This is a genomic window from Paenibacillus sp. PastM-3 (assembly GCF_029893965.1).
Lineage (GTDB): Bacteria > Bacillota > Bacilli > Paenibacillales > Paenibacillaceae > Paenibacillus_AQ.
Genome location: NZ_JARXXP010000003.1, coordinates 115,343 through 172,000 on the forward strand (window position 1 = coordinate 115,343; position 56,658 = coordinate 172,000).

The window sequence follows — 56,658 nt, forward strand, 5'->3', positions numbered from 1 at the left end:
CCGGCCGGGCAGGATATGAACGAGTACCGTCAGCAAAAAGTGAAAGAGGCGGAAAGTTTTGCTGGTATGCTGGGCGGTGAGGCTGTTGTATTTGATTATTGTGACGGAGAGCTGCCTGACCATCAGCAGATTCGTATGGAAGTCTGCGATGTAATCCGGCGCGTGAAGCCCGACATTATCATAACCCATTGGAAAAACAGCATGCACAAGGATCATGCACTGACCCATCATATCGTGGGCGATGCAAGGTTCTTTGCAAGCCTGTCCTCCTTTGAGCGTGAGCTTCCCGCCCACTTTGCAGCCAAGCTGTACTATTCGGAAAACTGGGAAGATGCCGTGGACTTTGTCCCATATGTATATGTGGATTTTGATCAGGCGGCCTATGATTTATGGATTGAGGCTCTAAGCCGGCATTGGTTTGTGACGAACAGCAAATCTTTTAAATATATGGATTACTATAAAGCATTGGCGGTTGTCCGGGGCTGTGAAGCAAGAAAAACGTATGCCGAAGCCTTCATGGTGCCTGCTGAGACGATGAAGATCAGACAGCCGGGTCTTGCGTAGCATGGTGTTAAACGGGATCGACTCTATTGCAAAGTATCTTCATCTGTTTGAAGGCAAGCGTGTGGGGTTAATTACGGCGCCGACAGGGCTCACCAAAGACTTTAGATCAACCATTACGATATTGCATGAACATTGTAATCTTACTGCAATGTTCTCGCCCGAACACGGTGTCCGCGGAGATTTGGACGCAGGAGCATTAGTAGAGACGTATACGGACCCTTATACCAACGTTCCGGTCTACAGCCTGTACCGGAAAGATTCCAAACGTTTAACAAAGGAAATGCTGGATAAAGTAGATATCCTTGTGTATGATATCCAGGATATTGGTGTGCGGTATTATACCTTCATATATACGATGCTGTATGCCCTTGAGGATTGTGCTCAGGCCGGCGTGGAGTTTGTTGTACTTGATCGTGTAAATCCGCTGAACGGAGTAAATGTGGAAGGGAATATATTAAAGCCTGAATTCAGATCGTTTGTCGGGAATTATGAGCTGGCTGTCCGGTATGGCCTGACAGCAGGTGAAGTAGCCGTGATGGCAAATGATCAAATGAACTGGAAGACGTCCCTTCATATCGTGCGTCTGGAGGGCTGGGAACGGAGTATGTCCTTCCCGGATACCGCTCTGACCTGGATTCATCCTTCACTTGGAATCCCCCGGTATGAAACAGCTTTGTTATATACAGGCACATGTTTATTTGAAGGCACTAACTGCTCCGAAGGACGGGGTACAACGTTCCCCTTTGAAATGATCGGGGCCCCCTTCATTCAGGCACAGCAGCTGGCAGAGGAGATGAACGCCAGACGAATTCCAGGGGTTTACTTCCGTCCTGTTCATTTCAAGCCAACGTCATCCAAGCATTCAGGGGAGCTATGCGGCGGAGTACAAATATATATTACAGATCCTCAAGTGATGAAGCCGTTAGAAGTTGGCGTAACCTTATTATTTACGATAAGAGATTTGTATGAGCAATTCGCATTTCTGCCCCCTGTGAAGGAGGGCTCACGCCCGTTTATTGATTTGCTGGGCGGAAACAGCATCTATCGTACGGAAGAGATTCAGGCAAAGCAGCTGCTGGAACAGTTTGAAGAGGAAAGCAGGCAATTTGCAGTTATGAAACAGCAGTATCATTTATATCACTAGCGGATGGTGAGCAATGGATGAAAACGATAGAACAAATGAGCTTACGCGAAAAAATCGGGCAAATGTTCGTAACAGGCTTCCCGTCAACGGAGATATCCCCCGAACTGAAGGAAGTCATTGAGCAGTATAAAGTCGGCAATATTATTTTATTCTCACATAATATCAGTAATAAATATCAATTAGGCGGGCTTGTAACAGAGCTGCAGCAATGGTTCACCGCACATACAGGCATCCCGGGCTTTATTACGATTGACCAGGAGGGCGGCCGGGTTACCCGAATGCCCAAGGACGCGACGAATGTAGCGGGAGCCATGGCGATTGCCTCTTCAGGACGCCCTGAAAATGCTTATGCAGCAGGCAGAATAACCGCCAGGGAATTAAAAGCATTAGGTATTAATTTCAATCTTGCGCCTGTGATGGACGTGACCAATAATGCTTTGAATCCGGTGATCAATGTTCGCTCTTACGGGGATTCTGCTGAGACAGTAGCGCAGTACGGGATTCAAATGATGAAGGGCTTGCTCGATGGAGGTGTAATGTCCTCGCTGAAGCATTTTCCGGGTCATGGAGATACCAATGTCGATTCGCATATTGGCTTGCCTGTAATTAATAAAACGGTTGAGGAATTAGAGCAGCTTGAACTGCTGCCGTTTATGGCCGCAATCGGGCAGGGTGCCCAGGCCATCATGAGCGCACATATTTTATTCCCGCAAATCGAAAAGTCCGGTGTGCCGGGAACGATGTCTTATACGATTATTACAGAGCTGCTCAAAGAGAAATTGGGATTTAACGGACTGATTGTATCCGATTGTCTGGAAATGGATGCGATTAAACGTTATTACGGGACGGCAAAAGGTGCATTGGAAGCCATTAAAGCAGGTATTGATCTGGTGTTCATCAGTCACACGCCTGCAGCGGTTAAAGAAGCGGTTCATTTAATAGAAGAGGCTGTGGGGGCCGGTGATTTGGGTGAAGCGGTTATTGATGCGGCTGTGGCCAAAATTTTAGCCTATAAAGCCCGGTATGCGGTTATTGAGGAGCCTGATTACGGAGTGGTTGGCTGCGGGGTTCACCGCCGGGCGAATGAGCTGATGCGTACGGAAACCATTTGCCGTATTAAAGGTGAAATTGAGCCTGTTCAAGCAGGTAATAAGCAGGTATTATTTATGGGCTCCCATTCCTACCGGACCGATCTTGCCTCCAGCAGCGTGAATCAAGAGCTTAGTTTTCCCCAGTATATGGGGGAGTATTTTGATGCAGCGTATGAGATGATCAGCATTGATCCGAGCGAGGAGCAAATGAACGCTGTGCTGCAAAAGGCTGAAGGCTACAAGCATGTTATAATCGGGCTGTTCAATGCGCGTGAAAATACAGGTCAGCTGGCGCTTGTACAGAAGCTTTTGGCAGCAGACTGTAAAGTAACGGCGATTACATTAGGCCGGCCTTATGATTTGTCATTAATCGAAGGTGAGTTCTGCGGCATTGCGGCATTTGAATATACCCCGGAGGCATTCAAAGCCCTTATTCCCATCCTGAATGGTGAGGTAACACCGGCTGCCAGCATTACGATTCAGCTTTAGGGGGACATAAGTATGGCGTTTATTGTTGGAATTGACGGGGGCGGCACCAAGACAGCCGTTACTGTTGCACATGGCGATACTGAAGAGATTTTACTAACCTTTACTGTAGGGCCTATTAATTATAACGGCGGTGACGCCGAGGCTATTGCAGCCTCTTTTGAGGAGATTTTTAATCGGACGAAGCTCTGCTGCACCCATTTAGAGGAAGTTATTCATGTATGTATAGGAGCGGCAGGAGTAAGCAATCCGGTAGTAGCCCGTTTTTTGGAGAAGCAGGTGAGAGATAATGGTTACATAGGGCCTTTAACGATTACCGGTGATCAGGAAACAGCGTTATATGGAGCGCAAAATGCGATGCGAGGCATTATTCTCATTGCCGGTACAGGTTCCATTTGCTTCGGGGTTAATGAAAAGGGAGAGCAGCATCGCACAGGAGGCTTTGGTCATCTGATTGATGATGAGGGAAGCGGCTATTGCATCGGGCGCGATCTCTTGTCCATACTGGTTCAGGCAGAGGACGGAAGAATGGCGGATACGATCATTCCAGCGCTGGTATACGAGCGGCTTGGACTTGGCACTGTACAAGAAGTTATTGGTTTTGTCTATCACAAAAACACAACGAAAAAAGATATTGCACAGCTCGCCCCGATTATGACGGCAGCATGCGAGCTGGGGGATGCAGAGGCGCTAAAACTTGCGGAGCAATGTGCAGCTAGTCTATTAGAGCTTGTGGTTCCTGTTATTGAAAGGCTGAAATTATATGAAAGCCCGATTGCAATTGCCGGAAGCGTGCTGCAAAAATCCCGTTTTGTAAAAGAAGCATTAGAGCGGAAGCTTGCCCAAAGCTACCCGCAGACAAAGCTAATCTTGCCTATTAAGAATGCAGCCTATGGTGCTGTTTTGCTTGGAAGATCAAAAATGATTAACGATTAATTGCTGGTATGAAGCAAAAGAAGGGTGTGTCATAAGTCCGGCAATTTTGGACTTGCGGCACACCCCCTTTTTATGCCCTTAAGCAACACCGGTTGAAAATGAAACGGTTTAAAACTTGTCAGTCAAATAAAACACGGCTTGCTGTTTCGGGAACAGGGCTTGCAAAATATCGGCATGTTCAGCAGCTTCTTCAACTGTGCCTTCCGCAGGGTAGCCGAATATCATATAAGTGATCAGATTACGTTCATCCACTTCTATCGAAACATAGGAACCGGCAGGAATATCCTCGGAAACGGAAAGCCGCTTATGACGGTAATCAAGGCAGATCCGCTCCTCTCCGCATTGAAGCGCTATGAACAGCTCTTCATCTGCCATCAAGTCATTACCGTTAAGACGATACTCTAATTCAGGCTGAAGCTTGCGGAACGTAGAATACAGGTTGATCATTTTCCACATCGCAATATGGATTGGAACGGGCTCTGCCTGATGCTGCTGATAATAGGAATATAGCTTATGATCCTCCGGCAGCATCGCTAAGATTTGCTTGGCCTTCGGGCGGAGCCGGCAACATTCATGAAACAAGTATTCTACCCCGTCCGCCGCTTCATCCAAATAGATGAATTCGTTGATAAATACCTGTTCGGTGTCCTTTTTTTCAATAATGCCGTAGGCTACAATTTTATTATTTTGCTGAAGCAGCAGACAGTCAGCCTTTTTCCATTCCGGCCAGTGTATCAGATCCTTCCAGTAGTTTTCATTACGTACTACCGTATAGGTGCGGCTTAGATTAAATTGATCATAGATTGAGCGGATATCATCAAGATAACGGGGCTCAAAAGGAATAATGTCGTAACCGTCCGGCTGCTCACAACCCGGCTGCTTCTCAACAGCGTAAGCAGTCTCGGGAACAAGTCTCCAGCCGGCCTTCTCATAAAATGCGTGCTTACTGGCCAAAAGTAAACTTATATCATAACCGGCTTCTCTCATATAGTCCGTTTGTGCAGCAAGAATTTTGTGAGTAAGTCCCATGCCGCGGTAATTCGGATCTGCAGCGACGCTGCCCATTGCACCCGTCTGCAAGACCGCTTGGCCGACTCTGACAGAGAGCGGAAAGATTTGAACATTGGCAGTAATCTTGCCGTCGACTGTCGTAAACCATGTAGTATCCGGATCATATGTGCTGTCTAGATCTAATCTTTCCTGAAAATAAGCCCGGCCTACGGAAAAACATTCATCCAAAATATCGTAAATCTTCTCAAGCTGATCTCTGGTGGGACGGTTCGTTACGATGATCTTTCTGTCTGAAGCTGTCGTCATCTTTCATTTCCTCCTGCGTCGCCGTGTTAGGACGAATTTAATTAGACTGACGGGTGCGTAGTGTTGAAATTTATTATCACAATATGATCTTAATAGTGAAAATATTTTTCGTCAACAGACCTCTCTTTGCAGAGTGGTGGACAGAAAAGGCTTGCCGGAATGGACCCTGGCGGCCGAATGCCCGATTCCGGGGTGGGGGGGACAAATCGTCACTTACTCCCGTCGCCGCAAAGCTGTCGCGGCAAAGCCCCCGGTCTCTCTAAGCTTCCGTATCCTTACGCCACTCCCTTGGCGTCATTCCCGTCAACTTGCTGAAGATTTTACTGAAGTAGCGCCCGTCCTGATAGCCGACCATCTCGGCGACGGAGGAGATTTTATGCTGTCCGCCGGCGAGCAGCAGCTTGGCGTTATCGATGCGGACCCGCTCCAGATATTCCGAGATGTTCTCGTTAAACACCTGCTTGAAGCGGCGGGAAACATATTCGCGGCTTAGAAAAAACTCGCCTGCTATTTCCTGCAGTGTGAGGTTATCCATGTAATGAAGGTCGATATACCGCTTAATTTCATAAATGGCGTTGTTCTCCTGCAGCCGGGATTCCTTCAGGATGTCCGCGATGTCCGCGAAGGCTTCCGTCCATTCCCTCCGCCATTCTTCAAGAGATAACCGACCATTCTCATCCAGCGGAAAAAGCCCGGGAGATGAAGAAGGGACAGGCTCGCCGGCAGCCGGCGCTTTGCCCTGAAGCAGCCGGGTTCTCAGCAGCCCGTATTCGTACCGCCAGTATTTCAGGTCCTCCCAGGTGACGGCAGGCAGCCGTCCGACTGCCTGAATCCAGTTGGACACCGCACGCCCGATTTGGGAGGCCTCCCCCCGGTGGACCGCCGTCGTGATCTGGCTGGCGTAATCGGCCAGCACGGTTCTCGGGGCAGGCGGCGCGGAGGAGGGCTCGCCGAAATGATAAATCAACGGCGAATCGTCCAGGAACGAGATGCCACGGGCGGTTTGGAGCGTCTGCTGGAAGCCGGTGTGAACGCCCTGCGGAAAGGACACCCTGCTACTGCAGGCGAAGCGGAAACGCGCCCCAAGCACTTTGAACAGGAAGTCATTCATGGCTTTCAGCTTCGCGTCCGTCTGCCCGAGCTCCCCGGTCAGCAGCAGGACAAGCCCGTAATTGGGATCCGTATGTTTAAAGGCATAGCCGCTGCGGGCCGAGCCGATCACCTCGTTGCAAATATTGCCCATCAGAAAATGCAGCAGGTCGGGATTGCGCCCGAATTTGCCCAGCACGGAGCGCGGAAGCGGATCAGTCAGCAGCATGACAATCCGACATTCCGCCGCCGCGGACCATCCGAACGCAGCGCTCAGCTCGTCCGCGGCTCCCGGATTGGAGCCGGGCCGGGAGACTAGGGCTGAGAGCGTTTTATCCCAGTACATGGGCAACGTTTTGTTGATCTCCACATCCTTTTGAATGTTGAGGCTGCGCGCTTCCTCGTCCTTGCGCCAGGCCGCTGCAGCATGGCCAAGCGCTTCGAGCAGCTCGCTGCGGCTGATCGGCTTCAGCAGGTAGTCCATCCCCCCGTGCTTGATTGTGTTGCGGATATAAGCGTAGTCGTCATAGCCGCTAATCACGATCCGTTTGGAGGATGGGGCCTTGTCCTCGATCCACTGGAGCAGCGCCATACCGTCCACATTGGGCATTTTCATATCGGTAAAGATGATTTCCGGCCGCTCGCGCTCGATCAGCGCCATGGCCGATTCCCCGTCGCAAGCCTCCAAAACGTCCGTAATGTTATACTTCTCCCAGTCCACAAGAAGCCGGATTGAATCTCTTACGTCGGCTTCATCATCCACGATCAGCACTTTCATGGTGAACCGCTCCTTCCGTCAGGGGGATGCCGAGGTGCACGGAGAAGCCGCGAGGCTTCGCATGCCCGATCGTTACAGCTGCTTTATCGTTATAGAACAGGCGCAGCCGGGAGATGACATTGATCAATCCGATGCTGCCGCCTTCCGTGCCGCCCGGATTTCCGCGGGTGATCCGCAGCTGCAGCTCCTGCAGGCGCTCCGGGGTGATGCCTGGGCCATTGTCGGTGACCGTGATGCCGAGCATCCCGCCGCCATCCGCCACCGAAATGGAGATTACAGCCTGCTCCGCCGATTCAAAGCCGTGCTTGAAGCAGTTCTCGACAATCGGCTGGAGAATCATTTTGGGAACGGAGGTGCTCAAATCGGGGTCACCGACGATTTCAATGCTGTAACGGAGCCTGTCCTTGAACCGCTGCTGCTGCAGTTCCAGGTAAGCCTGCACATGGGCGATCTCCTTGGAGAGCGGAACTACCGGCTCATCCGTGTTCATGTTGTAGCGCATCATGAGGCCCAGGGAAGAGGTGAGCTCATAGATCCGGGGTACCTTGTGATGCAGGGCGACGGAGCCGATGGACTGCAGCGTATTAAAAATAAAATGCGGATTAATTTGCGCCTGAAGCGCTTTTAGCTGATTATCCTTGTTGGCCAGCTCCAGTCTCAGCTCCCGCATAATCAGATTATCGATCGTATCGACCATGTTCTTGATCGCGCTCCCCAGCACGCCGACTTCGTCGCTGCGTTCCAGGCTGTCGAACTGGAGCTTTCCGAGCTTGATTTTGCGGATCGATTCGGTCAGCCGCTTGATCGGGGCCGTTACCATTACCGAGACGATCAGCGCAGCGGCAATCGCAATGAACAGAAACGTCAGCAGCACGAGCATATTGATGCGCAGTACGCTCGAAGCGTTACTGTACAGGTAGCTGTCGGGAATCTGCTTGGCGACAATCCAGATGCGGCCGATCAGCTCGAATTTCTCGAACACGACGATGCCGTTAAAGCCGTCGTCCCCGCTCCAGTCGAAATAGCCGGCGCCGGCGAAGCTGTAACGGGCGTGCCGCAGCCAGGCGTAATCGGGTTTGGTGCCGATCTCTTCTTCTCTGGAAGTGTAGATGGCGGTTCCGGTGTCGTCCAGCAGATAAATATTCTCCTCACCCTTGTCGTAGAGCATGTTCATGATGCTGCTGAATCCGTCCAGCTTGAAGTCGACCGACAGTACGCCGATCCGCTCCTTGAGCGGGGCCCGGTATACCGGGCGGTGAATCGTAAAGACAGTGTTGGAGGGACTGAACGGGAATTCCTCCATACCGTAGTTGTGGGAGGGGTGAGGCGGTTCCAGAAAGGGATCATTTTTGTCGAGAGGCTGTACGAAATGTCCCGTTAATCCCTCGCCTCCAGGCCCCCGCTTGAGATACCCGTCGATAAGCAGCCACGATTGGTCCGCCAGATCGGAATAAAGGTAAACCTGCTGTATGTCCTTCGCGGATTGCTCAATGGCATGCAGCCCGGAATAAATGTTGTTCTCGATCATAAAATCGCTCCGGCCCTGAACCAAAATGTTATACAGGCTGTTCGTCATCCGAATGTTGTTATACGCATGAAGGGAGATGTTGTTCATCCCGTTCAGCTGTCCTATCAGACTGGTAGCTCCCTGGCGGATTGTATTGGAATTTTCGCGGATAGCGTCTTCCTTTAAAGAGTGTTTGGTATAAAAATAGGAAATCAGGATCGAGGCCGCGATCGGCAGGAGAATGGCGGCCATCAGAAAGACGCTCAGCTTGTAGCGGATGCTGCTCCGAAAGCTCCGGTATCTCATGATCGGTCCCCTCCGTTCTTCGAATTGGTTAACAGTCTAGCACCGCTTCCGAGGCGGGGTCAATAGGCTTCCTGACCGAAGGGTAAAAAAGAAAGGGAGGTCACAATCTTACACATTTTTGGTCAACTCCGGCTGTATTCGCCCTCCCGGTGCGCTTAGTATACTGAGTTCGTAAAGCGCTTACACGCAAACACAAAGGGAGGTTATGGTATGAAAAAATGGTCGTCCTTCTTTATGGCAGGCTCGTTATCGCTGGCGGTGCTGGCCGCAGGGTGCTCGGGCGGCGGCACCAACGCCGGGAGCGCCGCGAATCCTACTGACACAGCGGGGTCCGGCGGCAAGGATGAGATTACGCTATATACCATTCAGTCCACGAACCCCAATTTCCAGGCCTGGCTGGACGAAGCTCAGGAGAAAAGTGGGGTCAAAATCAACTGGGTCGCGGCGCCGACCGATTCGGACACCCGCCAGCAGAAAGTTTCTACGATCCTTTCTTCCGGCGACAGCTCCGTGGACATTCTGGAGGTCAACGATGAAATGGCCACTTCCTTCAAGAACGCCGGCTGGCTGGAGCCGCTGCAGGACACGGTGCTGACCGGGGATATTATGGAGCAGCTGCCGCAAGGCTATATGAAGGATATGCTCACCTCCGCCAAAGGCGATCTGCTCGGCGTGCCAAGCTATACGGGCTATCTCGCACTGTGGGTCGACCAGAAGAAGCTGGATGCGGCCGGAATGACCTCGATTGAGAACAAAGAGGATTTTATGAATTTCCTGAAGGCTACGACCAAGGACGGGCAGTACGGCTACGGCGGCTCCTGGGAAAAGACATACGTCTTCAATGAAATTGCAACCTTCGTCAATCTGTTCGGAGGCGATTACTACGACTGGACCAACGAGAACAGCCGCGAGGCGGTCAAGTTTATGTACGACATGGCCAATACGTGGAAGGTAACGCCGGTCGATCAGATTGCGGATAAATACGAGCAGATGAACCAGAAATTTATCGACGGCAAATACGCCTCGGTATTCATGTGGGGAACGGGAACGGACTATAAGCAGGCGAACCGCTACGGTCCGGACCAGATCCATATGGTCAATATGCCGGAATTCGCGAATCGCAGCATCTTTACCGACTCCTGGAGCTATGTTCTGAATTCGGCCTCCAAAAACAAAGAGGCGGCGATCAAGTTCCTTAAATACGCAGCCAGTGAGGACGGCGAGCTGAACGGCTGGAAGAACTTCGACCGTTATCCGGCCAGAGCCGATGTTGCGGCCAATGAAGCGGTGACCGGCGACATCAAGGAGATTTATACCGAGATTCAGGCTACCAACGAGGTGCGCGGCCGTCCGATGCTGCCGCAGACGATGGAGTTCATCTCCGAAATGGGCACGCTGTTCCAGAACTATATCCAGGACAAAATTACTTTGGATGAATTCTGCGCAAAAGCGCAGGAAGCGGTTGAGCGCTACCGGTAAATCATCCATGATCCACATCCAACCGTAAAGGTTTCGCCGAAACGGGGGATCAGGCGGACGGTGCTCCTGAGCCCCGTCCCTTGTCCGCCGGCGGCTATGCCGCAGGAAAGGAGCGTTCTCGCATGTACGCCAACCGAAAATATTTGGCGATAGCCTGGATTCTTGTGCTGCCGGCGCTGATCATCCGGGTATTCACAACCATTTATCCCATTATCGAAACGTTCCGCATCAGTTTGTATGAAGTCAAGCTGCTGCAGGGCATCCGCGAGTTTGTCGGTTTCGATAATTTTATTCAACTGTTTCAGGATTCCAAAGTCATCACATCCATGGGATTCACCGTCATTTTTGTCGTCGGCTCCATGCTCGGACATATCGTGCTTGGCATTGCGCTGGCGCTGATTCTGAATATGAAGTTCGCAGGGCAAAAAATACTCCGGACCATCGTGCTGCTTCCCTGGGCCATGCCGATGGTTGTCATTGCTATGGCGTCCAAGTGGGCATTCAACAACGATTACGGTCTCATTAACGACTTTGTCCGGTGGTTTAATCCTAATTTTAATCTCGATTGGCTGATCCACACCAATACGGCGCGTTTTGCCGTCATTGCCGTCGACCTGTGGAAAGACCTTCCGTTCTTCGCGATTCTGGTGCTGGCGGGGCTGCAGTTCATTTCTGCGGAAATGTACGAAGCGGCCAAGATTGACGGCGCCGGTCCGATCCGGTCGTTCTTCAGCATTACGCTGCCGATGTTGTCCCGCAATATTCTGGTGCTGAGCATATTCTTCACGATGTGGCGGATCACCTCCTTTGATATCGTATATGCGATGACAAGCGGGGGACCCGGGGAAAGCACTGCGCTGATCGCCTACCGGGTAACGACCGAGGCGTTTACCAATCTCAATACCGGCTACGCCGCTTCGATCGCGGTCGTGCTGTTCCTGGTTATGGCTCTGCTGAGCTGGCTCAGCATGTCCGCGGCCAAACGCGTAGATTACTAAGGAGCGATGTACGATGACGAACCAAAATCCGAGACCGCTGCCGTTGACCCTGTTCATGTGGGGACTGGCCCTGATCGTCGCTTTCCTGATCCTGTTTCCGCTCTGGTGGATTTTTATTTCCTCCATCACGCCGTCCGGCGAGCTGTTTTCCTCACCGATCAAATACTGGCCGGACCATCCGACGCTTGCGAGCTACCGTTATCTGATCGAAAACGTCGGGCTGCTTCCCAAAATATGGGACACCGCAATTATAGTCGGGTTGTCCATCCTGATCGGGATGGTCGTTTCCGTCATGGCCGCCTTCAGCTTCGCACGGTTCCGTACCCGGGGCCTTGCGCTCGCCATAGGCTTCCTGCTGGCGTCAATGCTTATTCCGGATGTCGTCACGGCCCGGCCGCTGTACGATTTTATGCGCAGCGTGCATCTGTACGATACGTATACGGGACTCATTATACTATATATCAGCGGCATTCTTCCGTTTACGATTCTAATCCTGCAAAACTATCTGAACGATGTTCCGGTTTCCATCGAGGAGTCAGCCGCGATCGACGGCTGCGGTTTTTTTCAGTCGCTGATTTACGTTACCGTTCCGCTGCTCAGACCGGCGCTTGCGACTGTTTGTATCGTTAACTTTATTACCTGCCTCAACAACTTCTTTACGCCGCTGTTCTACTCCAATGGCATCTCGGTGCTGTCCACAGCCATCACGCAGCTGCCTCTAAGGGATAATATGTACGCCGTGCCGTGGGATCTGGTCAGCGCGATGGGCTGGATCATTATTTTGCCGATTATCCTCTTCGTGGCCATCTTCCAGAGACAGATCATGGAGGGAATTATGGCCGGCGGAGTTAAGGGCTGATTTCAGGTATGAGGCACTGTGCAAGGGGATAAAAGCAATTGCGGCTGGTGCTCTGAGACGGGGCATTATTGAAATAAGCTGATTACGAGAGGAGCATATCTATTATGGTAGAACATCCGTTTTTGGGAGGGCTGTCGGCGCTTCCCCTGATCAAATCCGGCCGGAGCCGGGCTGTTAACGCAGAGAACCCGAAAGGGGAAAAAGGCAAAGGCGGCATGGCGGCCAGCCACCTCGGACCGTCCCGCAAAGGCTCGCCCTGTATCCGGGACGTGGCGCCGGGCGCAACCGCCGTGCTGGCCGATATCGACGGTCCCGGGATCATCGAGCATATCTGGATCACCGTCACCGACCAAACCGAAGCGGGCACTTTTGTATTAAGGGACCTTGTACTGCGCATGTACTGGGATGAGGAGACCGAGCCTTCCGTCGAAAGCCCGCTCGGGGATTTCTTCTGCAACGGCTTCGGGAGAGGCTGCACCGTCAATTCCCAAGCGGTCGTCGTGAATCCGACACGGGGCTTTAACTGCTACTTCCCGATGCCGTTCCGGCGCAAAGCGAGAATCGAAATCGAGAATCAGCATGAAGCGGCGATTCCGGCGCTTTTTTATCAGATCGATTACTGCCTGCACGATGAGCTGCCTGAGCAGACGGCCTATTTCCACGCCCAGTGGAGACGGCAGCGGATCACGGACAAGGCGGAGGATTACGTCATTCTGGACAACGTGAAGGGCCGCGGACAGTATGTAGGAACCTATATGGCGCTTACCACGCTGGAACGGTACTGGTGGGGAGAGGGCGAGATCAAGATGTACATCGACGGGGACGACGAATATCCGACGATCTGCGGTACGGGGACGGAGGATTATTTCGGGGGCGCCTGGAGCTTTGCGACGCAAAGGGGCGGAAAGACGGTAGAGAACACCTACTGCACGCCTTACATGGGGTATCCGTATTACTCCAGCCATGACGAGGACGTCCACAACCTGTACCATAACGACGACGCCCCGCCAATGCGCGGGTTCTACCGGTGGCATATTCTGGACCCGATCCGGTTTCATGAGGACCTTAAAGTGACCATTCAGCAGATCGGAGTCTATAAAAAAGGCTTGTTCGAACGTCAGGACGATGTGGCCTCGGTCGCGTACTGGTATCAGACGGAGCCGCATCAGCCGTACGGGCCGCTGGCGCAGAAGGAAGAACGCTGGCCGAGATAGAGGGGAGTCGGCATACTTATGCCGATGGGGCAACGTGCCGGCTTGTGTCCGGGAGACATGAGCGCCGTTGGCCCTTTTTTTTGTTGTCTGCCCTGCGGATGAACGCTGCCAATGCAGACAGCCCCGTTTGCTGCTGGAAATTTATTTCTCGTTTCTTCCCGGAGGGGATGGCGTTTATACTGGACATACATAATGCCATCTTGCTGACGAAGGGATAGCGATGCGATGATGTCCAAGCGGTTAATACTGACCATTATAGCGCTCCTGCTCATTGCAGCGGCCGCTGCAGCGTGCGGCGCGAAGAACGGAGTTGTGGAAGAGTACGATACGGCGAGAACCTTAACCGGCGATTCCGCGCGGACTCTGAAGATTTTTAATTTCAAAGTCGAAATGGCGGAGCAGCTGAGCGCGCTCACGCGGCGGTACCAGGAGGAGACGGGCGTGCGGATCGAGCTTGATACCTGCGGCGGGGGCTGCGATTACAGCGCGGAGCTGAAGACGAGGTTTAATTCCGGCGACAAGCCCGATCTGTTCTTCGTAGCCGGCTTTACCGACCTGGACCTGTGGCAGGAGTATCTGGAGGATCTGACCGGCGAGCCGTGGGCGGGCGATATACAGGAGCTGGCCAGACCCGCCATTACGAAGGACGGTCGGGTCTACGGGATGCCGCTGGCCATGGAAGGCTGGGGTTTTATTTACAACAAGGATCTGTTCCGCAAGGCGGGGATCGAATCCGAGCCGGTGACGCTGAGCGGACTGCGGGCTGCGGCGCAGCGGCTGGAGGCGGCCGGCATCCGGCCGTTCGAGAACGGCTACGCGGAGTGGTGGGTGCTAGGCAATCATTTGCTGAACACCGCTTTTGCCCTGCAGCCCGCTCCGGAGGATTATATTGAACGGGTCAGCAGCGGCAGCGCCAAGTTCACCGGCAACACCACGTTTGAGGCCTGGCTCGATCTGATCGACCTTACCCTGGAGTACGGCCAGGAGACGCCGCTGCAGACGGACTATTATACCCAGATAGCGCATTTTGCGGACGGGCAGGCGGCGATGATGCAGCAGGGAAGCTGGACGCAGCTGCAGCTGGACAAGCTGGCTCCGGATCTGGATATCGGCTTCCTGCCGATGCCGGTGAACGATAATGCGGAGGAGATGGACAAGCTCCAGATTGGCGTCGCGAATTACTGGGTTGTGCTTAAGAATTCGCGAATGAAGGAGGAGGCCAAGGCGTTTTTGCGCTGGCTGGCGAGCTCGGACGCCGGCCGGACATTTATCGTGGACGAGGCCAGGCTGATTCCTGCGCTTAAGAGCATTCCGGCTGCGGATGGCAGATTAGGGCCGCTTGCGGAGGATATCATCGCTTATATGGACGCCGGGAGGACGCTTCCCTGGCTGTGGCAGCGTTATCCCGGATATGAGGCGACTACCTCGCAGATGAGCGTGCAGATGCAGGCTTATATCGGGGGACAGATCGGGCGGGAGAGGCTGCTGGAGGAATTTCAGCGAATTTGGGATACGGCAGGAGAGAAATAATTGCTGCAGCTGCTGCGACGCGGACGGACCACCATTATCGTCGTCGCTTACAGGCTCTCGACCATCCGCGATGCGGATTGTGGTGATGAAGGACGGGCAGGCTGCCGAGGTCGGGAATTTTGAAGAGCTGATGAGCCGCAAAGGAGCCTTCTGCGAATTGAAGCAGCTGCAGACGTAGGGCGGGGCGGCAGTGCATAAACAACCCAAAAAAAGCGGATGCATGCTGAGCGTGCGTCCGCTTTTTTTTTGCCGATTGGAGGATTGGTTCTTCTTCATCTGATCCATCAGCGCCTGAATCTCTTCTTCCTGTGGAAAAAGCAGGGGATTCAACTCAGCCAGAGAAATAGTAATATTTAAGTTCTATGCCCGGTTATGCTGAAATTTGGTTATTCCCCGGTCATAATGCGACACCGTGCCGTCAAAGCGTTTGACCCGTACATAATCCTCGGAGAATTTTTCAATTATGCCGTAGCCGACCTGGGAATACATCCCGTCAGGGTCAAGCTGCAGTGCGGACACAAAGGTCTGTGACATGGCGGCAACAAAAAAATCAATGTTTTTGACAAGCGGCTTTGGCATCGTCCCGGCCCTCCGTATCCTTTTTGCTCCTAAAGCTTTTCAACTATTTTACGACAGCAATCGCGTTTTGAAAACAGGTTTAATTTGCAAAACTGATGATAACAGTTCATTAGCAGAAGGAGGCGTTTACAGTTGAGGCAGATAGGAGGAAGGGCTGCTAATGTGCTGCGAATTCTGCTTGTGCTGCTTATTTTGACACCGGTAGTGTATGTTCAGGTTAACAAAATCCTGTACGCCAAGCGGGTCTCCGCCTATCTGACGGATATAAAGGGCTACACTGAGGAGGAGTATATATGCTGATTAGAACCGAGAAGGCTGAGGATTACGGGCAGGTGTTCCGGCTGAATGAGCTGGCGTTCGGGAACCGTGAGGATGAAGCGAAGCTGGTGGAACGGATCAGGGCTTCAGAAGAGTTCATCCCGGAGCTGTCTATTGTGGCTGAGGAAAAAGGCAAGGTGGTCGGCCATATTCTGCTGAGCGGAGCCAAGGTGCTGGGAGAAACACATGAGCATCCGGTGATTGTGCTGGCGCCGGTTGCAGTGCATCCGGATTATCAGAAGCAGGGCATCGGCGGGCTGTTGATTGAGGAGGGGAAAAGACGTGCGGCAAGCCTGGGATTCGGCGCTATTTTGCTGATTGGACATCCGTCGTACTATCCCCGGTTCGGTTTTGTGCCTGCTGGCGTGCACGGGCTGGAGCTGCTGCAATTCCCTGTGCCTGCGGAGGTATTTCAGGTTTGCGAGCTGAGCGAAGGAGCGCTTGAGCAGCTTCTGGGGGAGCTGAAGTATCCTGCAGCATTTTTTTGATCTAACCGGTTAGGCGTTGTATAAGCTTCTACAATCCACGTTTTACGGGAGGGGACTTGAATATGTGTGCAGAATTTGCTGAAAAATTTGATGCAACTCTGGACACTCCGTTAAGCTTCGGCTATAAAATCCAGTGGTACGCTATCCGCGCTGCGGATACGGCTGCGGTTGCTGGGGCAGACAATCCGATGAGGTTCTTGTTGACGAAGGAGCGCCGACAGCAGAGGAGACGGACAATGGGCTGATTTTTGCCGGAGCTGATGATGAGTATGAGTATCTTGATGAGTATGATGATGATACCGATGCCGGTGAGGATGATGTGATCAGTATTGCCGGGCTCTGGACGATCTCTCCGTTCCTTGAGGATGAAGAGTATGAGCGCGGGACAGGTATCGCGGGTTTGCCAAAACGGAAGAATAATGGATGAGCAGAGAATAACAGTATAAATAGCCCGGAATAAAAATCAAACCTGACACCAGGCTGTCCAGTATGCCATGCTATGCTTTCATAACTGGGATTTCAACAACTATTGGAGGGTACAAGACATGGCGGAGCCGTTAAAGGCTATGTACAATGAAGGATTTCTGCAGAGCTTCGGCAGGATACTGCATGGAGCTTATGACGCATTTGATATAGAAGGCTTTGTCGCTGAAGCGATGCGGGAGCCGTGGGAAGAGCTGGAGCTGAAAGCCCGGATGCGGCGGATTACGGAGACACTGGGAACTTATCTGCCGGCCGGCTATGAGCAGGCTCTGGCTGTCCTGTATGCCGTAGATAAGGAGTGCATGGGTTTCCCATACCTGATCTTCCCCGATTTCGTTGAGGTATACGGGCAGGCTGAGGAGCATTGGGCGCTGTCGGTGGCTGCGCTGGAACGGTTTACACAGGGGTCGAGTGCCGAGTTTGCCGTCAGACCTTTTCTGCTGCGCGACCCGAAGCGGATGATGGAGCAGATGCTGGTCTGGTCGCGGCACAGCAATGAGCATGTGCGCCGGCTTGCCAGCGAAGGCTGCCGTCCGCGTCTGCCGTGGGGGCAGGCGCTGCCGGTATTCAAACGCGACCCTTCCCCCGTGCTGCCGGTGCTGGAGCAGCTGAAGGATGATCCGTCGCTGTACGTGCGCAAAAGTGTGGCCAACAACCTGAATGATATTGCCAAGGATCATCCGGGTATCGTAATCAGCATTGCCCGCCGCTGGATGGGCGCAAGCACCCGCACCGACTGGATCGTGCGGCATGGCTGCCGCTCGCTGATCCGCAAAGCAAACCCGGAGATTATGGCGATCTTCGGCTATGCGGAGGAAGAAGATCATACGCCGCTTGTGGCAGCCGCCGCCTTGTCCGCCGATCCGGCCGTTCTGCGGATTGGCGAGAGCTGTGTGCTGAGCTATGAACTTAGAGTGCGGGAGGGGGAAGCGGTACGGATCCGGGTGGAATACGGAATTGATTTTGTGAAGGCCGGCGGCAAAACCTCCCGCAAGCTGTTCCTGCTCTCGGACAAAACGGTTCCGGGGGGATCAAGGCTGTCTGCCGTCCGTACACACCGCTGGGCAGACCTGACCACCCGCCGCCACTATCCGGGCGGGCACCGGATTGTGCTGCTGGTGAACGGCAGGGAGGTTGCCTCCACGGAGCTCATTCTTGAAGCTGCGGTGACGGAATGAGAGGCAAAAATGCCTCTGATTCGAGCGGAAGCAGCCAGATCGCCGAAATGAGAGGCAAAAATGCCTCTGAATCGAAGCGGACAAGCCTCACTTTTCCTCCATCCGCAGCATTATCAGGGATCAGCCGTTTAGTAAGGATAAGAGTAATAACTGGTAACCAGTTACAGAAGGAGGGGGAATAATGCGTCTGCTACTACCAGTCACTTCCCTGCTGTTACTTCTAGTCCTGACAGGCTGCGCAGAAAATAATAGTCCAAGTGCTGAACAAGGGGAAGCAAACGCTGTAAGTAACACACCCGCCGCACCCCAATCATCCAGCTTGCCAAATGCAACCACCGGATCTGACACATCCACCGCACCTAACGCACCAGACTCATCCACTACATCCCACACATCCGTTACCGGACAGATGCCGGAAACCATGCCGGCGGATTTTGCATTCTCTGTGCGTTTTGGGATTACGGGTAAAAATGAGATTAACACCTTTAACGGTACGGTGACCAAGGATCTGGTGGTTAAGGGAACGGCACAGGCAGAGTTGGTTTTGACAGACAGTGAAATGGCGGATATTTATGCCCGTTTACGCACAATCAACATTTACAGGGAGCTCAAGCTGGAGCCGGATATGAAGAATTGCGCAAAGACCCCGTTTGGCGAGGAACACTGGCAGATTAGGCTGGACGGGGAAGAGCGGTCATTTTATTGGGATGAAGAAAACTGCGAAATAACTGCAGATGCTGAGCAGCTGAAGGAGCTGCGGAGCTATATTTTTGAGCTGGTCAAAAGCAAGCCGGCTTACCTGGAGCTTCCGGAAGCAGTCGGCGGCTATGATTAAACCGAATAAAAATGGCAAACTAAAAATAGCAAACACACGACCAAATAGGGCGACCTGCACAAGCAGGCGCCCTATTACTGTCCAATAATCTTATATCAAGCTCAAGCCCGCCGGGTAATAAAAGCTAGTCCGTGATATTGCCGGCCATTTTGAGCCGTTTCGCAATCTCTTTGAATTCCTCTGCGGAGATGCCCGGCGCGAATTCCTCCTTGAGTTCAGGCGATTCAGGAATAGGAACGCCTTCAGGAGCGCCTTCAATCACTTCCAGCGGAAGACCGTCCTCAGGGTGAGTACCCTTCCAGATCTGGCCGATCGAGCTGAAGTCCTTGTCACTCCACGTGTACAGCTTGGTGTGCACGCCTTTTTCCTCGTATTTTTTGGCTTCGGTGAACAGTTTATTGCTCAGAGACGGTACCGGTACCAGCTTGGTCACGTTTACGCCTGTGGCAATCTCCAGCGCCTTTGCATAAGCCACGACATGGACGCCGCCGCGTACAAGCAGGAAGCCTACAACCGCGCGGGCGGCCGGATGATCGGTCATTTCATAGACCTTCATCTTATGGGTTCTGGCCCCGCATTCAAGGAAGAAGTTATGCAGCAGATCCTCCACCAGATTGCCGCTGTTGAACACATTGGCCCCGGTCCACGGATTGCCCATGGAATCGAACGGCATGGCACCCTGCGCTCCGGCCAGGAAAGGGTAGGACAATCGGGCATCCTTTACAGATTCAAGCGGAGTAGAGTCCGGCTTTTTATAAGCGGTTGAGCCTCTGAGACATTTGTTGACGGCATGGGAGACCAGCTCCACATGCCCGAGTTCTTCAGCGGTAATGCTCATCACCAGGTCATAGAACGGCTTCAGCTTATCCTTGGAACGGAAGTTAAAAGACTGGTAGAGATAGTTATTGAGCGTGGACATCTCCCCGAATTTACCGCCTAACAGCTCTTGCACGGCAGCAGCCGCATTCGGGTCGGGTTTCTCGACATCGGGAATCTCAATCATAATTTCATCCATCCGTTTGAACATAGGATTGTTGTCCTCCTTGGGCTATGCAGATTAGAGTGCTCGCCCTAAATTAAACGTAATCCGCCTGGTTCAAACGTTACCGCTGAGGAAACTTTGTAACAAAATGGTTATTATTCTTTCGCTCCAGCTCCGACATCCGAAGCACATAGCTCTTTAGGCCGCTGTACGGTGCCGCCTGCCACAACCGGAAACCCTCCGAAGCAGTAACAGCAGCAATATCCTTGTCAACAGTTCCTGCAAAATATATTTCATTCAGCCGTCCCACAACATCCGCCATAGTCTCCAGCTGTTCCTGCTTATAACCGTCATAGCTGCTGTCACCGGTCAGCCTGGCATAGCTTCTGTCCGCTGACAGCTTCCGGAATGCCTCTTCGCTGTAAGCGTTGAAGTTCAGCAGGTTGGGGTCCGTGCTGCCTGCCGATTTGGCCCAGAGCTCTACGTTTAGCTTCGCGGTATTATAGTCAATCGTCCGCGATGCAGGTGAATAATCCAGAATCCCGTACTGGTGCGGGTAGACGGACAAGGCGCTATTGGCAACGTCATAGATGCCGGCTTCGCTTTTACGGATATCCTGGAAATGAATATGTCCGCTGAAGACCGTTGTAATCCCGCTGCGGAGCAGGGCCGCAGCAGCCTGCTTGTTGTTGTTAAGCGTGAAGCCCACCCGGAGAGAATCACTGTGATCAAGCAGGCTGTGGTGCATAACCGCCACAATCTGCGCACCGTTCCCGGCAGCCAGTTCGCCGCAGCGGTCGATCCAGCGCAGAGTGGAGTCGGTAAGCTGGCCGTCAAGCTGCGGGTGCCCCAGCTTTTTATTGCTGCAGTATTGGCTGGTATCCAGCATCAGAAGCCAGAGATCCTCTGAAGGGGCTGCCAGGTAGCTGAGAGAGTCATTGTCCCTCAGCAGAGCTTCCCCATAACCGAATTCGCTGTAAATGCTGCGGAAGTTTTTTGGAGTAACGGAATCCGTCTGGATCTGCCGTTCCCCCTCAAAGCGTCTTGCCCAAGGGTTCATCACATCATGATTGCCCGGAATGACATAAATCCGTGTTCCGGTTCGCTGCTCAATCGCCCGCAAATGCCCGGCAAGATCCTGATGGCTGGCTTTTTCCCCGTTATTGGTCAGGTCTCCGCTGATTATGACTGCCGCCGGGCGCCGGATTCCTATATCGAGGTCCAGGGCATCCAGTATTTCATCACTGTAGTTCAGCTGCTTGCCGTCCCCGGCAGCCAGAAAGCGGCGGAAAGCAGGCCCATTATCGGTCAGCCTGGGGGAAAGATAATGAATATCTGTAGTTGTCAGGAGTCTGAGGTTCTGGCCGGACTGAATCCGGAGCACCTGCTGCTCAGCCTTCTGCCCGCTGCATGAGGATAGTAGAAGAAGCAGGGAGAATAGAAGGATTACGTTATTCTGCCGGACAGACATTTGATATACCTCATTTCATAGGGGAACGGTTAACCAGCCGGTATTTTGTCCCGCTTGTTACTTCACTTTGGTTGATCCGCTCACCATCCCCTGGTCACCCAGTTTGAACGTAGACAGGTACTGCTTGTTAGCAAAATAAATATTTCCTCTGACAGTAGCGCTGATTATAGTGAACCCGTCAGCCTCAACATAGACATCGCCAATAAAAATGCCGCCTTCGAGCCGGGTATTCTCACTTCTGACCGTCAGCCTGGGAGCAGTCAAGGTGAAGGAATTGGTGATGCTCTGATCCTTGTCCTGGGTGTAGAGGGCGATTTTGCGGGCAGGTCCGCCGTTATGGACGAATTGTCCGTCAACAACAAGCTCGTCGGTAAAGGTAAGATCACGCAGCGCCGCCGCAATCCAGGTACCTTCCTTGCTGAGTGCATGTCTGAAGGCCGCCTCGTTATCGACAATGGAAGCCGTTGTGACAGCATCTGCTGTGCCGGTTCCGTTTGTACTGCCAGCCGTGTTATCCACCGCATTGCTGCTGCCTGAATCCGAACATCCCATCAGCAGGGTTAAAGCGAGTACAGCCGTTCCAAAAGTAATCTTGTTCATCTGACAAAGCCTCCTGATTGTGTAATGAAGAGTAGGTTGGCGGCGGATAGCTTTAAAATTAATATAGAACGGTTGGTGCGGAATTGAAGTGAATAAAGTCACTCTATTCCACAATATTTACCGATCGTTCTATAAATGATAAAATAAAGCCAGGAAGGAGCATGATACATGGCCAGAAGTAAAGAATTTGACGTGGACAACGTTCTTGGCAAAGCGATGACGATTTTTTGGCAGCAGGGCTATGAGAAGACCTCTATGCAGGATCTTGTATCGGGCATGGGTATACATAAGCGCAGCATGTACGATACATTTGGAGACAAGCATACTTTATATATGAAAGTAATGGAGCGCTATACGGATACGGTTTCCGGTAAAATGGAGAGCAAGGTAGAAGTGCTGCCTTCCGCCAAGGAAGCCATCCGGCGGCTATTCGAAGCTGTTGCGTTCAAGAAAGGCCCCGAGCCTAAAGGATGCCTGCTGGTGAATACAGCAGTGGAGCTTGCTAATCATGACCCGGAGGCGTTAGCCAAGGTAACGGAAGCCTTTCTGAACACCGAGCATCTGCTTGAACGCCTGCTGCGCTTGGGTCAGGAGAGCGGTGAGTTTGCGCGCAGCTTTGACCCTGCTGACATGGCCGCCTATCTGCATAATGCACTCGTGGGCCTGCGGGTGCTGGTCAAGACGGACCCGGAGGCCGGCCGGCTGCGGACCATAATCGATCTTACCCTCAAACCGCTGGATTCGTTACCGGTATAGTATGGGCGTACCGGATGCCGATTATCCGGTTATCCGCTATTTCCTTAAGGCTGAGCAGCTGTTTCCGGTACGGGCTTCTATCCGGACAGCGTTTGGATTACAATATTCTTCTGAGGAATTTTTGGTTGCAGGAGGAGCAGCGAACATGGCAAAACAGAAATTTTATGTGGTCTGGGAGGGCAAGCAGCCGGGTGTTTACGCGACCTGGGCGGAATGTCAGGCCCAGACCGATCATTATACCGGAGCCAAATACAAATCCTATGAGTCAAAGGCAGCCGCGGATGCTGCCTTCAAAGCAGGCTGGAAAGGCAACTGGGGAAGCGGAGCTTCGGGGTCCGGTACGGCGAAAGGCAAACCGGCAGGACCATGGAGCCGCAGCACAGCTTCAAGTGCGCCGGAATCAATGGAAATTGATTATGACAGCATCTCGGTAGATGTCGGCACAAGAGGCAACCCGGGACCGGTGGAATACAAGGGTGTGGATACGCAGACCGGGGATATTATTTTCTCCTGCGGGCCGATCCGGAAAGGGACGAACAACCTGGGCGAATTTTTGGCCATTGTTCACGCGCTGGCCCTGCTGAAGAAAGAGGGCAGCAGCAAGACAGTCTACAGCGATTCTGTCAATGCGATGAAATGGGTCAAGCAGAAGAAGGTGGCGACCACCCTGGTGCGCGATGCCTCTACAGAGGAGATCTGGACGCTGATCGACAGGGCTGAGCACTGGCTGCGGACAAACACGTATAACAACAAAGTACTGAAGTGGCAGACAAAGAAATGGGGAGAGATCAAAGCGGATTACGGCCGGAAATAGGGTAATACAGATTACGGTCTAAATCACAGCAGATATCGGAAGGGGAACCGGGATGTTCGGAAATGATTGGGATGAAGTGCTTCAGGAGGAAATTCAGAAGCCTTATTTTCAGGAACTGCGCTATGCGTTAGCGGCAGAGTATAAACAGCATACAGTCTATCCGCCCAAGGAGCTGCTGTTTTCGGCACTCAAGCTGACACCATACAGTAAGACACGGGTTGTTATATTGGGACAAGACCCTTATCATGGCGCGGGACAGGCCCACGGGCTGAGCTTTTCGGTAAAGCCCGGTGTACGCATACCGCCTTCGCTGCGCAATATTTACCAGGAGCTGCATGGCGATACAGGCACGCCTGTGCCGAACCACGGCTCACTGCTGCATTGGGCGGAGGAGGGGGTGCTGATGCTTAACACGGTACTGACCGTGCGTGAGGGACAGCCAAATTCGCATAAAGGATTAGGCTGGGAGACATTTACCGACGCGATTATGGAGAAGCTGAATGAACGGACAGAGCCGATGGTGTTTATCCTGTGGGGCAGCCATGCCCAGCAAAAAGGAGCCTATATTGACCGGACCCGCCATATGGTTATCCAGTCTCCGCATCCCAGCCCGTTCTCGGCACACCGCGGATTTTTGGGCAGCAGGCCCTTTTCACAGGCGAATCAGTATCTGGAATCTCACGGTTTGAAAGGAATAGACTGGTCCATACCGAATCTATAGGTAGCAAGGGCATAGTGAAGGGGTGAGAGCAATGAAGCATTGGGTAGGCAGACCGGTCATCATGTATTGCGGCGAGGCGCCTTATACGATCATGAAGGGTGTGCTGCGCAAATGGGACCCTCAGGCTTCGCTGGCCGTCATCGGTCATCAGGAAATTGCTGTGCCTTTTCGTGACATTGTGTACATTAAGGCGCTCGCTCCCAAGGAGCGGGCATTGCCCCCGGTTCTTCACTCCGTCGGCTATGTCATGAGAGCGCGCCAGCAGTTTGACAACGCTGTCTATTTTAAATCGGCGGTTACAGTCTGGAAAGGCGACCAGCTGGTTGCCTTCAATACAGTTATCGTCTCGCACACCAAGGGTGCGGTTACTCTGCAGGACGGACAGAATCTGATGAAGGGCACACATATCTTTGTGGTCCGCTCCCTGCGGGGATAACCAGCTGTCTGACCGTCTTTAGTGAGCCGCACCTGCCTGCACAAGCAGCAGCAAACACAAAGAGCAGCGTTCCTCTGTTGCAGGGACGCTGCTCTTTGTGTTATTTTTACGGCTACATCTGCTCGTCTTTGGGCAGTTGGATCTCCTCAACCCGCTCTGCCACGATAATCTCGTAAACGCGCATAAAAATGATTTTGGCAATCATATAGACCGGCAGGGCAATCAGCACACCGATAATACCGAAGAAATCTCCGCCTACGAGCACAATGACAACTGTAGTCAGCGGGTGCACATCAAGCGATTTGCCGTAAATAATCGGAGAGAGCACATTATCCTGAATCTGCTGGGCGACCAGAATAATGACAAGCGACCAGATCGCCATGGAAGGGGATTCGATAAATCCGACGATAAGGACCGGGATGGAAGCAAGCAGTGACCCGACATAGGGAATGAAGTTAAGCGGAATGGAGATCACAGCGAGCAGCAGGGAATAAGGCAGCCCGATAAACAGGAAGCCGATGTACAGCATAATCCCGAGCACCACATTTAAAATAACCCTGGTGACAATGAAGCCGCTGAGCGCACTGTCGATATCGCTGAGCATATCCTGGCCTTCCTTACGGTATTTACGCGGAAACAGCCCCAGCAGGATAGGTGCCAGCTTATGCCCGTCTTTCAGCATATAATAAAGAATGATCGGCAGGGTGGCTATAACCACTACAATACTTGAAATGACACCGATCAGATTAGACATGGAATTGGTCATCCAGTTGACCGCGTTGCTTAAATATTCCGAGATTTTATCGGACAGGTCCGTATCGCCCGAGAAAAACCGTGATAATGCCGGATCATTCCGCAGCTCGTTAAATTGATTTTGCATTCCCTGTACCAGATAAGGCATGTTATCAATGAAGTTCTGGAACTGCTCGCGCAGTGTCGGCCAGATCAGAATCCAGAACAGGATGAAGAGGCCGGCGAAGACGAGATAGATCAGCAGGATGGACAATGCACGGTTCAGCTTATGCTTTTCCAAGAACATGACGAGCGGGCGCAGCAGATAATACATGAATCCTGAGAGCATCATCGGCACCAGCAGCAGATTGATAATAGAGAGCAGCGGCGTGAACAGGAACATCACCTTGGAGCCCAGATAAAGAATTAACAGAAAGGCAATAATGGACAGGCTTGTCCGAAAATATTTGCTTTGCAGCATAGCAGCACCCCCGTAATCTTGAATGTGTAGCACGGCTTTATGTACAGCTGATCCCGATTCTATCTTTATAACCGAAACGCAAGAGATTGATTCAGCCTGATAGAGTGCATTTAGCCCTGGCCCGGTTTAAGCGGGAAAAAAGCAGGTTAATACGCATTAACAGGAGGGGATGCACATGACTATGCTGGTTATAGGGATATTCGGGCATCCGAGCGATGCCGTGCTGGCAATTGGAGACCTGAAGGACAACGGTATAAAAGCGAAGCATATATCAGCTGTAATGAAGCAAAAGAGTACGCTTGAGCAGATCAGCCAAGACACGGGAATCGGAAAAACGGAGAGCGGAGCCGGCAATGCAGGCTTGTTCGGGACAGCCCGGCAGGTGGGCGTCGGCCTGGATATGATCAACGACAACGCTGTATCCGCCGGTCCGGCGGCACGCAAGCTGGCCGGAGCCGACCTTGAGGGCGATGGTCTTGCCGTCAGCCTGATCGGGATAGGAATACCGGAGGCGGATGCCCTTATATATGCAGAGCATGCCGAAAAGGAGCGTATTATCGTTATTGTGGATATTGAAGAGAATCAGAGCAGGCAGGTAAGTGAAATAATGGAGCGGCATCATGCTATTCCATTAGCTTCCGATGAATAAACCTGCTGCTACCGGCGCGGCAGACGGGACTTCCGTTTTGCCGCTTTTTTGCGTGATTGGATGAACAGAGCAGGCTCCACATCCACCTGACCGCCGGTTTCCTTCGCAACCTGCTTAGCCTTGACGAGTGCCAAAAAAGCAAAGAATTCTCCAAGAGCAGCCAGTCCGGCAGCGATAATCTCGTAGTCATCAGCGGTCAGTTCCGCAGACTCAACAGGATTTCCCGGACCGCCGGAACGATTGCTGAATTTATATTTGCCGCCGCCGCTGCTGCCATAACCGTTAATGTTATTGGCCATCCCTGTTCACCCGCTTTTTAGCCATATGTATTATAAATATGTTGCTGCCTCCCGGTAGGAAATAGGCAATCGGGAGGTTTTTTCTCAAGACTTGTTTTTTCAGGAATGAGCATAAAAAATCACTTTACAACTTATGAAAACGCTGTTAATATCATAAATGAGCACAAATGATCAATAATGAGCAATAATCGTCAGTTAAATGATCAAAAGCGTAAGCAAATAGACAGATACTGCATAGCAGGCGGACTACATGCTTACGCTATGCGTACAGGGAGTTGACTGCTGTGCTGTTTGAAGAGGAAAGAAAACGGAGTATTGTACAGTTCGTTGAGCAGCGTACAAGGGCATCCGTGCAGGAGCTCAGCCTCCAGCTTGGCGTTTCTGAATCGACAATCCGGCGGGATCTGAAGGAGCTGGAGGAAGCAAGGCTGCTGAAGCGTACCCATGGCGGGGCGGTATCACTGCAAAGCGTTAACTTTGAGGCCGCCTTTCCGGACAAGGCAGACCGTCTTCTGGACGAGAAGCAGCGGATTGCCGCCAAGGCAGTCCAGATGATCCAGGAGGGAGATGCCATACTGCTTGACGGAGGAACGACAACACTGCAGATAGCCAAGGCGCTAAAGACCTTTTCCAATTTGAAGGTGATCACTAATTCGATTATGGCCCTGAACGAGCTGAGGGATTGCCGGAATATCGAAGTGTCGATTACAGGCGGGATGTTGCGGCCGGATACGATGGCCTTTGTCGGTCCGATGACGGAACGGTCGCTGGAGATGGTGCGGGTGGACAAAACCTTTCTCGGAACGAACGGGCTTGACCTGCAGGAGGGAATTACCACCCCGAATATGCTGGAGGCGGCTACGAAGCGCAAAATGATCGCTGTTGCCAAACAGTCTATTCTGCTGGCAGACCACAGCAAGATCGGCCAGGTCTCCTTCTGCAAGGTGGCTGATCTGCACGAAATCGACCACTGCATCCTGGATTCGGCAGTGCAAGGCAACTTCATCCGCGGGCTTGAAGCCATGGATGTCGGCTTCACAGTCGTATGATGGCAAGTAAACCACAATAAAGAGGGATGAACATGATTTACACCGTTACACTTAATCCTTCCATTGATTACATCGTGGAAGTGGAAGATATGAAGCTCGGCAGCCTGAACCGGATGTCCCGGGATCTGAAGCTGCCCGGCGGCAAAGGCATCAACGTGTCGCGTGTGCTGAACCAGCTTAAGGTAGACAATACGGCGACCGGCTTTCTTGGCGGTTTCACCGGCCGGTTCATCGAGGACTGGCTGCGGGAGGAAGGCACTGCAAGTAGCTTCGTTCCGGTCGGCGGAGACACAAGGATTAATATTAAGCTGAAATCCGGTGAAGAAACCGAAATTAATGGAACCGGACCGGAAATCACTGCCGCTGAGGCTGAGTCGCTGATGAACAAGCTGCGTAATCTGCAGGCCGGAGATATTGTTGTTATGTCCGGCAGCATTCCTCCTTCGCTGGGCGGGGATTTCTACAACAGGCTGATCGGGGTGTGCAAGCAGCAGGATGCACAGTTCGTGATTGATACCACCGGCCAGGCTCTGCAGCAGGCTCTTGAACACAGTCCGCTGCTCGTCAAGCCCAATCACCACGAGCTTGCCGAACTGTTCGGGGTTACCATTAGCACAAGAGAAGAGATTATCATGTATGGCCGCAAGCTGCTGGAAGCCGGAGCGCAGCATGTGCTGGTCTCGATGGCCGGGGAAGGTGCGCTGCTGATTACAGAGCAGGGGGTGTATGCTGCCAGTGCGCCGGCAGGTCAGGTCAGAAATTCTGTAGGTGCTGGGGATTCGATGATTGCCGGCTTCGTAGGCACCTTATCCCGTGAAGGGGATGTACTGGAAGCCTTCCGCACAGGCGTTGCTTCAGGGAGTGCAACGGCATTCTCCGATGATCTGGCCGACGGCGGATTTATCAGCCGACTGCGCCCGCAGATTCAGATTACACAGCTTTAAGCTGAACAACGGCATTTACAGGAACCATAGGGAGCTGATCAATATGAGAATTACAGATTTGATGTTAAAAGAAGCTATGATCATGAATCTGCAGGCAACCACCAAAGAGGCGGCGATCGACGAACTGATCGCCAGCCTGGCAGCCAGCGGAAGAATCAACGACAAGGTGCTGTTCAAGGAAAAGATTCTGGCGCGTGAAGCACAGTCCAGCACCGGTATCGGCGGCGGGATTGCCATGCCACATGCCAAAACCTCTGCGGTTAACCAGGCGACAGTGGTGTTTGCCAAGAGCAGTGCAGGTGTTGAGTATGAGTCGCTGGACGATGAGCCGGCCAAGCTGTTCTTTATGATCGCAGCGCCCGAAGGCGCAGGCAATATGCATATGCGAACACTCGCAGCTCTGTCCAGGTTACTCATTGAAAGCGAATTCATCGATGCGCTGATGAACGCGTCCACTCCGGATGAGGTAGCCGCGTTATTCGACGCCAAGCAGGCGGAGCAGGATGCCAAGGCGGAAGCAGAAAAGACCGCTCCTGCAGCTAAACCGGCGCCTGAGAAGATGATCGTCGGAAATCCGGATTCCTCCGGTTTTGTTGTAGCTGTAACAGCTTGCCCTACAGGGATTGCCCACACCTTCATGGCAGAAGATGCACTGAAGAAGAAGGCGCTGGAGATGGGTGTCAATATCCGCGTCGAGACCAATGGCTCAGAAGGTGCGCAGAATGTGCTTACCGCCGATGAGATCCGCCGGGCAAGCGGTGTTATTGTGGCCGCCGACAAGAATGTCGAGATGGCCCGCTTCGCAGGCAAGCCGGTGCTGCAAAGACCGGTCAGCGACGGAATCCGCAAGCCTGAGGAACTGATCAGCAAAGCGCTCAAGGGCGATGCTCCCATCTACCAGAGCAGCGGCGGACGAAGCAGCAATGAAGAAGCTCCTGCCAAATCCGGCAGTATCGGCAATAAAATCTATAAAGATCTGATGAACGGCATTTCGCATATGCTTCCGTTCGTAGTCGGCGGCGGTATCCTGCTCGCGATTTCTTTCCTCATCGAGCAGGTGGCCAGCGTCGATAATCCGCTGGTGAAGCTGCTGCAGACAATCGGCGGCGGTGACGGAGCTTTCCACTTCCTGATTCCGATTCTCGCCGGATTTATCGCGATGAGCATCGGCGACCGTCCGGCGCTGATGCCGGGTATGGTCGGCGGGCTCATGGCCCTGAATTCCAACTCCGGCTTCCTCGGCGGTCTGGCCGCCGGTTTCCTGGCAGGTTATGTCATCATCGGCCTGCGCAAAGCCTTTGCAGGCCTGCCGCGCACACTTGACGGACTGAAGCCGATTCTGCTGTATCCGGTATTCGGCCTGCTGATCACCGGAACTGCGATGTTCTATGTGTTTGATCCGGTATTTAGCTCAATCAATACAGCGATGATTGATGCCCTTAACAAATTGGGCACCGGCAATATGGTTATCCTTGGTATTGTTCTTGGGGGAATGATGGCCATTGATATGGGCGGTCCGTTCAACAAAGCAGCTTACACCTTTGCAATCGGCGTATTCACCTCCAGCGGCAACACAAACGGTCTGATGATGGCTGCTGTTATGGCCGGCGGTATGGTGCCTCCGCTGGCAATTGCACTGGCAACTACTTTGTTCAAGAACAAATTCACAGAAACCGAACGCAAGTCGGGGATTACGAATTATGTACTGGGACTTTCCTTTATTACTGAAGGCGCAATTCCGTTTGCCGCGGCCGATCCGCTTCGCGTGCTGACCACCTGTATCATCGGCTCAGCTGTTGCCGGCGGGCTTACCCAGCTCTGGCACATTAACGTGCCTGCGCCGCACGGCGGGGTTTTCGTCGCTGCACTTTCAAGCAACGCACTGCTGTTCCTGCTGGCTGTTCTGATCGGTGCTGTAATCTCCGGTCTGGCGCTCGGACTCTGGAAGAAGCCACTGCAGGCGAAATAATAATTAACGATCCGCACAGCAAGCTGCGGGGAAACAGATGGCGGTCTGTTCCCCGCAGTTTTTTCTTTGTTTGATTCCCTGCAATTTTGAGGTGTAATTCTGTATAATTATTAATATACATAAACAGAAGCTAAAGGAGAGAGCGAAATGATTCTGCACAGAGGGGAAGTCTTGTTCCGCCAGGGAGACAGCTGCGATTATCTTTATAAGGTGAAGAGCGGGCTGTTCAAAGTAACAAGGCTGCATGAAAACGGGAATATGGTGCTGTTCAATCTGCTGTATCCCGGTGAAACTGTCCCCCATCATTCCCTCATTTCGCCTAAGGAGGCGCATGGAACGGCTGTTGCCATGATCAAAAGCGAGATCGAGATCATTCCGGCAGCGGAATGGTACCGGGAGCTTCGCGAGAATCCGGACAAAATGATGGAGATCGCGCTGCTGCTCCAGGAGAAGGTCCGGTTCATGCAGACCCGGCTGGATCACCTGACCGTCGGCTCTCCGGCTGAGCGCATGGAGCTGCTGAACCGCTGGATGAAAGATTATGCTTATGGCGCACAGCTGACAGATCTGTTAACCCAGGAAGAAATCGGACAGCTGATCGGTGTCCGGCGCGAAACGGTCAACCGTCTGCTGCGGAACCAGGGCTGAATGTAAGTTTTACATGAATACAGCGTAAAATTTACATGAATCGTGATGTTTTTACTGGAAACCTGTTTAGAGACGGCCCGCCGTGTGGTATAATCTATTCAGAAGTTATCAAATTAAAGAAAGGATCAGGATACCATGTGTCCCCGAAGGACGATTCCCCAAAGGACGATTTGGAAACGTTATGATCTGTCTTATACTTAGCTTCCCTGTAGAAGGTGCGAAACGTTGTTAGTGACGAAGCCGCCTCTGCCATGGGAAGGGAGTATTGTATGCGAAGGATAAGCTCCTCTGGTGCAACCCGTCGTAGAGGGTCCGGTGACGTCTAAGCCGCCAACTACGATAAGGGGAGACCTGTATGAGGAATCACAACGACGGCATGAAACTGCCGTTACGACTCACTGTTATTTTGTCCGGAACTTTGCTATTAGCGTTTACTTATTATCACATTAATTATCAGAACCATTTGACCGAGGGCGGGTTTGTAGGCCTGGCACTGCTCGGCAAATATGTACTAGGCATTTCACCATCTGTATCGACTCTACTCTTGGACATACCAGTACTTATAATCGCCATGATTTTTAAAGGAAGATCGTTCGTGGTGAACACGTTCATCTCTGTAGCAGCCTTTACGCTGTTCTACGGACTGATGGAGCGCTATTCCGGATGGGTGATTGATTTGCAGGGTAACCTGCCGCTTGCGGCCTTGTTATCCGGCGTACTGACAGGTCTTGGTGCAGGCTTGGTCCTGCGGGGCGGCGGTGCGAGCGGCGGTGACGACATTTTGTCGCTGCTGATCAGTGAATGGAAGGGCATAAAGGTAGGAACGGTTTTCATCCTCATGGATGTTATTGTTCTGGCATTGTCGCTTATCTATATGCCGGTCAAGGAGACGCTGTATACAGTGATGGCTGTAGTAGTAGCCGGTTATGTCATCACCTTGACTACATCACTGGGCAGACCAAAGCTGAACAAAGTACCGAAGCTTCAGCCGAAACTGAGCAAGCAGCAAGATGGTTCAGTAGCGTGACCAGCGCAAAGTTAACCCCGCAGCGCGGGGTTCAAGATCAAAGGCCAGCTTATGATGCAATGCATCTGAGCCGGCCTTTATTTGTGCCTGGAAGACTGAAACCCTGGCAGCGGTCAGCGCGTATATATCTCGTTCATAACATCAGGGAATCACAGAGAAGCGGATACTTAAGCATTATTAACTCTTTAGGAGGCTGCAGGTATGAGTGCGCATGAAATTGATTATGTCATTATGGGCGGAAGAATGTAACGTTCGCTGCGCCGTATCCGGGCGAGACGATCAAGCTTGATACAGGCTGTCTTGTGGCGATGACCTCATCCGTGGAGCCTGCCATTCACCTGCTGCCTCCAGGCCTCCTGATCCTGCAACAATCGCTTATACAGTGTATACCATATTTGACTAGCCTGCCGGGACTGTATATATTATGGGCAAACCCCCTGGCACAGGCCAGGGCTGCAACCGGAGGCATTCTATGTTCAAAATATTCATTATCGAGGATGATCAGGGTCTGGTGACCCTGCTTCAGGATTATTTACATAAGTTTGGCTATGAGACACAGGCCGTACAGGATTTTGAAGCGGTAAGGACCGAATTCGAACAATATGCGCCGCACCTGGTACTGCTGGATGTCAATCTGCCCAAATTCGACGGTTATTACTGGTGCCGGCAGATTCGCGGTATTTCCACCTGTCCGATTCTGTTCATCTCCGCCCGTGAAGGGAAAATGGATCAGGTGATGGCGCTGGAAAACGGGGCGGATGATTATATTACGAAGCCGTTTGACTATGAAATTGCTCTTGCCAAGATCAAAAGCCATCTCCGCCGCGCCTACGGCTCCTATGCTGCCGGAGGCAATGAGCGCAGCCTGAATGTTTCGGGACTGCTGCTTGATGTGGACCGGCTGCTGCTCTCGCGGGGCGGCGCGAGGATTGAGCTTAGCCATACGGAAGCCAAAATCCTCGATGAGCTGATGCAAAAAGCCGGTACGGTCGTCACGCGCGACCGGCTGCTGGAGAAAATCTGGGATGAGCAGGCATTTGTCGATGATAATACACTGAATGTCTATGTAACACGGGTCCGCAAGAAACTGGCCGTCCTGGAGATCCAGGACGGGCTTCAGACTGTGCGCGGCCAAGGCTACCGGTTATCGGGCGACTGGGGGGAAGCACAGTGAGGCTGTTTTTACGGGAACAGACGCCGTTAATTGTAGTGTATCTGTCGCAGCTGCTGATCATTACGCTGGTATACCGGCTGGACGGCGGAAGCACAGTGGAGGTGAGCCTGTACGCGATGCTGCTGAGCACCTGCCTGCTGCTGGCTTATCTGGCTTTCCGCTACATCACTAACCGTTCCTTCTATGAACGGCTGCAGACACAGCCGGATTCGCTCGGTGAATCGGGCGGCCCGGCCCAGAGCTCGCCGCTTGCCGACAGCCTGCGCAATCTTCTGACCCGGCAGTTCCGGCTCTATCAGAATGATCTGCACAGCTACCGCCACAAGCTGGAGGAGCATATTCACTTTATCAACCAGTGGGTACACGGGATGAAGACGCCGCTGTCTGTCATTCATTTAATTATTCAGGATAAGGACGGCCCCCCGTTTACGGCGATCGGCGATGAGCTGGACCGGCTGAAGAAGGGGCTGGATACGGTGCTGTATGCCGCCCGGCTCGATACGTTCGAGCACGATTTTTATGTGGAGCAGCTGGAACTGGCTGCTGTCGTGCGCAGTGTGACTTCCGAGCAGAAAAGGCTGTTTATCCGCAAGCGCGTTTTCCCGGCAATTGCTGTAGACAGCGGCATCACCATCACCTCCGACGAGAAGTGGCTCGGATTTGTGCTGACCCAGCTGATTACGAATGCGCTAAGGTACACGGTGGAGGAGGGCAGACTTGTCCATTTTCACGGCTATATAGAGGAACAGGGGCGGGTCACGCTTGAAGTCCGTGATGAAGGGGTAGGCATTCCGCCAGGCGACCTGCCCCGGGTGTTTGATCCGTATTTCACCGGTGTCAACGGGCGGACCTTTCAGGAATCCACCGGGATGGGCCTGTATCTGGTTAAGCAGATTTGCGGCAAGCTGGGGCATGAGGTGGAGATTTCCTCCGAGGTGGGCAAGGGAACGGCAGTCCGGATTATTTTCTCCGGGAACGCGGGGTCTGGTAGTGCAGGATCAGAACCACGACGGTAGAGACAACGGCCAGAGACAGCGTGTTCGTAATCAGAAAGGCCAGGCCGCTTCCCTGTACAGCGAGATTCACGGCACAAGCTTCCATCAGCCCGATGCCCAGCAGCATCAGCAGATAAGCTTTCAGATTAAGGTCAGCGACTGATTTCGTCCTTACAATCTGAATGATCTGCGGAATCCAGCCCACAGACAGAATAAAGCCGCCAAGCAGCTGCATCAGCGCGAAGAGCATGGGTTATACCTCCAGCTTAAGTGTCTAATACGTTGTATGCCGGCGCGGCCGGAAGAGTGACTTTCACCGCCTTATGTAACTGTCAGGCTAATCCGGAAACCGCATATTATTACGGAGAGACTGAGCGCTTAAAAGGGCTGATGGACGAACCTGCATAAAAATACCCCGCTATTCCAAAAAAGGATAGCGGGGTATTTATCGTGGTACGTCTTTAAAGGCTGCTGCAGCCTATTGCTGCTGCCCCAGCCGGGCAAGCTGCTCCAGCAGCTGTGCAGCTTCACTGTGCGGAAATGCCTCTGCCAGCACCTCGCCCACTGTTACCCGCGCCTGGTCCACCTTGCCCTGTCCGATCGCTGTCAGCGAGGTATAGATGCTTCTGCGGTCGCTATCGCAAGACTTGCGCTCCAGCGCACCGCAGCCCTTGGCTTCGAACCGGCTGACCAGCCGGGAGACCGCACTCTGGCTGAGGCCGACCATTGCCTCAAGCTGCTGCAGCCTCAGCTTCTTCTCTGGAGCCTCGGACAGAAAGAGCAGCAGGTAAAATTCCTTGAGTGACAGCTGATACTTCTCCTGGAGCCTTGCTTCCAGTTCATTGGCAACATTCATCTGTATATGAGTCAGGGACAGCCAGCTGGCTATCAGATCATTCTCCGGATTATTCTTCATTTGAAAAGTCCTCTCCCGGTGCATGCCGGCACATGAAATAAGTTGAAATCCATTATACCATTTCCGCCCTGCAGGTTGCGAGCAAAGAAGTATGCCGGCCGTAATGCTGCTGAACCCTATACCAGAATGCGCCTTCCGGTTTACCGCTTAGTTAGCGGTCCGTGGAAAACCGAATTCATACTGCTTCGGAACGCCTGCACCCTTGCCGAGCTGTACGCCGGCTTCCAGCGTCCAGTAAGGGTTGCGCAGCATTCCGCGGCCGACAGCGACCAGATCCGCTTCTTCGTTGCCGATTACGGCGTTGGCAAGCGCCGGTTCATCCAGCCGGCCAACGGCAATAACGGGAACTCCCAGCTCCTGTTTGAATGCCCGGGCCAGTGGCACCTGGTAAGCAGCATGCGTACCGGGTCTGCCCGCAGCAGCAATAGCACCTTCGCCGCCTGCGCTGATATGGAAGATGTCAGCGCCTGCTTCCTTGTAGGCTGCGCCGATCTTCAGGCTTTCTTTGAGGCCGTAGCCGCCCTCAACATATTCCTGCGCCGAGATGCGCATAATGAGCGGCATGCCTTCAGGCATTTCCTGTCTGGCGGCAGCGATGACTTCCTTGCCGAATAGGGTAAGGTCCTGCCCGTACTCATCTGTTCTGCGGTTGGTCAGCGGTGAATGGAACTGGTGGATCAGGTAGCCGTGGGCGCCGTGCAGCTCAATCACATCAAAACCGGCTTTAATTGCACGTCTTACGCCGGCCTGGAACTTGCCGACCATGTCCTTCACTTCTGCTGTTGTCAGCTCGCGGGGTGTTTTGGATTTATCGTCGAACGGGATCGGGGAGGAGGATACAGGAACGGCTGCGTCCTCGGCCTTGCGTCCGGCATGGGCAATCTGGATGCCCACTTTAGCGCCGTAGGCATGGCAGGCGTCGACAATCCGTGCCAGGGCAGGGATGTGCTCGTCCGACCAGATGCCCAGATCATAATCAGTAATGCGGCCGTCCGGCTCCACATCCGTCATTTCTATAATAATCAGCCCGGTGCCGCCAACGGCCCGGCTTACATAATGGTTATAATGCCAGTCTGTAGCAATACCGTCCCTCTCAGTAACGGAATATTGGCACATAGGAGGCAGAACTACACGGTTCTTCAGCTTTAAATCCTTTAGCTCATAAGGGGTGAACAGATCTTTCATTCGGTAATCTCTCCTTGGCAGAGTGCCTGAATTTGGCATGCTTTATGTAACAGAGGCACAGTTCATTAAATGCATGCTCATGCATATAAATATAGGAGATGCTGTTGCTGCTGTCAACCCCTGCTTGCTTACAATAATGTAAGGTGACTGTAAGTTTCAGAAATAGTGCCTGGTGTTAACACTTTGTATAATAAAAGCAATTTAAGACAAAGGAGCGGAAGCACTTGCCCCTGTTAGACGTACACAATTTATCCAAAATATACGAGGGCAAGGTGTCGATCCACGCGCTGAACCACATCCGCTTTGCTGTAGAGAAGGGGGAATTCGTCGGCATTATGGGCCCTTCCGGCAGCGGGAAGACTACGCTGCTCAACGTCATTGCCACCATTGATGAGCCTACGTCGGGTGAAGTGATGATCGGGGGCCGTGATCCGAACACGCTGGACCGCAAGGAGAAGGCGCTGTTCCGCCGCAAGGAGCTGGGCTTCGTCTTCCAGCAGTTCAATCTGCTGGATACGCTCACTGTAGAGGAGAACATCGTGCTTCCGCTCACGCTGGCCGGCATCCCGGTGGCAGAAATGGAACGCCGGCTGCAGGAAGTGGCGGCGAGGCTGGAAATCGTGCAGCTGCTATTCAAGCGCACCTATGAGATTTCCGGCGGCCAGATGCAGCGGGTGGCGATTGCCCGGGCGATGATCCACCGCCCGTCACTGATTCTGGCGGATGAGCCTACAGGGAGCCTCGATTCCAAAACGGCCGGTGAAGTCATGGGGCTGCTGGCTGAGGTGAACGAGGCCGAGGGGGCTACCGTGCTGATGGTTACCCATGATGCTGTGGCGGCCAGCTTCTGCCACCGCGTCATCTTTATCAAAGACGGGCGTTTCTACAACGAGATGTACCGGGGAAGCAGCAGGGCGGCTTTTTTCCAGAATATCATCGACATGCTGTCGCTGCTGGGAGGAGCTTCCCATGACCTTTCGCCAGTTCGCCTATAGGAATGTTACACGCAACAAACGCAAATATGCCGCCTATTTCGTCTGCAGCTCCTTTTCGGTAATGATTTTTTTCCTCTGTGCGCTGTTTGTCTTTCATCCGGCCATTAAAGATGATTTGATTCTTAGCACTGCGGCCAATACGATGCTGGCGGCGGAGGGGATCATCTTTGTTTTCTCCTCACTGTTCGTTCTGGTTTCCGTCGGCTCCTTTCTGCAATCACGCAAGCTGGAGTTCGGCATCCTGCTGATGCACGGAATGACCAAGGGCCAGCTTAACAAAATGGTGTTTCTGGAAAATATGATGATCGGCGGCTCGGCCATCCTGAGCGGCACCCTGCTCGGCATGCTGCTGGGCAAGCTGTTCCTGATGATAGGGGCAGGCTTTCTCGGGATCGGTCCGCTAGAGTTTTATTTCTCCTGGCAGGCGCCTGTGCTGACAATCAGCAGCTTCGCCCTGCTGTTCGTCCTGATCTCTCTCGGGACCTTCGTCCTGATCGGGCAGGATTCCCCTCGCGGCCTGTTCCACGGGGGACGCAGGAAGGAACAGGCACCGCGGGTATCCCTTCTATGGGCTGCCGTCTCTGCACTGCTGCTGCTCGGCGGATATGCCCTTGCGGCCTCGGCCTCGGCCTCCTCGGTGGAGCAGGTCATGTTCCCGGTGGTTGCCATTACGGTTATCGGGACCTATCTGTTTTATACACAGCTGAGCCTGTATATCGCGGGTGTGCTGCGCAGCATACGCCGGTTCTACTGGCACAAGACGAATCTGATTATGCTGTCGGGCCTGTCTTACCGCTGGAAGGCCAACGGGCGGATGTTTTTTATGGTGACGATTGTATCGGCGGTATCCTTTACCTCTGTCGGCGTGTTTGCATCGATTCATACCCTGTCCAGAGAGCTGAAGCTGGATTATCCGGCGGCTGTAGGCTATGTGGCCAAGGCCAATCAGAGTAGAGACAGGGCAGAGCGTGATCTGCAGGGGATCCGCAGCGAGCTGGAGCGCCTCGGATTGCCTTATGAGACATTAACACTCCCGGTAAAATATGCGGAGGTAGCCTCCCAGACGGGGCCAGACCTGACGCTCCAGTTGCCTCTGATCGCTTACAGCGACTACATGCAGGCTTTGGACAAGGCGGGATTCGTCTCCGGCGAACAGCCGCTGCAGGGCAGCGAAGGGCTGGTGATGATCGGCTCGCAGCGTGACCGCAGCTTAACCTCCAGCCGGGTCAAGGCGGTATATACCCTGAAGCAGGGAGTGGAGATTGTTGAAGCCGGCTATACCGGGCATGTCCCGATTGCCGAATATCTGCTGCCTGAGCTGGACGGCAGGGACGGCGGGGATTTCAGCGGGATTGTGGTCAGTGACAGTCTGTTCCAGGCCATTACTCCTGTGCACACAGACCGCTATACAGGCTTCTATGTAGAGGATTTTTCGCAAACCTCAGGGATTGCAAGGTCCCTCAGCGGCAAGGGGAAAGTGGCCTATGAGAGCGATGCCCCCTATGCGGTAGTTGTAAGCGGCACGCTGTTTGAAATTCAGAAAATCCTTTACAGCACGATGCTGTTCGCTTCCCTGCTGGTAGGGACCGTCTTCTTCATCGCCGCAGGCAGCTTCTTATATTTCAGACTGTATACGGATCTGGACCACGACCGGCAGCAGTATTCCACCTTATCTAAAATGGGGCTGACCGACCAGGAGCTGGATCGCACCGTTACGCTGCAGCTGGCCCTGATGTTTTTTATCCCGGTTGGAATGGCCATACTGCACAGCCTGTTTGCTTTTATCGCGCTGCAGCGGCTGTTTTACCTGTCCATTGCTGTGGAGACGGGAGCGGTGCTGGCCGGTTATCTCGCGGCACAGGGACTGTATTTCTTCCTGATCCGCGGCCGTTATCTGCGTAACCTCAAAAAAAATTGACCTGAATGCGGAGGACTTTACAATGAAAACCTGGATTACTGACTTTATGGAGCAGTTCGGTTATCTCGGCATTATGCTGATGCTGGCCTTCGAGAACATTTTTCCGCCGATCCCTTCTGAAATCATCCTGCCGTTCGGCGGATTTATGACGACAACCACGGAAATGACCATTCCCGGTGTGCTGATTGCCGCTACGGTCGGCTCCCTGCTCGGAGCGGTCGTGCTATACTGGGTCGGCCGGCTGCTCGATGTAAGCAGGCTGGAGAAGATTGTCGAGCGCTGGGGCGGCTGGCTGCGGATCAGCGCCAAGGATATCCGCCGGGCGGATGCCTGGTTTGACAAATACGGCTACTGGACGGTCCTGTTCTGCCGGATGATTCCGCTGGTGCGCAGCCTGATCTCTATCCCGGCCGGGATGTCGGGGATGAAGTTCGGCCAGTTCATGCTGTTCACCACCATCGGTACGCTGGGCTGGAATACGCTGCTCATTCTGCTTGGTGCTGCTCTGGGTGAGTCATGGGAAGACATCGCCCATTATATGGATGCCTATTCGAACGTTGTCTACGCTCTGCTTGCAGCCGGAATTCTTGTGCTGGGCGTGCTGTTCTTCCGCAGACGCCAGGCGGCGGGCAAAGCCCGCAGCTAAGCTGCAGCCGGATAACAGCAGTTAATTAACTCTGCATAAGCAGAGACAATCATAAGGAGGGAAAGACATGGAGCTGCTAACCATTATGAAAGCAATTATTCTCGGTATCGTTGAAGGCTTGACTGAATTTGCTCCAGTTTCCTCCACGGGCCATATGATCATTGTGGATGACATGTGGCTGAAATCCCAGGAGTTCCTGGGAAAATATACAGCCAATACGTTTAAGGTTGTAATCCAGCTGGGATCGATCCTCGCGGTGGTCATTATTTTCTACAAACGCTTTATTGATCTGCTGGGACTCAAGCGTTTCAGCCGTAAAGAAATGACTGCCGTACCGGACGGTGTGCCGCAGGTGGAGACAGAAGGCCGCCTGAAGCTGGGGCAGGTCCTGGTCGGCCTGATTCCGGCAGGCGTTTTCGGCCTGCTGTTTGAGGATTACATTGATGAACATCTCTTTTCAACCTCAACGGTGCTGATCGGTCTGGTCGTCGGAGCCCTCTTTATGATCATTGCAGACCGCTTTGCGCCCAAAAAGCCAAAAACAGAAACGGTCGACCAAATTACATACCGTCAGGCGCTGTCGGTTGGTCTGATTCAATGTGTCTCGCTCTGGCCGGGCTTTTCCCGCTCCGGCTCGACCATTTCCGGAGGCGTGCTGCTCGGGATGAGCCACCGGGCGGCTGCCGATTTCACCTTTATTATGGCAGTGCCGATTATGGCCGGTGCCAGTCTGATCTCGCTCATCAAGAACTGGCAGTACTTTACGCTGGACGCCCTGCCGTTCTTCATCGCCGGCTTCATCAGCGCCTTTCTGTTTGCGCTGCTGTCGATGCGCTTCTTCCTGAAGCTGATCAACCGGATCAAGCTGCTGCCCTTCGCAATCTACCGGATTGTGCTGGCTGCCGTGGTCTATCTGATCTGGTTCTAGGCGGTTCGAGAGACAGCCTCCATAAACCTAATTTATAGCAGGCTGACGCAAACGGCGGCTCCTCCCGGGAAGGGAAGGAGCCGCCGTTTTTATGCGGTTTTCGGCAGTTTTCCGGTATCTCTCTGCGGAAAAGGAGAAAAGTGGATGATGCAAAAGGGAGGATGGAGCTTTTCTTTCAGGCTTTTGCGGTGTCAGCTATAGAGAATGTGTATAGCCGGGAAACGGCAAAGCTATTGCGGACTATCCCTGCGGTTAGTATGATTGCAGCAGATCAGGTGCACGGGAGCGGCGAAGACCAGGAGAGATGGGCAACGCTTGCGTTATTAAACTCCAGCATCGTATAACAACGTGATAAATACAATTATGTGAACTAGGAGTGAGTCATTATGTCCAGCATTATAACAACCAGCAGCCTCGGTTACCCGAGAATCGGCAGAAACCGGGAATGGAAGAAGCTTCTCGAAGATTTCTGGAGCGGCAAAATCAGTGAGGAGCACCTGAAGGCCGGCATGTCCGGTCTGCAGCTTCAGCATCTGAAAACACAGCAGCATGCCGGGATTAATCTGATTCCGGTTGGCGACTTCACCTTCTATGATCATGTGCTGGACACAGCTGCTATGTTCGGTATAGTTCCGCCGCGGTACGGGTATGAAGGCGGGGAGATTTCCCTGGAGCTGTATTTCGCGATGGCCCGCGGCAGTGCCGGAGCTACCGCCTGCGAGATGACCAAATGGTTTAATACGAATTACCACTATATCGTACCGGAGATTGGTGACCAGCCACCGGTGCTAACAGCCAATAAACCGCTTGCTGCTTACCGGTTCGCCAGGGAACAGGCGGGAATTGAAGGCAAGCCGGTTGTTCTCGGCCTTTACACCTTCCTGAAGCTGTCCAAAGGCTTCCCGGCTGCGGATATTGCAGCGGTAGCTGAACGCTTTCTGCCGGTCTACATTCAGCTGCTGCAGGAGCTGCAGCAGGAGGGCGTAGCCTGGGTGCAGATTGACGAGCCTGCGGTTGTCACCGGGCTGGGTACAGAAGATATCAGGCTTCTGGAGCGCATCTATGAGACCATTGCCTCCGAGGTGCCAGGACTCAAGCTGCTGCTGCAGACTTACTTTGAGGCTGCGGAGCCGTTGGAGGCGCTGCTGAACCTTCCGGTAGCCGGGCTTGGCCTGGATTTTGTCCATGACGGCGGAGCGAATCTGGAATCCATCCGCCGGCTGGGCTGGCCCGGGGACAAATGGCTCGGCGCCGGCATCATTGACGGGCGCAACATCTGGCGCAGCGATGCCGCTGCCAAGCTGGAGCTGATCCGGGAGCTGCGGGCCTTCGTGCCGGACGGGCGGCTCATTCTGCAGCCGTCCTGCAGCCTGCTGCACGTGCCGGTATCGGTGCAGGGCGAGGACCGGCTGAAGAGCACGGTCAGGAACGCCATCGCCTTCGCGGACGAGAAGCTGGCGGAGCTGAGCCTGATTGCTGCAGCCGCAGCGGACGGGCAGGACAGCTATGCTGCAGAGCTGGCTGAGAACCGCGAGGCCTTGTCCCTGTTCCGCGCACTGCCGGAGCGCGGCCGCGGAGATGTGGCGGAGCAGGTGCGCAGGCTGCAGCAGCTTCCGGACAGCCGCAGCCTGCCGTTTGCCGAGCGGCAGAAGGTCCAGCGCGACAAATGGCAGCTGCCGCTGCTGCCGACAACAACGATCGGCAGCTTTCCGCAGACAGCCGAGGTCCGGCAGGCCCGCCTCAAATGGCGCAAGGGCGTGTGGAGCCAGGAACGCTATGACGCATTCGTACGCAAGCAGATCGAGAATGTCATTGCATTCCAGGAGGAGCTTGGCCTGGATGTGCTGGTACATGGGGAGTTTGAACGGACGGATATGGTGGAATTTTTCGGCGAAAAGCTGGCCGGCTATCTGTTCACCAAAGGCGGCTGGGTGCAGTCCTACGGCTCCCGCTGTGTGAAGCCGCCGGTTATCTATGCTGATGTCGCATTTGTAGAGCCGATGACCGTCAAGGAAAGTGTCTATGCCCAGTCGCTCACGAAGCTGCCGGTTAAAGGAATGCTGACCGGACCGGTGACGATCCTGAACTGGTCATTCGTCCGGGATGATCTGAGCCGTGAAGCGGTGGCGAATCAGATTGCATTGGCGCTGCGCCAGGAGGTAGAGGCGCTGGAAGCTGCCGGAATCGAGATGATTCAGGTGGATGAGCCGGCCATCCGTGAAGGGCTGCCGCTGAAGGCGGAGGATCATGAGCATTATTTGAACTGGGCAGTGCGGGCATTCAGGATTGCTACAAATCCGGTCAAGGACACAACGCAAATCCATACCCATATGTGCTACAGTGAATTTAACGATATGATTGATTCTATCTCGGCAATGGATGCGGATGTCATCTCCATTGAAACCTCACGCAGCCATGGCGAGCTGATTGTCAGCTTTGAGGAGCAGAAATATGATAAGGGTATCGGGCTTGGCGTATATGATATCCACAGTCCGCGGGTACCAGATACCCGGGAGATGACCGCCAGTATCGAACGTGCCCTGCGTGTTCTTGATGCCGGACAGTTCTGGATTAACCCGGACTGTGGACTGAAAACCAGAGGCTGGGAAGAAACCGCTGCGGCGCTGCGCAATATGATAGAGGCGGCAGAGCAGGTGAGGAAGGCAATCGGAGTTTAAAAGGACGGCAGCCGCGGAAGCTTAAGCGTCCACGCGCATAATAAACGCCACCACAATAGCTGTGGTGGCGTAGTTGTCATTATCTAATTTGCTTCTGTAACGGCAAAATAGTTATTCTCATCATCGGCAAAGTTGAACACCCGGCCCCCGGGCATATCCACCAGATCGCCGACAGTGATGTCCTTGTTCTGAAAATCCTGATACCGCCCGTCCAGATCGTCAGTGTGAAGCATAATGGAAGGTGTGCCAAGATGAAGCTCAGGCTGCATTTGGGCGATGTGCTGCTTGTTGTGAAGGACGAAGGAGGTCTGAGCGCCTTCAGCTGGTGATATTTCAATCCAGCGCAGGCCTTGTCCGTTGTTCGCTTCCGAAACTTTGATAAACCCGAGCTTTTCTGTCCAAAAGCGCAATGCCTGATCCTGATCATTTACATACAGCATAACCTGGCCAATTTGCTTGATCATCGTTGACCCTCCGCACATGAAAAAAATACTTGATAATAATTATCATTCTTGATAAAATGAGATACAGAGAAGAAGGAACCGTGGAGGGTCCCTTCTGATAGTATTCCTTATTTGCTTTCGAATGTTTTGCAGTCTGTTTCTTCAGAATGCTTGGGCTCCTTGGAGCTGTGATAAGCAACGAAGATCGATTCAGCGTTACATTTGTTCTCTTCAGCCCAGTAGGTGCAAGAGTTTACGGCACACATAACGTCTTTTGCCATGAGGGTCACCTCCCCTTATAGTAGATTATCAATATTGTTAGTGCGAATAGCGCCCTGTTCAGCAAGGTGGAGCTTGTCCGAACAGTCCTTACCCTTATTCTGATGAATACAGGGTATTTGGCGTATCTTGTCTTTTCAGAGTCGATAGGCATAATAATTGTAGCAAAAAAAGTGGATTTGCGCAAACGGATCATCCGGCAGTCGGGTGGTCCGTTTTTTTTGAATATTAATTTATATGTCTGTATTGTTAATTATGGAATCAAAGTTCAGAAAAGGATGCGCTTTTACTATTTTCCCTGCAACCTTCCAGCATTTGGAACGTCAAATGAGTAGGCGGATCATCTGAAAAACAGACAGAAGATGAACGGCTGGTTGCATTGCACAAAAGAAGCGGGAAATCCACTACACTTTTGGAGGAATGAGTATGCGCAAATGGGGTCTGCATTACTTGACAGGTTTATTGGTTTTGGCGGTGATACTGGCGGGCTGCGGTTCAGGTGACAACAATTCGGCAAGTGACAATGCAGGGGCGAATATGGGAACAGCCAGTGAAGCTTCAACGGAAGCGGCACCTGTAGCAGAAGAAACGATGAAGTACGACAGCACAGCAGATATGGACCTGAATCAGACTGCCATGGGCGGTGGGGAAGCTGACCCAGGCGGCAATAATCCGGCCGGCAAGGGCGGGAATTCAGGACAGCAGGCATCCGGCAGCTCAGCGGGGACATCCGGGTTCAGCGGCATTGACGTAGCAGCCGGACTGAACAAGAAGCTGATTTATAAAGCGAATCTTACCATGGAAGTAGAGGATTACGGTAAGGCCCAGTCCGAAGTGCGCAACCTGGTTACGCTGGCAGGCGGATATATCATCGGCTTCACCGAGAATATGTCCGACTACGAAAAGGGCGGAAACTTTGTGATGAAGGTGCCGGCTGCGGGCTTCTCCCCGTTTCTTGACAAGCTTGAGGAGATTAAGAACAAGGGGATTCAGCGGAGCATCGAGGGCCAGGATGTGTCGGAGGAATATGTGGATCTCGAATCACGCCTTAAGGCGAAGCAGCTGATGGAGACCCAGTACATCAATTTTATGTCAAAAGCGACCAAATCCTCGGATCTTGTAGCCTTTGCCAATGAGCTTGGAGCGATCCAGGAGTCCATTGAGCAGATCAAAGGCAGAATGCGTTATATCGACCAGAATGTATCCTTTTCAACAGTAGAGCTGCGCCTCTATCAGAGCGGCTCGGACATCGTGGATATTCAGAAAAAAGAGCAGGAGCCGCTGCTGACACGGGCCTCTGATGCGCTGTCGAAGAGTCTGCATGCCTTGTCGGTTATGTTCCAGGGGCTGTTTGTCTTCCTGGCGGCAGCATTGCCTGTACTGGTCGTATTGGCGGTCATTGCTGCTGTTGTGCTCTTTATCCGGAAGAAGCTCGGCCGGGGGCAGGAGACTAAGCTGGATCGTATACGTGCCGGCAGAACACCGCAGCGCGAATTGCCGGGTCACAGCACCGGAAGCTTGACTGAGGAAGCCGATCCGCTCAAAGAAGAGGATGAACATTCGAATAAATAGGACGGAGGAAGCGACATTGGATTTGATGTTTCTTGATAGCCTTCCTGATAAACAGGAGTATTATGAGCTTTATCAATCGACCGGCTGGGACCCGGAAGGACGCTTGACTTCAACACTGCTTCAGGATTCCTTAATAAACAGCTGGTACACATTAAGTGTTATCAGGGACGGAAGGCTTGCCGCAACCGGCAGAATTGTTTCCGACGGTATAATCCAGTGTGTGATTTGCGATGTAATCGTAAGGCCGGATTATCAAGGCCTCGGGATCGGTACAATGGTAATGGAACACTTAATCGGCCATTGCAAGGCAAAGGGAATCCGCTGGATTCAGCTGTCTGCTGCAAGCGGAAAAGCAGCTTTTTATGAACGGTTTGGTTTTGTGCCGAGAGCTGCCGATGCACCGGGGATGAGCCTGTTTCTGTAAAGGTCCCGAATGCGTATGCCAAAATAAAGCCTCCAACCCGTCAAAAGACGGGCTGGAGGCTTATTGTGTCTGTGCTCTGCAGGTATCAGGAACTGAACGGATGCAGCTGCTTATGCATACTGGAAAAGCACCCGGTACTCGCCGTAGCCTTCCTTTTCCAGATCCTCCTTGGGCACGAAGCGCAGGGCGGCTGAATTGATGCAGTAGCGCAGGCCATTCTCACCGGGGCCGTCGGTGAAGACGTGGCCGAGATGCGAATCGGCAACCTTGCTGCGGACCTCGGTGCGGATCATCAGATGGCTGAGGTCTGTTTTTTCCTTAACCGCATAATCGCGGACCGGACGGGTGAAGCTGGGCCAGCCGCAGTCGGAATCGAATTTGTCCCTGGAGCTGAACAGCGGCTCCCCGGAGACGATGTCCACATACAATCCGTCGCCGTGATGATCCCAGAACTCATTGCGGAACGGCGATTCGGTCGCATTATTCTGGGTAACCTCATACTGCAGCGGAGTCAGACGCTCCTTGAGGCTCTGTTTGTCCTCTTTATGCTTCCAGTGCTCTTCAATGAAGGCTTCCCGGCCGGAGCCCTTGCGGTAACGCTTGTAATGGCCCGGGTTTTTACGGTGATAATCCTGGTGATACTCCTCTGCCGGATAAAACGGCTTGGCCGGAAGAATCGGCGTTACAATGGGTCCAGAGAAACGTCCGCTGGCTGCCAGCGCGGCTTTGGAGGCTTCAGCTTCCAGGCGCTGCTCTTCGGAATGATAGAAGATGGCTGTGCCGTAAGAGGTCCCGCGGTCATGGAACTGGCCGCCGGCATCTGTAGGATCAATCTGCTGCCAGAACAGCTCAAGCAGCTTGCTGTATGGGAAAATGTCAGGGTTAAATGTAATTTGTACTGCTTCTACATGCCCGGTCGTTTCCGAGCAGACCTCCTGATAGGTCGGATTAACGGTATGGCCGCCTGTATACCCGGAGATAATTCCGGCTATACCCGGCAAGTCTTCAAACGGGGATACCATACACCAGAAGCAGCCGCCTGCAAAGGTGGCCTTTTCTGTCTTCGAGCCTATTTGTTCAGGTTGAAATTCACTCATTAATATCCCTCCATATTATGGAATGCAATTAAATAGATCAAAATTTAATTTAAATATATTATAAAACAAATAGCCGCAATCTGCCAACGCTCCAGCGGGCAGAATCATTGTTCTTTGATTTTGTCCTTGGATTGCATGCGCAGAGACCATCCGGCGGCGGCCACTACTGCTCCATAAAGGGCCAATGCAGCGATTATGCTGCCGGGATGGCCCGATAACCTGCCGCCGAGAAAGGCATATAAAGCAATGCCCGGAAGCTTGCCGATTCCTGATGCTGCCAGATAGCTCCAGAAGGGCAGCCCTGCGGCTCCGGCATATATATTCACTGCAGTCTGCGGAACTATCGGTAGCAGTCTGGCCAACACAATGGAAGCAAACGGGCGGCGCTGAATAGCAGAGGTGAATTTATGGAGCGCGTGCACTGAAGCCAGATAAGTGAAGGCGCGCTGCTGAAACAGATATTTTACGAGACCGTACATGGCCGCTGCGGCAATCGTTGTTGCGCTCCAGCAGATGACTGCCGCCCAAAAGCCTCCGTACACATAACCGAACAAGCCGATGACCAGTTTGTAGGGAAGGACAGGAAACAGGGCCAGAAGCACAGCGGCAATAAAAGACAGAACAGGACTATGATCCTCACGAAGCCAGTCCAGCAGATCATACCTGTAGATAAACGCGAGAATAATAACCGAAACATACAGGAGAACCGTCAATCCTTTTCGCATTTCTACTATGCCCCTTCACAAGCTGTTCCTCTCATCATACTGAAAAAAAACCAATTAATGAAGCAAAGGTCATTGTCGCAGCGGCATGTCACGGTATAATACATCTATACGACATGTAAAGGAAGATGTACTATGAATACTCCCGTACGTAAAAGAGTCGCGATGATCGGGATCGGCGATATCGCCCGCAAAGTATATCTGCCGCTGCTGAGCCGCCACGATCAGGCAGAGGTGGTCGGCGTGCTCAGCCATTCGCCGGTTACTGTGCAGGGGGCGGTCCGATCCTACCGGTTACCCAAGGGTACAACCGATCTGGATGAGCTGCTCTCCTGGGACCTGGATGCAGTCTTTGTGCACAGTCCCACTACAACCCATTATGAGTATGTTACCAAATGTCTGGAGCACGGATTACCGGTGTATGTGGATAAGCCGTTATCTTATGACCTGGAGGAATCGCAGCGGATGGCCAAGCTGGCTGAGGAGCGGGGAGTGCTGCTGGCTGTCGGCTTCAACCGCCGGTTTGCACCGATGTATACGGCAGCCAAGGCATGGCTTGAGAAGGCAGGCGGAATCAGCCAGTGTCATGCGGCCAAGCACCGCACCAGCCTGCAGAACGGCAGCAGCCATGAGACAGTCCATGATGATCTGATCCATATGCTCGATCTGCTGCTGTGGCTGTGCGGCAATGACTATGAGCTGCTGAGAAGCAGCCTGAACTCCGACAGTGAGGGACGGCTGCTGCAGTCTTCCGGAATGCTTGGCTGGAACCGGGGAGTTACCGGAATATACAGCATGATAAGGGATGCCGGAGCTGATATTGAGAGGCTGGAGCTGCACGGAAGCGGGAGATCAGTAGAGGTGACGGATATGGAGCGGGCGGTGTTATATGAAAAGGGCTCTCTGCCCCGCAGCCAAAGCTTCGGCAGCTGGGATACCGTTCTGGAGCGCAGAGGATTCAGCGGAGCGGTCAAGCATTTTTTAAGTACAATTGATACACCGGAGCAGTGCAGCATTTCTGCTTCCGCCGTATTGCCGGGTCACAGGCTGGCGGCAGAGCTGACTGCCAGATAAACAGAGAGGAGCAATAACGTGGACGATTACCGCAAAGCAATGGAGGAACAGATTATCGAGAGCTACAGGCGGGATGAGGAGATGATGATTCTCGTGTTTGCCCAGTGGTGCGTGAACAACAAGCTGGACCCGCATGCCCTGTATTTGCAGGCCTATCCGCAGCAGGAAGGAAACGCCGCACTGGGCCGTGCGCTTGCGCTGACCGTGCCAGAAGAAGAAGCCGGAGATATTTCGGATGATACGGTTCTCGGGGTGCTGTCACTCTACGGCAATGATGATCTGGCTTACGTGGTAACTGAGGCCATCGCCCGGCGCAAGCCGCAGGCAGGCACAGGGGATTGACACTGCGGATATAATAAGGTAGGGCTAATGAACTTTTTTTGGGAAAACGATGTTCATTATGCTATAAATATGTTAAAATTATATATACTAACTAATAGTTAGCTTCACAACGAGAGGTGAGAACAATGGAAGAACATCAGCTGACGATGTGCCCAAGATTCGAAACGGCCTTCTCTTTCTTAGGCAAACGCTGGAATGGACTTATTATCCAGACATTGATGAGCGGACCGAAGCGCTTCAAGGATATCTCCGGACTGATTCCGTCAATGAGCGATAAAATGCTGTCGGAACGGATGAAGGATCTGGAATGCGAAGGCATTCTGGTAAGACATGTGTATCCTGAAACTCCGGTACGCATCGAGTATGAATTAACGCCAAAGGGCCGCGCGCTTGAGCCGGTCATGCAGCAGATTCAGTCCTGGGCCGAGAGCTGGGTTGAGTAGTCCCGCTACCGCAGTCCTGATGATAGCCCCTTTTTCCGCTGATGGAGAGAGGGGCTTTTTCAGCAGCAGAGAGAACATAGATAAATTTCAAAAAAATAAAACTTGCACAACTGGCGCGGAAATGTAATATAATAGGAAAAACTGGCGTGGCCAGCCTGTCTAGCCGCTGATTATGATGTCGCAGAGAAACTGAGTGAAAGCGTAACCAAAGTGTGAAGTCCGTTCTGCACAACATTTAGGAGGCGAGGAAGATGAAAACCACCTTGTTTTCCCGGGAAATAACCTATGGAAAAGAGGATGTTGCCGAACTGGAGACTGCTTCGATCAAAGTCCAGCTTATTTATGACAAGGCGCTGTTCATGCTGCACGGCTATCTTCCTGGCTCCTTGTGGGACTCGTGGATCGGCGTACCCTATGAAATTATTTCCTCTTTATATAAAGGGGATAATGACAGCGGAAGTGTGTTTCAGAAATGGATTCAGAGTCCGTCAGGCTGGAAATGCATCGGCTGTGAGCGGCACTGCCTGGAGCCTGCGGATGCTGCAAAGCGGGCCGCTTCAGGAAGCCAGCGGCTGTTCACCTTTCATAACGGGATAAGACAGAGCATGGTTTTGCAGGCTATAATTTGGTCGCTGTATGAGAATACGCTGCTGTTCCAGCACTATCTGGGCAGCGAGGCATTTCTGGACGGGGATGATCTGGATACTATAGGGCATTATTTTGTGCCGACTTATGTCAGCCCGTTCCGGCTGATCGGGGATGGTAAGCCTTATAAAGAATACAAGGAAGATCATATACAGGTGTACCAGGAATGGATATCCGCCCCTGATCTGGTTCTGCAGTGGAACGGCGGGCTGACTGAAGGAAGATGGATGACCGGAGTGTATGTGGATCACTCCAGGTTTGCCGGGCTGGGCCCCTATCTGAAGGACGCTCAGGGGAAGCGAACTTATATGCAGGCTACGATACAGTAGTTATTATAGTAAAAAGCACCCCTATCCGGAGGTGCTTTTTATGCTGCTAGGCTTCATCCTGTTCTGCCCGTCTTCTGATCCAGCGGACACCGCCCAGAATAACGGCTGTGACTGCAGCGAATATGATCAGCAGAGGAGCGGCAGTGTTGCGGACCGATGATTCAACGGGCGAATTGGACAGGGCCAGTGTTATAACACATACCGCTACGAGAATTGCGATCAAAGCGCCAACCAGGCTCCGGCTTGCGGATGTCAGGCTTCCGCTGCCAGGTCCGACGTAAGAGCCGTTCCAGATAATACGTACCAGGTAGGAGCCGACACCGACAAGGAAGATGAAATAGTTGCTGAGCGGATAAGCGAGCCAGTGGATGCCATAATTATTTAGCCCCATATCAGCGAGGAGCAGGAAAGCCAGCAGGTAAAAGGTCTGCCTGCCCGCCTGGTTCCGCTTTTGCAATTGCCATTCATCGAGATTAGCTTTTTTCATGATTTCCAGCCTCCCAAAAAAGTTGATCCAACGTCTTACCTAATGTCAGACAAATATCAATACATAACCGTATTGTGGGATTGTAGTCACCATTCTCGATAGCAATAATAGTTTGTCTGGTAACGCCCACAGCTTCTGCCAGCTGCTTCTGCGATAAATCCCTTTCTGCTCTGGCGGCTTTAAGCCGCAGGTTTTTTCCCATATCTTCACCTCGTTTATAAAGTAATATATATTATACATAAAGTCAAATATATTTAACTTTATTGAATGAATCTGTTCACTAAAATTTTATACATCCAGTGCGTTTAATCACTAGGCCGTGCCCCTGCGGGCGTTATTGTGTAGAGGTAAGAAAGAACTTAGACCAATAACGATGAGGGAGGGCCTACTATGACGGCCAATCAAATAAACCAGACAACAGAGCAACTTAACTTCAGCGGAGAAGATTTCGTAAGAGATATCGTACTGAAATTTCCGAAAGCGGCAGATTACTTCAAAGGACAGCGAATCGATTTCTGCTGCGGCGGTGCAAAGCCGCTGGCTGAAGCAGCCGAAGAGAAGGGTCTGAAGGCGGAACAGCTGCTCGGCGATCTGCTCAAGCTGGTGGAGGAGCATCCTGTACTTGAAGAAGATACGAAATGGAATCAGGCGTCTTCCCGTGAGCTGGTAGAGCATATTGTGAACAAACATCACCGCTACCTGCGTGAAGAGCTCCCGCAGATTAGCCAGAATGTTACCAAGGTGTTCCGTGTGCACGGTGAGGATTCTCCACACCTGGCCGAAGTACACCGTCTATTCAACCTGCTGCGTGAAGATCTGCTGAAGCATACCGCACAGGAAGAGGAGGTTGAATTCCCTAAAATGCTGGCTTACAGCGAGAATCCAAGCGAAGCCGGATTGGCTGAGCTGCATGAGCTGCTGCATAATCTGGAGCAGGAGCATGAAGGAGCCGGCGAAATTCTGCGTGAGCTGCGTGCGGTCACCAATGACTTCACTCCGCCGCCGCATGCCTGCACAACCTATCGTCTGACCTATGCCCGGCTTGAAGAGCTTGAAGGCATGACCTTCGAGCATGTACATCTGGAAAACAACAACCTGTTCCTGCGTTATCAATAAGCGGAGCGGTGTGTGAAGCTATAGGCCCCCTCGGGGGCTTTTTCTGTGCAATCAAATAGACATGTATCGGACAAATCAGGCTGAGTACAATGAGCTTAAGGGGAAAAATCCCATTAAACTGGCCTGTACGGCGCTGAATGGGAGGCGATAAGGGGAAAAATCCCATTAAATTGGCCTGAACGGCGCTGAATGAGAGGTAATAAGGGGAAAAATCCCATTAATGCGCTCTGTTCACAGCCTATAGGGATTATTTACCAATTATTCATCAGGCTCCAGCAGTAAATGTTCCGCAAAATGACTGCGGTATGATTGAGAAGCCTGTCTATTTGCGTTATCCTTACGTAGGACTAATACATAACGACTACATGCCTGAGAAAATGCTGGAAGCTGTGTTCAGGCTACAAAAGGCGGTGCCGGAGAAGTGCAAGTGAAGTTGCTGTGGCGTTTGTGTCTGGGGCTTATACTAATCATGATTGCCGGAGGCTGTGATGCCCTGAACGGGAATCTGGAAGTAAATAATGCTGCTGCCAGTGCTGTTCAGCCTGTGTTTTCTGTAAAAGTGGGGGATACGGACCTGACCGGCAGCGCCGGCCGGCAGATCAGTGATGCCTATAAGCCGGAGATCACCGTGAAGGAGCTGCTTGAAGCCAGCGGCCTTGTCACCTTTGCCGGAGACGGCAAATCGCTTTTGACTGTAAACCATATATCGCTCGGTCCGGATATGGCCTGGGAGATTCAATTAAGCGGCAAGCCGGTGGCTGATCAGGGCACGGTGGTCAAGAGGGAAGATACTATTCTTATAACGGCCGCAGCTGCACAGGAAGCTCCGTTTCAGCCGGTCATTCTGACTGTCAACGGCGGGATCAGCCAGCCCGAGCTGACCCAATCCTATGTTATGCCATATACAGAGAATATGACGGTGAGGGGGTTGCTGAAGAGCAGCGGGCTGGTTCATCTGGCCGAGAATAACAGGACGCTGCTCGCTGTCAAGGAATACAAGCCGCTTTCGAATGAAGAATGGAAGCTGAAGCTGAATGGTAAAACGCTGCTCGACAGCGGCATTGATATGAAGCTGCGAATCCAGGATGAGCTGGAGATTTCCCTGGTTCTGCGGTAATTGGCCCTCATAGGCAGGAAAGATTTGTACAGCCCGTTTTTCTCTAAGCAGCCGGCAGCAGCTGTAGGGAGAATGGGCTGTTTTTTTTTGCAAACTTCAGGCAATTAACAAACCAATTGTAAGCTAACATGACATGTAATATTGTGAAAACATTCACATTTATTGTGATTGTAATCACAAATGCCGTTCAAATTTAAAATGTATAATTCAGGTACGAGATAAAATTCTAAGAATTTTAAGAGTTTTGGGGAGGTTCTAACAGTGAGAGTGGAGAGAGAAAAGTTAGTATTAATAGGCAACGGTATGGCAGGCGTAGGCACGATTGAACAGATTTTGAAGCTGGGCGGCGCTTATGATATTACGATTTTCGGCAGCGAGCCTCATCCCAATTACAACCGGATTATGCTTTCTTATGTACTGGAAGGCAGCAAAAGCATCGAAGATATTATTCTGAATGACCGCCAGTGGTACGCAGACAACAACATTACGCTGCATACAGGAACTACGGTCGTAAAGATTGATGAGGAATCCCGCCAGGTCATCGCAGAGAACGGACTGGCTGTTCCTTACGACAAAGTTATTATTGCAACAGGCTCCAACTCATTCATTCTGCCTGTTCCGGGCAGCACCAAAGAAGGTGTTGTCGGCTTCCGCGACATTGCTGACTGTGATGCGATGCTGGCAGCTGCCAAGCAGTACCGTACAGCGGCAGTAATCGGCGGCGGTCTGCTCGGACTTGAAGCAGCCAAAGGCCTGGTTAACCTCGGGATGGATGTCACAGTAGTGCATCTGCTGGAGGATCTGATGGAACGTCAGCTGGACCATACGGCCTCGTCCATGCTGCAAGCAGAGCTTACCCGTCAAGGCGTAAAATTCGCCATGGGCAAGCAGACGGTGGAGCTGACCGGGGATGAACGTGTCAACGGACTGAGATTCAGCGACGGTTCGGAGCTGCAGGCGGATTTTGTGGTCATGGCTGTAGGTATCAAACCAAATACCCAGCTGGCCAAAGACAGCGGCATTACCGTGAACCGCGGGATTGTTGTCAATGATTATCTGCAGACTTCCATGGAGAATGTCTACTCTGTCGGTGAATGTACAGAACACCGCGGAATCTGCTACGGCCTGGTAGCCCCGCTGTTCGAGCAGGGTATGGTGCTTGCGAAGCATCTGTGCGGAGCCGCTACCCACCCTTATGAAGGGTCAGTTGTATCGACCAAGCTGAAAATTTCCGGCGTGGATGTCTTTTCGGCAGGCGAGTTTACGGATACACCGGAGCATACTGTTATCTCCGCTAAAGATGAATGGAAGAGAACCTATAAGAAGATCCTGCTCAAAAATAATGTAATTGTCGGTGCTGTACTGTTCGGTGATGTTACTGAATCTGCAAACCTGCAGAAGCTTGTGAAACAAGGCACAGAGATGACCGATGAGATATACAGTGAAGTAATGGGAACCGGCTGCTGCGGCGGCGGTGGCAGTGCTAAGAAGGGCATGTCCGTAGAAGCAATGGCAGATGAAGAAATCGTCTGCGGCTGTAACGGGGTTACCAAAAAAGCGATTGTCGATGCGGTAACAGAGAACGGTTTTACCACTGTAGATGAAATCAAAGCCTGCACCGGAGCTACACGTTCCTGCGGCGGCTGTAAGCCGGTTGTTGAACAAATTCTTCAGTTTGTGCTGGGTGACAGCTTCAAAGAAAGTGCCAAAACCGGTATCTGCGGCTGTACATCGCTCAGCCGTGATGAAATTGTTGCCGAGATTACAGCAAAGGGACTCAAGACCACCAAGGAAGTTATGAACGTGCTGGAGTGGAAACAGCCTGAAGGCTGCTCCAAGTGCCGTCCGGCCGTCAACTATTACCTGGGCATGATCTATCCGGATACGCATGAGGATGAGAAGGAATCGCGCTTTGTCAATGAACGGATGAGCGCCAATATTCAGAAGGACGGTACCTTTACAGTTGTTCCGCGTATGTACGGCGGTGTGACTACACCTGAAGATCTGAAACGGATTGCCGATGTATCCCTGAAATATGATGTGAAGGTAGTCAAGGTAACCGGCGGACAGCGTCTGGACCTGATCGGCGTCAAAAAAGAAGATGTGCCAAAAGTGTGGGAAGAGCTGGATATGCCTTCAGGATATGCCTACGCCAAATCGCTGCGCACCGTCAAAACCTGTGTCGGCAACCAATTCTGCCGTTTTGGTACACAGGACTCCATGGGTGTAGGGGCTATGCTTGAACGTAAATACGAACGCCTTGATTTCCCTGCCAAATTCAAAATGGCGGTTAACGGCTGCCCGCGCAACTGTGCTGAATCATGCACCAAGGATATCGGTATCGTCGGCAATGACGGCGGCTGGGAAGTATTCATC

The 56,658-nt window shown here is 52.6% G+C and carries 59 protein-coding genes (2 of these 59 only partly in view); 41 read left to right on the top strand and 18 right to left on the bottom strand.

Annotated features, from left to right (window positions below; genetic code table 11):
* The 4 genes in view from M2108_RS07115 to M2108_RS07130 are tightly spaced (at most 17 nt apart) and all read left to right on the top strand, a layout consistent with a single transcriptional unit that may run on beyond the window.
* A protein-coding gene (locus M2108_RS07115) for a PIG-L deacetylase family protein (RefSeq protein ID WP_277468659.1) crosses the window boundary here: on the top strand, positions 1-564 show its 3' portion. 141 nt of this gene lie to the left of the window's left edge; the window shows 564 of its 705 coding nt (coding positions 142-705); its start codon lies off the left edge, out of view; its stop codon occupies positions 562-564.
* Between the two features lies 1 nt (position 565).
* Positions 566-1,708 carry an exo-beta-N-acetylmuramidase NamZ family protein gene (locus M2108_RS07120; protein WP_277468764.1) on the top strand — a complete coding sequence of 381 codons (1,143 nt, stop codon included), beginning with the start codon at positions 566-568 and terminating at the stop codon, positions 1,706-1,708.
* 17 nt (positions 1,709-1,725) lie between these two features.
* Positions 1,726-3,288, top strand: a complete 1,563-nt coding sequence (locus tag M2108_RS07125) for a glycoside hydrolase family 3 protein (protein WP_280776943.1) — start codon at positions 1,726-1,728, stop codon at positions 3,286-3,288.
* Positions 3,289-3,300: 12 nt separating this feature from the next.
* Positions 3,301-4,221: an N-acetylglucosamine kinase gene (locus M2108_RS07130; protein ID WP_277468657.1), complete on the top strand. Its 921-nt coding sequence runs from the start codon at positions 3,301-3,303 to the stop codon at positions 4,219-4,221.
* A 108-nt stretch (positions 4,222-4,329) separates the two neighbouring features.
* On the opposite strand, the gene M2108_RS07135 is transcribed toward M2108_RS07130, so the two are convergent.
* The 3 genes from M2108_RS07135 to M2108_RS07145 form a co-directional block, all read right to left on the bottom strand.
* Complete coding sequence (locus M2108_RS07135) at positions 4,330-5,538, bottom strand: GNAT family N-acetyltransferase (protein WP_277468656.1); 1,209 nt, start codon at positions 5,536-5,538, stop codon at positions 4,330-4,332.
* Positions 5,539-5,797: 259 nt separating this feature from the next.
* Entirely contained in the window at positions 5,798-7,405 is a 1,608-nt protein-coding gene (locus M2108_RS07140) for a response regulator transcription factor (protein ID WP_277468655.1), read from the bottom strand.
* Complete coding sequence (locus tag M2108_RS07145; RefSeq protein ID WP_277468654.1) at positions 7,383-9,218, bottom strand: cache domain-containing sensor histidine kinase; 1,836 nt, start codon at positions 9,216-9,218, stop codon at positions 7,383-7,385. The genes M2108_RS07140 and M2108_RS07145 overlap by 23 nt, the downstream gene beginning before the upstream one ends.
* Positions 9,219-9,428: 210 nt before the next feature.
* Between M2108_RS07145 and M2108_RS07150 the strand changes: the two genes are divergently transcribed.
* The 5 genes from M2108_RS07150 (at position 9,429) to M2108_RS07170 (ending at position 15,298) form a co-directional block, all read left to right on the top strand.
* The gene (locus tag M2108_RS07150) at positions 9,429-10,697 is read left to right on the top strand and encodes an ABC transporter substrate-binding protein (RefSeq protein WP_277468653.1); all 1,269 of its coding nucleotides are present in this window, start codon (positions 9,429-9,431) and stop codon (positions 10,695-10,697) included.
* 122 nt (positions 10,698-10,819) lie between these two features.
* On the top strand, positions 10,820-11,695 hold the full coding sequence (locus M2108_RS07155; RefSeq protein ID WP_277468652.1) for a carbohydrate ABC transporter permease: 876 nt from the start codon (positions 10,820-10,822) through the stop codon (positions 11,693-11,695).
* Between the two features lie 13 nt (positions 11,696-11,708).
* On the top strand, positions 11,709-12,554 hold the full coding sequence (locus M2108_RS07160) for a carbohydrate ABC transporter permease (RefSeq protein WP_277468651.1): 846 nt from the start codon (positions 11,709-11,711) through the stop codon (positions 12,552-12,554).
* 104 nt (positions 12,555-12,658) lie between these two features.
* Complete coding sequence (locus M2108_RS07165) at positions 12,659-13,768, top strand: glycoside hydrolase family 172 protein (RefSeq protein ID WP_277468650.1); 1,110 nt, start codon at positions 12,659-12,661, stop codon at positions 13,766-13,768.
* Positions 13,769-13,993: 225 nt separating this feature from the next.
* Positions 13,994-15,298 carry an ABC transporter substrate-binding protein gene (locus M2108_RS07170; RefSeq protein WP_280776945.1) on the top strand — a complete coding sequence of 435 codons (1,305 nt, stop codon included), beginning with the start codon at positions 13,994-13,996 and terminating at the stop codon, positions 15,296-15,298.
* Between the two features lie 360 nt (positions 15,299-15,658).
* Here M2108_RS07170 and M2108_RS07175 read toward each other — a convergent pair whose 3' ends face one another.
* On the bottom strand, positions 15,659-15,877 hold the full coding sequence (locus M2108_RS07175; RefSeq protein WP_090712840.1) for a hypothetical protein: 219 nt from the start codon (positions 15,875-15,877) through the stop codon (positions 15,659-15,661).
* A gap of 132 nt (positions 15,878-16,009) precedes the next feature.
* Here M2108_RS07175 and M2108_RS07180 point away from each other — a divergent pair, with 132 nt between their 5' ends.
* From M2108_RS07180 to M2108_RS07200, 5 genes are all read left to right on the top strand, one after another.
* Positions 16,010-16,177 (top strand): hypothetical protein, encoded by a 168-nt coding sequence (locus tag M2108_RS07180; protein WP_277468648.1) that lies wholly within the window; start codon positions 16,010-16,012, stop codon positions 16,175-16,177.
* The gene (locus M2108_RS07185; RefSeq protein WP_277468647.1) at positions 16,171-16,683 is read left to right on the top strand and encodes a GNAT family N-acetyltransferase; all 513 of its coding nucleotides are present in this window, start codon (positions 16,171-16,173) and stop codon (positions 16,681-16,683) included. Before M2108_RS07180 ends, M2108_RS07185 begins: the two co-directional genes overlap by 7 nt.
* A 133-nt stretch (positions 16,684-16,816) precedes the next feature.
* Positions 16,817-17,110, top strand: coding sequence for a hypothetical protein (locus M2108_RS07190; protein ID WP_277468646.1), 294 nt, complete (start codon positions 16,817-16,819; stop codon positions 17,108-17,110).
* A gap of 118 nt (positions 17,111-17,228) precedes the next feature.
* Positions 17,229-18,344 (top strand): DNA alkylation repair protein, encoded by a 1,116-nt coding sequence (locus tag M2108_RS07195; RefSeq protein WP_277468645.1) that lies wholly within the window; start codon positions 17,229-17,231, stop codon positions 18,342-18,344.
* A 181-nt stretch (positions 18,345-18,525) separates the two neighbouring features.
* A complete protein-coding gene (locus tag M2108_RS07200) occupies positions 18,526-19,179 on the top strand; it encodes a hypothetical protein (protein ID WP_280776947.1) in 654 nt (217 codons plus the stop codon).
* A 124-nt stretch (positions 19,180-19,303) separates the two neighbouring features.
* Here M2108_RS07200 and M2108_RS07205 read toward each other — a convergent pair whose 3' ends face one another.
* The 3 genes from M2108_RS07205 to M2108_RS07215 all read right to left on the bottom strand — a co-directional run bounded on the left by M2108_RS07205 (position 19,304) and on the right by M2108_RS07215 (position 22,232).
* Positions 19,304-20,206 carry a manganese catalase family protein gene (locus tag M2108_RS07205; RefSeq protein WP_277468643.1) on the bottom strand — a complete coding sequence of 301 codons (903 nt, stop codon included), beginning with the start codon at positions 20,204-20,206 and terminating at the stop codon, positions 19,304-19,306.
* A 76-nt stretch (positions 20,207-20,282) separates the two neighbouring features.
* A complete protein-coding gene (locus M2108_RS07210; protein ID WP_277468642.1) occupies positions 20,283-21,632 on the bottom strand; it encodes a metallophosphoesterase in 1,350 nt (449 codons plus the stop codon).
* A gap of 57 nt (positions 21,633-21,689) precedes the next feature.
* Positions 21,690-22,232, bottom strand: a complete 543-nt coding sequence (locus M2108_RS07215) for a hypothetical protein (protein ID WP_277468641.1) — start codon at positions 22,230-22,232, stop codon at positions 21,690-21,692.
* A 168-nt stretch (positions 22,233-22,400) separates the two neighbouring features.
* Between M2108_RS07215 and M2108_RS07220 the strand changes: the two genes are divergently transcribed.
* The 4 genes from M2108_RS07220 to M2108_RS07235 all read left to right on the top strand — a co-directional run bounded on the left by M2108_RS07220 (position 22,401) and on the right by M2108_RS07235 (position 24,959).
* The gene (locus tag M2108_RS07220; protein WP_277468640.1) at positions 22,401-22,988 is read left to right on the top strand and encodes a TetR/AcrR family transcriptional regulator; all 588 of its coding nucleotides are present in this window, start codon (positions 22,401-22,403) and stop codon (positions 22,986-22,988) included.
* A 145-nt stretch (positions 22,989-23,133) separates the two neighbouring features.
* A complete protein-coding gene (gene rnhA / locus M2108_RS07225) occupies positions 23,134-23,802 on the top strand; it encodes a ribonuclease H (RefSeq protein WP_277468639.1) in 669 nt (222 codons plus the stop codon).
* A gap of 52 nt (positions 23,803-23,854) precedes the next feature.
* Positions 23,855-24,523 (top strand): uracil-DNA glycosylase, encoded by a 669-nt coding sequence (gene ung, locus M2108_RS07230; protein WP_277468638.1) that lies wholly within the window; start codon positions 23,855-23,857, stop codon positions 24,521-24,523.
* A gap of 31 nt (positions 24,524-24,554) precedes the next feature.
* Entirely contained in the window at positions 24,555-24,959 is a 405-nt protein-coding gene (locus tag M2108_RS07235; RefSeq protein ID WP_277468637.1) for a hypothetical protein, read from the top strand.
* Between the two features lie 112 nt (positions 24,960-25,071).
* Here M2108_RS07235 and M2108_RS07240 read toward each other — a convergent pair whose 3' ends face one another.
* Entirely contained in the window at positions 25,072-26,172 is a 1,101-nt protein-coding gene (locus M2108_RS07240) for an AI-2E family transporter (RefSeq protein ID WP_277468636.1), read from the bottom strand.
* 175 nt (positions 26,173-26,347) lie between these two features.
* On the opposite strand from M2108_RS07240, the gene M2108_RS07245 reads away from it, so the two are divergent.
* Positions 26,348-26,821 carry a general stress protein gene (locus M2108_RS07245; RefSeq protein WP_277468635.1) on the top strand — a complete coding sequence of 158 codons (474 nt, stop codon included), beginning with the start codon at positions 26,348-26,350 and terminating at the stop codon, positions 26,819-26,821.
* An 8-nt stretch (positions 26,822-26,829) separates the two neighbouring features.
* Here M2108_RS07245 and M2108_RS07250 read toward each other — a convergent pair whose 3' ends face one another.
* Positions 26,830-27,120 (bottom strand): hypothetical protein, encoded by a 291-nt coding sequence (locus M2108_RS07250; RefSeq protein ID WP_277468634.1) that lies wholly within the window; start codon positions 27,118-27,120, stop codon positions 26,830-26,832.
* 284 nt (positions 27,121-27,404) lie between these two features.
* On the opposite strand from M2108_RS07250, the gene M2108_RS07255 reads away from it, so the two are divergent.
* The 7 genes from M2108_RS07255 to M2108_RS07285 all read left to right on the top strand — a co-directional run bounded on the left by M2108_RS07255 (position 27,405) and on the right by M2108_RS07285 (position 34,947).
* Positions 27,405-28,169 (top strand): DeoR/GlpR family DNA-binding transcription regulator, encoded by a 765-nt coding sequence (locus M2108_RS07255; protein ID WP_277468633.1) that lies wholly within the window; start codon positions 27,405-27,407, stop codon positions 28,167-28,169.
* Between the two features lie 32 nt (positions 28,170-28,201).
* Positions 28,202-29,113, top strand: coding sequence for a 1-phosphofructokinase (pfkB, locus tag M2108_RS07260; RefSeq protein WP_277468632.1), 912 nt, complete (start codon positions 28,202-28,204; stop codon positions 29,111-29,113).
* Between the two features lie 43 nt (positions 29,114-29,156).
* Positions 29,157-31,082, top strand: coding sequence for a PTS fructose transporter subunit IIABC (locus tag M2108_RS07265; RefSeq protein WP_277468631.1), 1,926 nt, complete (start codon positions 29,157-29,159; stop codon positions 31,080-31,082).
* A gap of 147 nt (positions 31,083-31,229) precedes the next feature.
* Positions 31,230-31,730, top strand: coding sequence for a Crp/Fnr family transcriptional regulator (locus M2108_RS07270; RefSeq protein WP_277468630.1), 501 nt, complete (start codon positions 31,230-31,232; stop codon positions 31,728-31,730).
* A 355-nt stretch (positions 31,731-32,085) separates the two neighbouring features.
* Positions 32,086-32,757, top strand: coding sequence for a YitT family protein (locus M2108_RS07275; RefSeq protein ID WP_277468629.1), 672 nt, complete (start codon positions 32,086-32,088; stop codon positions 32,755-32,757).
* Between the two features lie 472 nt (positions 32,758-33,229).
* Positions 33,230-33,931 (top strand): response regulator transcription factor, encoded by a 702-nt coding sequence (locus M2108_RS07280; RefSeq protein ID WP_277468628.1) that lies wholly within the window; start codon positions 33,230-33,232, stop codon positions 33,929-33,931.
* Complete coding sequence (locus M2108_RS07285; RefSeq protein ID WP_277468627.1) at positions 33,928-34,947, top strand: sensor histidine kinase; 1,020 nt, start codon at positions 33,928-33,930, stop codon at positions 34,945-34,947. Before M2108_RS07280 ends, M2108_RS07285 begins: the two co-directional genes overlap by 4 nt.
* Here M2108_RS07285 and M2108_RS07290 read toward each other — a convergent pair.
* From M2108_RS07290 to M2108_RS07300, 3 genes are all read right to left on the bottom strand, one after another.
* Positions 34,892-35,176 carry a PQ-loop domain-containing transporter gene (locus M2108_RS07290; RefSeq protein ID WP_277468626.1) on the bottom strand — a complete coding sequence of 95 codons (285 nt, stop codon included), beginning with the start codon at positions 35,174-35,176 and terminating at the stop codon, positions 34,892-34,894. The two genes, M2108_RS07285 and M2108_RS07290, sit on opposite strands and share 56 nt — an antisense overlap.
* A 228-nt stretch (positions 35,177-35,404) precedes the next feature.
* On the bottom strand, positions 35,405-35,842 hold the full coding sequence (locus M2108_RS07295; protein ID WP_277468625.1) for a MarR family winged helix-turn-helix transcriptional regulator: 438 nt from the start codon (positions 35,840-35,842) through the stop codon (positions 35,405-35,407).
* A gap of 147 nt (positions 35,843-35,989) precedes the next feature.
* A complete protein-coding gene (locus M2108_RS07300) occupies positions 35,990-37,027 on the bottom strand; it encodes an NADH:flavin oxidoreductase/NADH oxidase (RefSeq protein WP_277468624.1) in 1,038 nt (345 codons plus the stop codon).
* Positions 37,028-37,251: 224 nt separating this feature from the next.
* On the opposite strand from M2108_RS07300, the gene M2108_RS07305 reads away from it, so the two are divergent.
* From M2108_RS07305 to metE, 6 genes are all read left to right on the top strand, one after another.
* On the top strand, positions 37,252-38,022 hold the full coding sequence (locus M2108_RS07305) for an ABC transporter ATP-binding protein (RefSeq protein ID WP_277468623.1): 771 nt from the start codon (positions 37,252-37,254) through the stop codon (positions 38,020-38,022).
* Entirely contained in the window at positions 37,997-39,940 is a 1,944-nt protein-coding gene (locus M2108_RS07310; protein ID WP_277468622.1) for an FtsX-like permease family protein, read from the top strand. Before M2108_RS07305 ends, M2108_RS07310 begins: the two co-directional genes overlap by 26 nt.
* Positions 39,941-39,962: 22 nt before the next feature.
* Positions 39,963-40,586 carry a DedA family protein gene (locus M2108_RS07315; RefSeq protein WP_277468621.1) on the top strand — a complete coding sequence of 208 codons (624 nt, stop codon included), beginning with the start codon at positions 39,963-39,965 and terminating at the stop codon, positions 40,584-40,586.
* Positions 40,587-40,653: 67 nt separating this feature from the next.
* Positions 40,654-41,514, top strand: coding sequence for an undecaprenyl-diphosphate phosphatase (locus tag M2108_RS07320; RefSeq protein ID WP_277468620.1), 861 nt, complete (start codon positions 40,654-40,656; stop codon positions 41,512-41,514).
* A 161-nt stretch (positions 41,515-41,675) separates the two neighbouring features.
* Entirely contained in the window at positions 41,676-41,858 is a 183-nt protein-coding gene (locus M2108_RS07325; RefSeq protein WP_277506140.1) for a hypothetical protein, read from the top strand.
* Positions 41,859-41,900: 42 nt separating this feature from the next.
* A complete protein-coding gene (gene metE / locus M2108_RS07330; RefSeq protein WP_277468618.1) occupies positions 41,901-44,192 on the top strand; it encodes a 5-methyltetrahydropteroyltriglutamate--homocysteine S-methyltransferase in 2,292 nt (763 codons plus the stop codon).
* Positions 44,193-44,275: 83 nt separating this feature from the next.
* Here metE and M2108_RS07335 read toward each other — a convergent pair whose 3' ends face one another.
* Both M2108_RS07335 and M2108_RS07340 read right to left on the bottom strand, forming a co-directional pair.
* Entirely contained in the window at positions 44,276-44,656 is a 381-nt protein-coding gene (locus M2108_RS07335) for a VOC family protein (RefSeq protein ID WP_277468617.1), read from the bottom strand.
* A gap of 107 nt (positions 44,657-44,763) precedes the next feature.
* The gene (locus M2108_RS07340; protein ID WP_090712784.1) at positions 44,764-44,916 is read right to left on the bottom strand and encodes a DUF1540 domain-containing protein; all 153 of its coding nucleotides are present in this window, start codon (positions 44,914-44,916) and stop codon (positions 44,764-44,766) included.
* A gap of 424 nt (positions 44,917-45,340) precedes the next feature.
* Here M2108_RS07340 and M2108_RS07345 point away from each other — a divergent pair, with 424 nt between their 5' ends.
* Positions 45,341-46,486, top strand: coding sequence for a DUF4349 domain-containing protein (locus M2108_RS07345; protein WP_277468616.1), 1,146 nt, complete (start codon positions 45,341-45,343; stop codon positions 46,484-46,486).
* Positions 46,487-46,511: 25 nt separating this feature from the next.
* Positions 46,512-46,910, top strand: a complete 399-nt coding sequence (locus tag M2108_RS07350; RefSeq protein ID WP_277468763.1) for a GNAT family N-acetyltransferase — start codon at positions 46,512-46,514, stop codon at positions 46,908-46,910.
* A gap of 110 nt (positions 46,911-47,020) precedes the next feature.
* Here the strand turns inward: M2108_RS07350 and msrB are convergent, their stop codons facing one another.
* Together msrB and M2108_RS07360 are read right to left on the bottom strand one after the other, a co-directional pair.
* Positions 47,021-48,007, bottom strand: coding sequence for a peptide-methionine (R)-S-oxide reductase MsrB (gene msrB / locus M2108_RS07355; protein ID WP_277468615.1), 987 nt, complete (start codon positions 48,005-48,007; stop codon positions 47,021-47,023).
* A 104-nt stretch (positions 48,008-48,111) separates the two neighbouring features.
* Positions 48,112-48,732, bottom strand: a complete 621-nt coding sequence (locus M2108_RS07360; protein WP_277468614.1) for a TVP38/TMEM64 family protein — start codon at positions 48,730-48,732, stop codon at positions 48,112-48,114.
* 132 nt (positions 48,733-48,864) lie between these two features.
* On the opposite strand from M2108_RS07360, the gene M2108_RS07365 reads away from it, so the two are divergent.
* The 4 genes from M2108_RS07365 (at position 48,865) to M2108_RS07380 (ending at position 51,562) form a co-directional block, all read left to right on the top strand.
* Complete coding sequence (locus tag M2108_RS07365) at positions 48,865-49,803, top strand: Gfo/Idh/MocA family protein (RefSeq protein ID WP_277468613.1); 939 nt, start codon at positions 48,865-48,867, stop codon at positions 49,801-49,803.
* 39 nt (positions 49,804-49,842) lie between these two features.
* Entirely contained in the window at positions 49,843-50,145 is a 303-nt protein-coding gene (locus M2108_RS07370; RefSeq protein ID WP_481856880.1) for a hypothetical protein, read from the top strand.
* Positions 50,146-50,270: 125 nt separating this feature from the next.
* On the top strand, positions 50,271-50,588 hold the full coding sequence (locus tag M2108_RS07375; RefSeq protein ID WP_039875309.1) for a winged helix-turn-helix transcriptional regulator: 318 nt from the start codon (positions 50,271-50,273) through the stop codon (positions 50,586-50,588).
* A gap of 251 nt (positions 50,589-50,839) precedes the next feature.
* Positions 50,840-51,562: a hypothetical protein gene (locus M2108_RS07380; RefSeq protein ID WP_277468611.1), complete on the top strand. Its 723-nt coding sequence runs from the start codon at positions 50,840-50,842 to the stop codon at positions 51,560-51,562.
* Between the two features lie 46 nt (positions 51,563-51,608).
* On the opposite strand, the gene M2108_RS07385 is transcribed toward M2108_RS07380, so the two are convergent.
* Together M2108_RS07385 and M2108_RS07390 are read right to left on the bottom strand one after the other, a co-directional pair.
* Complete coding sequence (locus M2108_RS07385; protein ID WP_277468610.1) at positions 51,609-52,049, bottom strand: hypothetical protein; 441 nt, start codon at positions 52,047-52,049, stop codon at positions 51,609-51,611.
* Positions 52,036-52,251 (bottom strand): helix-turn-helix transcriptional regulator, encoded by a 216-nt coding sequence (locus M2108_RS07390; RefSeq protein ID WP_277468609.1) that lies wholly within the window; start codon positions 52,249-52,251, stop codon positions 52,036-52,038. The genes M2108_RS07385 and M2108_RS07390 overlap by 14 nt, the downstream gene beginning before the upstream one ends.
* 188 nt (positions 52,252-52,439) lie before the next feature.
* Here M2108_RS07390 and ric point away from each other — a divergent pair, with 188 nt between their 5' ends.
* From ric to nirB, 3 genes are all read left to right on the top strand, one after another.
* Positions 52,440-53,165 (top strand): iron-sulfur cluster repair di-iron protein, encoded by a 726-nt coding sequence (ric, locus tag M2108_RS07395; RefSeq protein ID WP_277468608.1) that lies wholly within the window; start codon positions 52,440-52,442, stop codon positions 53,163-53,165.
* Positions 53,166-53,592: 427 nt separating this feature from the next.
* Positions 53,593-54,282, top strand: a complete 690-nt coding sequence (locus tag M2108_RS07400) for a hypothetical protein (protein ID WP_277468607.1) — start codon at positions 53,593-53,595, stop codon at positions 54,280-54,282.
* A 261-nt stretch (positions 54,283-54,543) separates the two neighbouring features.
* Positions 54,544-56,658, top strand: the 5' portion of a protein-coding gene (nirB, locus tag M2108_RS07405) for a nitrite reductase large subunit NirB (protein WP_277468606.1). 315 nt of this gene lie beyond the right edge of the window; only the first 2,115 of its 2,430 coding nucleotides appear in the window; it begins with the start codon at positions 54,544-54,546; the stop codon falls past the right edge of the window.

Coding starts and splice junctions, on each gene's coding strand:
- M2108_RS07290 (WP_277468626.1), bottom strand. CDS start 35,176: ATGCTCTTCGCGCTGATGCAGCTGCTTGGCGGCTTTATTCTGTCTGTG.
- M2108_RS07150 (WP_277468653.1), top strand. CDS start 9,429: ATGAAAAAATGGTCGTCCTTCTTTATGGCAGGCTCGTTATCGCTGGCG.
- M2108_RS07380 (WP_277468611.1), top strand. CDS start 50,840: ATGAAAACCACCTTGTTTTCCCGGGAAATAACCTATGGAAAAGAGGAT.
- M2108_RS07315 (WP_277468621.1), top strand. CDS start 39,963: ATGAAAACCTGGATTACTGACTTTATGGAGCAGTTCGGTTATCTCGGC.
- M2108_RS07160 (WP_277468651.1), top strand. CDS start 11,709: ATGACGAACCAAAATCCGAGACCGCTGCCGTTGACCCTGTTCATGTGG.
- M2108_RS07375 (WP_039875309.1), top strand. CDS start 50,271: ATGGAAGAACATCAGCTGACGATGTGCCCAAGATTCGAAACGGCCTTC.
- M2108_RS07265 (WP_277468631.1), top strand. CDS start 29,157: ATGAGAATTACAGATTTGATGTTAAAAGAAGCTATGATCATGAATCTG.
- M2108_RS07165 (WP_277468650.1), top strand. CDS start 12,659: ATGGTAGAACATCCGTTTTTGGGAGGGCTGTCGGCGCTTCCCCTGATC.
- M2108_RS07175 (WP_090712840.1), bottom strand. CDS start 15,877: ATGCCAAAGCCGCTTGTCAAAAACATTGATTTTTTTGTTGCCGCCATG.
- M2108_RS07335 (WP_277468617.1), bottom strand. CDS start 44,656: ATGATCAAGCAAATTGGCCAGGTTATGCTGTATGTAAATGATCAGGAT.
- M2108_RS07130 (WP_277468657.1), top strand. CDS start 3,301: ATGGCGTTTATTGTTGGAATTGACGGGGGCGGCACCAAGACAGCCGTT.
- M2108_RS07300 (WP_277468624.1), bottom strand. CDS start 37,027: ATGAAAGATCTGTTCACCCCTTATGAGCTAAAGGATTTAAAGCTGAAG.
- ung (WP_277468638.1), top strand. CDS start 23,855: ATGTTCGGAAATGATTGGGATGAAGTGCTTCAGGAGGAAATTCAGAAG.
- M2108_RS07140 (WP_277468655.1), bottom strand. CDS start 7,405: ATGAAAGTGCTGATCGTGGATGATGAAGCCGACGTAAGAGATTCAATC.
- msrB (WP_277468615.1), bottom strand. CDS start 48,007: ATGAGTGAATTTCAACCTGAACAAATAGGCTCGAAGACAGAAAAGGCC.
- M2108_RS07280 (WP_277468628.1), top strand. CDS start 33,230: ATGTTCAAAATATTCATTATCGAGGATGATCAGGGTCTGGTGACCCTG.
- M2108_RS07350 (WP_277468763.1), top strand. CDS start 46,512: ATGTTTCTTGATAGCCTTCCTGATAAACAGGAGTATTATGAGCTTTAT.
- M2108_RS07170 (WP_280776945.1), top strand. CDS start 13,994: ATGATGTCCAAGCGGTTAATACTGACCATTATAGCGCTCCTGCTCATT.
- M2108_RS07235 (WP_277468637.1), top strand. CDS start 24,555: ATGAAGCATTGGGTAGGCAGACCGGTCATCATGTATTGCGGCGAGGCG.
- M2108_RS07200 (WP_280776947.1), top strand. CDS start 18,526: ATGCGTCTGCTACTACCAGTCACTTCCCTGCTGTTACTTCTAGTCCTG.
- M2108_RS07155 (WP_277468652.1), top strand. CDS start 10,820: ATGTACGCCAACCGAAAATATTTGGCGATAGCCTGGATTCTTGTGCTG.
- M2108_RS07320 (WP_277468620.1), top strand. CDS start 40,654: ATGGAGCTGCTAACCATTATGAAAGCAATTATTCTCGGTATCGTTGAA.
- M2108_RS07310 (WP_277468622.1), top strand. CDS start 37,997: ATGACCTTTCGCCAGTTCGCCTATAGGAATGTTACACGCAACAAACGC.
- M2108_RS07185 (WP_277468647.1), top strand. CDS start 16,171: ATGCTGATTAGAACCGAGAAGGCTGAGGATTACGGGCAGGTGTTCCGG.
- M2108_RS07215 (WP_277468641.1), bottom strand. CDS start 22,232: ATGAACAAGATTACTTTTGGAACGGCTGTACTCGCTTTAACCCTGCTG.
- M2108_RS07295 (WP_277468625.1), bottom strand. CDS start 35,842: ATGAAGAATAATCCGGAGAATGATCTGATAGCCAGCTGGCTGTCCCTG.
- M2108_RS07360 (WP_277468614.1), bottom strand. CDS start 48,732: ATGCGAAAAGGATTGACGGTTCTCCTGTATGTTTCGGTTATTATTCTC.
- M2108_RS07370 (WP_481856880.1), top strand. CDS start 49,843: ATGGAGGAACAGATTATCGAGAGCTACAGGCGGGATGAGGAGATGATG.
- M2108_RS07195 (WP_277468645.1), top strand. CDS start 17,229: ATGGCGGAGCCGTTAAAGGCTATGTACAATGAAGGATTTCTGCAGAGC.
- M2108_RS07125 (WP_280776943.1), top strand. CDS start 1,726: ATGAAAACGATAGAACAAATGAGCTTACGCGAAAAAATCGGGCAAATG.
- rnhA (WP_277468639.1), top strand. CDS start 23,134: ATGGCAAAACAGAAATTTTATGTGGTCTGGGAGGGCAAGCAGCCGGGT.
- M2108_RS07270 (WP_277468630.1), top strand. CDS start 31,230: ATGATTCTGCACAGAGGGGAAGTCTTGTTCCGCCAGGGAGACAGCTGC.
- metE (WP_277468618.1), top strand. CDS start 41,901: ATGTCCAGCATTATAACAACCAGCAGCCTCGGTTACCCGAGAATCGGC.
- M2108_RS07245 (WP_277468635.1), top strand. CDS start 26,348: ATGACTATGCTGGTTATAGGGATATTCGGGCATCCGAGCGATGCCGTG.
- M2108_RS07365 (WP_277468613.1), top strand. CDS start 48,865: ATGAATACTCCCGTACGTAAAAGAGTCGCGATGATCGGGATCGGCGAT.
- M2108_RS07145 (WP_277468654.1), bottom strand. CDS start 9,218: ATGAGATACCGGAGCTTTCGGAGCAGCATCCGCTACAAGCTGAGCGTC.
- M2108_RS07275 (WP_277468629.1), top strand. CDS start 32,086: ATGAGGAATCACAACGACGGCATGAAACTGCCGTTACGACTCACTGTT.
- M2108_RS07120 (WP_277468764.1), top strand. CDS start 566: ATGGTGTTAAACGGGATCGACTCTATTGCAAAGTATCTTCATCTGTTT.
- M2108_RS07325 (WP_277506140.1), top strand. CDS start 41,676: ATGGAGCTTTTCTTTCAGGCTTTTGCGGTGTCAGCTATAGAGAATGTG.
- M2108_RS07220 (WP_277468640.1), top strand. CDS start 22,401: ATGGCCAGAAGTAAAGAATTTGACGTGGACAACGTTCTTGGCAAAGCG.
- M2108_RS07250 (WP_277468634.1), bottom strand. CDS start 27,120: ATGGCCAATAACATTAACGGTTATGGCAGCAGCGGCGGCGGCAAATAT.
- pfkB (WP_277468632.1), top strand. CDS start 28,202: ATGATTTACACCGTTACACTTAATCCTTCCATTGATTACATCGTGGAA.
- M2108_RS07135 (WP_277468656.1), bottom strand. CDS start 5,538: ATGACGACAGCTTCAGACAGAAAGATCATCGTAACGAACCGTCCCACC.
- M2108_RS07345 (WP_277468616.1), top strand. CDS start 45,341: ATGCGCAAATGGGGTCTGCATTACTTGACAGGTTTATTGGTTTTGGCG.
- M2108_RS07385 (WP_277468610.1), bottom strand. CDS start 52,049: ATGAAAAAAGCTAATCTCGATGAATGGCAATTGCAAAAGCGGAACCAG.
- M2108_RS07210 (WP_277468642.1), bottom strand. CDS start 21,632: ATGTCTGTCCGGCAGAATAACGTAATCCTTCTATTCTCCCTGCTTCTT.
- M2108_RS07390 (WP_277468609.1), bottom strand. CDS start 52,251: ATGGGAAAAAACCTGCGGCTTAAAGCCGCCAGAGCAGAAAGGGATTTA.
- M2108_RS07340 (WP_090712784.1), bottom strand. CDS start 44,916: ATGGCAAAAGACGTTATGTGTGCCGTAAACTCTTGCACCTACTGGGCT.
- M2108_RS07240 (WP_277468636.1), bottom strand. CDS start 26,172: ATGCTGCAAAGCAAATATTTTCGGACAAGCCTGTCCATTATTGCCTTT.
- ric (WP_277468608.1), top strand. CDS start 52,440: ATGACGGCCAATCAAATAAACCAGACAACAGAGCAACTTAACTTCAGC.
- M2108_RS07205 (WP_277468643.1), bottom strand. CDS start 20,206: ATGTTCAAACGGATGGATGAAATTATGATTGAGATTCCCGATGTCGAG.